Genomic DNA, 57,369 nt, shown 5'->3' with positions numbered 1-57,369 from the left:
GCTCTAGAGCAGGCGTCCAACCAATGAAGGTTCGTTTGGGCATTTGGTAATTGCTCTTGGTTTTCACGCCACCTGTCCATTGACCTGTTTTACTGTTGTATTGACCATTAACACGAGTCGTGAATGACACTTGAGCGCCTTGATTGTGCTCTTGGCCAATGCGACCTGCGACGCCTTTTAGGCCAACCTCAAAGCTCTCTTCTGTCACGTGAGTTCTTAACGCCTTACCAAAACCCAGCAACATGTTTTTATTGTTCACGGTGTTCTGCGCTTGAGTGCCATCCCATAGTTGGGTTGTTTTTCGCCGTGTTCGGCTTTGGTACGGGTTGTTGTCTATATCTCGCTGAGCGCGAATTTGCTGACGAAAGAACTGCCTTGCGCGGTTGGCCATGCGTTTATTCAGCTCAAACTTATCACTGGCCGTCAGCACTAAACTTTCCACAGCCTGAGTCAATTGCTCAGGCGTCGCGAGTATTAATTCACTCATGGCAAATCATCTAAGTGGCCGACAAAGTAGACCAATTCACCAAGTTGGTCTTCATTGGCTCGCGCTTCAAAACCACTGACACATTCATAACGGGTATCACCTTGCTTCCAATTGCCTTGTTCGTTTTCTTGAAGGTCGAACTCTTCACGAATATCAATTTTTAGCTTGAGATCAAACGCACCTTTATCGAGAGGCTCCAGCGCAAACGTCGGCATGGGTAAGCCTTTTTCCGCTCGCTCTGGGTCGTACTTGTTGAGCCAGCTGACTAAATGCATAAACAACACTTGTGGCTCTAACTTGGCACTTTGCAAGAAAACGATGGCGGTATACTCAATTTCAAACCCATCGACATCGGCACCCTGACCACAAAATAAGGCGCCATCCTCCGCCCACACATCCATTTTGGCCGCATCTGTCACATGGCTTTTGAATAGGTCAGTTAAACTTTGCAGCGCTTTCATTACACCCTCTCAAAGCAGTAGGTTTCTTCTGCGTGGATCAACATGTCTATGGCTTGGCGGGACTGCACTTCGCACTCTTCTTTCTTGCTGGTGAGCGCTTCTTGTCGGTCTGCTGCTTCAGCGGTGGCGTCACCACTCATTTGCACACTAATCAGTTGAGCGGCGGTCAGTGCGAATACGGCCTGCTTGTAAAGTGTTTTGGCCGAGTCATCATCACCAAAGCGTTCTTGAGATAACTCCGCCAAACTAGCAAAAGGCACTAAGGTGTCTTTAAGTTCAGAATGCACTTTGATGCGTGACACCGTAGCGTGGTGCAAAATGCCTGCCTCTGTTTCATTGCTTTGGAAATGGAACAGAGACTGAAACTCTGAAATTTTCAGGGCTGGATATTTGTCCGAGGCTGGCAACTCAGATTCATAGCGCTCGTTTTTATCACCGACAAATTCCATGATGCATCCTTACAGTGTTAGGGAATGCAGGCCGACAATCGCGAATAACAGTTGGCGCCAAAGCGCACCTGAAACAGCAATAGAGCCTGCATTGAGGGGGTGTTAGTTTGTAATGGCTGGCTTAATGCCAAGCCTCGTTAATCCATAGCTTCACGTTTTTGAATTCAATGGCTGCGGCCTTACCAACTTCTTCGAGCACGTAAGCCATGTTCATCGACTCAAAGTTTTCAATTTGGTCTTTTTCATCGTTCTTCTTACCTGCAGAGCGGCGAACTGAACCTTCTTGAATGTAGATGGATAAGTTGTCGTAACTGGTCACCATGATGCCCGTCGATGGGAAACCTGGTACTTTCACTGCAGGCAGACCGCCATAGGTACCGATGACTTGCAGCTCTTGAATTTTGCCTTTTTCGCTTGGCGTATTACCGTGCGCTTCGTAGAACTTGGCTTTGTCATAAGCAAGCAAGTCAGAGCCGATGATGGCCACAAGGTTTGAATCATTTTCACAGGCGTCATGCAGTAGGTTTTTCGTTTCAAGCACGGCTAAGTCTAGGTTGATGAAGTCACCACCTTCACCGATACGAATTTCACCATCTGCTTTTTGCCCCGTGGTAATTAAGCGCTCTGCGTTATGGTCACGCATGGCTTGGAACCAACCTTTATTCACGTCTTCACCGTTCGGGTTTGCACTAGCATCGGTATTTTTAGCGACACTTACGCCATACCAACCAATCGTGATTTTATTGGCGTCAATCTGCTCTCGGGTTGCTTTACTAATCAAGGCGTTGAAGTTCTTATGGTGCGCCCACGCGTCCAGTTTTGCGTAACGAAGAGCGGTATCAAAGTTCGTTTGCTCACACATGTAAGGCATCGCACCCATGCTCGAATGATCTTTTGGTGTACGTTTGCCCGAGCCTGACGTATCGGTACGACTGGCAATCATGCCCGTAGCGCCAAGACCAATGGATTCACCTTTTTGGTTTTTCACTGAGATGATGTTGATTTTGCTTAGGAACCAGTTGCTTTCACGGATAGCCGCGATAATGCGCTGAGTACCATTCGGGCTCACGTTAAACTTCTCGGTTGCATCATCCACATCGTTTTGCGCTGCCACGGCTTTCACGTAGGCGCTGAGTTTTGTTTTGGTCTGCTTTTGCATGTTCTTACCTAATTCAATTCGTTATGGGTTGAGGAGTTGTCGAAACCTATAAGTAACGCTCTTCGTCATCACCTTCGCCTGCTAACTTACGCTGCTCTTCATCGGTCAATTTGCTGAACTTTTCAATTTGGCCAGTTAGGTTTTCTACCTGTGAAGACAGAGTCTCTACCTGGTCTTTTAGCTCGGTGACCTGTGTACTTTCTTCAGGTTCAGCGGGTTGCTCCGGCGGCATACCATGGGTGTTTAACTTTTCAACTTGCTCATTCAACTGGCTGAGTTGTTGCTGATTCTCTTTACCTTGCTCAATGCTTTGCTTGAGTAGCTCTTCAAGTTCTTTACTCATCTCATCTTCTTCCTGTTGTTGTGAGAGCTGCTCAAGTTCACCTTCGCCCTTAAGCCAGCGTTTAAATGTATTAAACATCGAGGCTTCTTCCTCGGTGCTTTTCGATAGTTGTTCTGGAGTGATTTGAAAGTTCGTTGGGACGCACGCTTTATCTTTGCTGTTGGCAGACAGTTGAATCTGCGTCGTACCTAATGATGCAGGCTCATCAGTCAGAGCCAATCCGGTCAAGTAAGCTTTCCCTGTATCTGCAAACTTTTCATAGAACTCACATGAGGTATGTAAAAGCTGGCCTTGTTCAGCCATACGCAAAAGCATGGAATTTGGTTTCAGTACTGCGAATAGCTTGTCTTCTTTCTTTTCGACCGATAGGACTGAGCCATACTTGCTGCTCCACGGGTAATGGTCTGCATTGATTCGAGCTGTATAAACTTCTGGGTTGTAAGTTTCTGCAATCTCATCAATGATTTTTTGCTCAATGACTCGACCATCAATGGTTGCTCCTGCCTGTAAAATGCAAACTAGCTCTGATTGGAACATGCCTAAACTCTCCTAAATTCGATGATTCCAATTTACCCAATGCCTCCGCCTTTTTGTATTTGTCCTAGTTCTAAACGCTTGATATAGAAATCGTTCAAGCTGAGTAATCACAAGCGCTGTAGCACTATGCAAACATGGGAAATAATGTTGTTAGCGAACCGCTCTATACCGCCGACCAAACGAAAGCTTTGGGACTGTTTTTACGCCAACGTAAGCCGGCTGAAATTGCAGAAGCGGTGAGCGTAGCCACTCGCACGGTTCAAAAATGGATAACTCAGTTTGATTGGAAAACGCTGAGGGATGACGCGCCCGTCGAATTAATGATGAGACAGCGCATTGCTTACTTGATGTGGGTTGACCAAAAGCTTGAGAGCCAAGAGCGTGAGCTCAAGATGTTGCTCGAACAGCAATTCAAACGTGATGAAGCAGAGCAAAGGCGCAACCGACCAGCTGGCCGAAACGATGGCGAGCAAAAGCGGGGTCGTAAGCCAAATAAGACGAAGAACGATGTATCCCACATCACCAAAGAGATGCTGGATGAGTATCGAGAGAAAACCTTCTTCGAATACCAAAAGGACATTCACGGCCACAAGCAAAACGATGAGATCAATGAAGTGCGCTTTTATCTTAAGTCGCGCCAGATTGGTCTTACGTTCTATTTTGCTTTTGAAGCGTTTGAAGATGCGGTGTTGACTGGCGACAACCAGGTGTTTATCTCTGCGTCGAAAAAGCAGTCGTATATCTTCAAGAACTACATTCGTAAGTTTGCACTAGAGCTTGGCGAAGTTGACCTAAAAGGTAAGGACGACATCGAGCTTAGCAACGGCGCGAACCTTGGTTTTATGTCCACTAACGTAGCGACCTCTCAAGGTTTTAACGGCCACATGTATTGGGATGAGGTGTTCTGGATCCCAGGCTTTGCGGATTTAGATAATTACGCGGGCGGTATGTCGATGCAATCGCAGTTCCGCACCACTTACATTTCAACACCTTCCACCATGGCCCATGAAGCCTACCCAAAATGGCAAGGCAAGAAAGAGCACGGCATTGATATAAGCCACAAGGCGCTAAAAGCCGGTGCTTTGGGTGTTGATTTCATCTTCCGTCAAATGATCACAGTGGATGATGCCATTAAGAAGGGCGCGACCTTCTTCAACATGGATAAGCTCAAGCGTAAATATCCGGTTAAAGAGATTTTCGACAATCTATTGCGTTGTAAGTTTTTGGACGATAGCGCTTCATTCTTCTCACTTAAGGCGCTACTGGCCTGTAAGGCAGACAGTTCACTTTGGAAAGATGTCGACCACGAGAAAGCAAGGCCAGTAGGTAACGCAGAAGTTTTGGTCGGTTATGACCCAAGAGGTGGCGGTACGGGTGAAAGCTCGGATGATGCAGGCTTAGTGGTGGCGTTGAAGCCAAAGCGCAAAGGTGGAATTTTCCGATTCATCGAAAGGGTTCGCCTTAAAGGCTCCAGTTATGAGCAACAGGCTGACACCATTCGCGGCATTACTGAGAAATACAATGTGGTGTACATGGCCATGGATACCAGTGGTGTAGGCTCGGCTACCGCTGAGCTGGTTCGTAAGTTTTACCCAGCTCTGGTCGAGCTGGATTACTCACCCGAAGTGAAACGACTGATGGCCTATAAGTCGAGAGAAATCATTAACAGTGGCCGCTTACAGTTTGAAGCGGAATGGGATGATCTCGTTCACTCGTTCTTAATGATTCGCCAGCAGACCACTAAGGTGAGTAACCAAATTACCTTTGTTTCTAACCGCAGCAAAATTGGCTCTCATGCGGATTTAGCCTGGGCTTCGATGCATGTGATGCGTTGGGAGCCGATTGATATAAACAATGACACCAACACCAGTGTCGAGTTCTTCTAGCCTAATTATTGGAGAGGCCAAGTGATAGAGATTGAATTTTCTAACCCCGTGAGCGTGATGAACAGCGACATTCTCAGCTATTTAGAAGTGGCGTTGGTTGATGGTTTATACGAACCGCCGGTTGCACTCGATACCTTAGCAAAGGCACTGCGCACGAACCCGATGCATTCGAGTGCGATTGAGTTTAAGCGCAATACGTTAATGCATGCGATTGCGCTGAGTGGATTACTCTCACGCCAAGATGCAAAGCGCTTTATTCAAGACTACCTCACTTTTGGCGGTGCTCACCTTCAGGTGATTCGTGATTACAGAGGTTTAGGCGAAGTCGTTAAGCTCAAGCACTTACCGACACTTTACATGCGTAGGCGTGAAGACTTGGGTTGGACGTATAAGCCTAGAGCTTACGATGATGAAGGACGTATTAATTACAAACCTAACCAAGTGTTCTATTTAGGTGATTATGACGTTGCTCAAGAGCTGTATGGTTTGCCGAGTCACATTAGCTCTTTGACGTCTATCTGGCTGAACGATGATGCCACCTTATTTCGTCGTCAGTACTACCGTAACGGTAACCATGCAGGTTACTTACTGTATATGAACGAGCCAACCATGACAGAGAAGCAAGAAAAGGCCATCAAGAAACAGTTGCAGGCTCAAGAAGGCATGGCATTTAAAAACTTGTTTGTGAATGCAAAAGGTAAAGACACCAAAGCCCCAGAGCTCAAGCCAATTGGTCAGGTGGAAGCCAAAGACTCATACAAAGAAGTGAAGAACCAAACCATGAACGAGGTGCTTTCGGTTCACCGTGTGCCAATCGAGTTGATGAGCATTCGACGCGAGAGTATTACGTCACTCGATTTAAACAAAGTGGATTGGCTGTTCCACAAGAACGAGTTGCTGCCACTGATTGATATGATGCAAGAGTTGAATGATGTTGTGGGGCAACCGGTCATCACCCCTAAAGAATATAAACGTTTGGATGCGGCTTAGTATCGAGTACTGATAGGTTTATCTTTACTGCAGCTCGTGTTGAAGCTGCGCTTTTATCCAAGTTTGTAGCGATAAGAGCTTCTGAGCATTTTCAGCACAGGTTTGCAGGTTCGCTACATCTTCCGCTAAGACTTCGGCGTCTCGCTCGTAACCTGTAGCGGTTTTGGCGGCACCATCAGGGACGGTGGAGGGTTGCTGAATACCGATTGCTCGATTATGCGCTCGCACTGATTGGGCGCGGATGTGCATCCAGTCAGGATCGTTAACAACGCACTGCTTATCACTGTTCTTTTGAGCATACTTGATCACCTCTTTTTCTATCTCTCGAAACTCAATTCGAATATCTGGCTTTTGGTTCGCGAGCTTTACGGCGAGCTGAAAAGCCTCGTTTTGTTTTTGCTCTACTTTGTCCCATAGGGCATTTTGCGCTTTTAAGACTTTGACCTCAGTGGTGGTTACGCCGTAGTCATACGAACAATAAGCGACACCGCTAAGAGCGGCAGCAAAGGCGATGGCTTTAAACAAAGTTAGATATTGGTTTAGCATGATCACCACCCATTCAAACAAACTTGTTGTTCTTTGGTTCGGCGTTTAGGAATACCGGCACAGTTGCTTTGCTTGAGTCGGCAGTCTTTACCATTCACAAACACCCATCTTGGGTACTCGTTACAAGCGCCTTGATGATCACCTTGGTTAAACTTCTTCAGTAAGGTAGAGCGCGTGAAATTACCGGCGCCAAGGTTAAAGACAAAGCTCACCATCATGTCGTATTCGCCCTGGCTAGCGGTTTGGTTGATCTGTTTGTTTACCACTTGTTCGGCAGCTGAGATATCTTCAACAAAATACTCAGCCGCTTGTTGCTCGGTGAAGACCATCTCGGGTGTGACGCCGCTTGTATGCCCAAGCGCCGCAGTCCACACATCGGCACTGCATTGGTAGGGTTTGAGCCTGCAACCTTCTTCATTCGCGACATGGCTGAGGCCTTGCTCACTGGTAGTAAGCTCTGAATCAATGGTAAAAACAATGGCAAGAACGGAGGCAACAGAGCACACCACAGTCTGTACTGCTTTGGTTTTTATGCTCATGCTGAACCCTCTTTTTTTGAGTTCAACTTGTCCAGCTTCGCTTGGCTGAGTTTGGTTGCAATAGCGTAGTGACGAATAGCCATAATGCCTGCGCCAATACCGACCGCAACAGACAAAATTTGGAGTGCGTCATTCACGCCAAAACTGATTAGGGTTGCACTAACGGAGGCTAAGATTTTCTTTAGGCCAGTGACATCGAGTAGTGATACGACGAGTGCCTTTGCCTCTGATTCATTCATTGGTTTCTCTCTTATAGCTAGATGATTAGTTCCCCCATAAGCAGTGTATCTCGTTGAGTTTTAAAGGGGACTGATGGCATTTCTAGTGTCGAGATATAGAAGTTCAGAGAGCAGGAAGAGAAAACCCAACTCGATGGCTGGGTTTTAATAAGGTTGGGATTAGTTGGCAGGTGGTGTCGGCCACGGGTTTTCTGTTTGGATTTTCGCTCTCGCAGCTAAGGCTTGGGCCTCTATTGCTTGAGCATCATCTTCAAACCCTTGTAGGCGTTTGATGTTGGCTTCAGCAATCAAAGGATCGCACATTTGAGCGTATTGACCACGGCGAACGTTATCGACTTGGTTATATTCAGTGATGTATTGATTGCTCTTGTTGGTTACCCAAACGTCGTTAATCCACTCGTCCCATTGTGTGGCTGGCTTTTCTAGCGTGTATTCGTCTGATACTAAAGAAGCATCGGCAAACACTTTCGATTCGTGGTTTAGCTTATGGTAAGTCACTACTTCAACAAGCTTTAACTCAACAAGCCACTTCTGATTTGTTATATCAAACTGGGCTTGTTCTGTTACTTCGTCAAAAACTGGTTTCGTTACCCATGTAGAAAACTGAGGCAAGATATACTCAACATACCCAGCCACTTTATGGATTTGACTCTCACCCTGATAAATGAAGGTTTTGTAATCGTAGTGATACGCTGTTTTCATTACATCCAACCTCGGTGAATTTTGATTGATAAGTTTGCTGTGTAAGGGCGATTTTCGGTGGCAGTAGGCACCATTAATGACGCATCAAATGTTAAGCTCCCCGCCTCAGATGCATCGGTAGTAACAGGAGTCCTAATGCTTGTAACCCCTGTATTTTTAGAGAAACAGCCTGAAACCTGACCTTCGTTACCAAATGTTTCTGATATTTTATCAATGACGCCCGAAATATTCCTAATGGCGTCACTTTGCGTTTCACCATGATTGACACCACTAGGATTGCCTCGCACGAAATGTCCTAAATGGTGATTAGGCACCGTAAAGGTCGTAGCACCATCACCATCACCAAACTTGATAGCATGAATTATTGGGTCTGCATTTTTTGTTTCCTGCGGCATTACCATTCCAGAAGCCACTGCATAATCCCAAAGCAGTTTATCGGTAGTTCTCGATAACTCGCCGCCTTTTAGGTCAATCCAAGCAGGCTTTTCTCCGGGATGATGAAACTCTCCTATCATTCCCACCATGTTTGCTAGTGCCGCTTTAATCGGCGCTAGGTGTAGCTCATTCAATTCAGTTTCAGTCACAAACTCGCTGTGCTTAAAAATAACGTGCCCAGCTTCACCCGAAACTGCCGCTTTGAGTGTGACCATACCGCCGATGCCTTTCGGTAGGGCGACTTTAGGTGTCGAGCATTCGATCACCGCTTGATTACTGCTATCAAGTACATGGATTTGATGTAGGTACTCATCAAAGTGCTGCTCAATAGGCAGATTCAAAATAAATGTTAAAACGCCATTATCATCGTAATAACTGGTTTCAATGGTGTTTTCATAGAATGAATACAGTGTTTCATTTGGTGCGTCATGGGTTAGCGCACCAATGAGCCGATACTTGGTTACAGTATTTTTCAGCTCACTATTTAAAATGTCTATCCCGTGTTGAGTCGGAATAGCTTGCAGCGTGCTCATACGGTGTCTCCTATTTCAAGTTGCCATGTGATGGCGGTGCAGCACAGAAAGGGGGCTTCAGCTTTTAATTCAAGCTGAGAGCTAAACTCTGGCTTCATGGTTAAGGCCGTAGCCAGTTCAAATTGTGTCTTTGCATCAAACGGATAAATCCAATGAAACTCGGTGTGCGGCAGTCGTTTTTCTTCTAGCGCTTTAAAGGCTGCGTCGTTGTTGTAGCTGTACAGGTTTATCTTGATGAGGTTTGGATTAGCTACTTCATCAAAAACCACTCCTTTAGAGCCCATCGTAATCAAGAGCCGTTGATAGTCTGAAATCTTCCAACCAAATTGCTGCTCTTCAAACTCAGTTAATAGGGACAGTTCAAGCTCGTCATGGGTTTGCTTGAAGTCTTTGGCAATGCCTTGGATGGTGTTGGCAAGCTCTAGGTTCTCGGTGTCTTGCCAATATTCGCCTTTGGGTAATAGTCCTCGATAGGCGCCTCCAAAATCTCCGGCACTGTATTCAATAATTAAATCGGAGGTGTCCACGTCACGCCTCCTAGTACATGTATCTGGTTTTTATCAATGGCGACCTCACCAACAGGTGTACGAACAATGAAGTTGTTGGTCACGGTTGAAATGGTTAATACAATTTCAGTGTTGGTGATGGATTCTGGCTTTTGGGTTATCGGGTTAATTTTGCCCATTTTTCCTTTCACAAGATTTTCAAGTGCAGTGACTACATCATTACGTATGGCTTGGTCTTGAATGCCTTGTATCTCGATGTTGAGTGGCACTTGCTTTGGCAAATGCGCGATAGGGTGACAACCTGCCAGTCGATTTTGTTCAAACGTGTTTTGGACTAACTTGACCACTTCAGCGCTCAACTTTGGGTTGTTTTCTCGCGCACCGATATACACTTCAACCATGCCTCGTTGTGGGGTGTTATCAAGCGCCCAAGCAAAATCCACATCCGAGTGAGCCGATACGGCCCACACTTCATAATCCGCCGCTTTGCCAATCAGCTCGTTCTTTTCAAAGGCAACGATGACACGCGCTCGCCAGTGCTCTAGCTCTTCAATATTGGCGCCTCCTCCAATGCTAAGTGAAAGCACATGGTTTGGGTCAATACCGCTTAGTCCTTCGCTTAACGTAAGCACTGCACCTTCGGGGAGATTACTATCCACGCCAGATTCAAGCGCAATGACGTCAATGGGGACGTTGCTATACTGTTCTTTGGTGGTTTCGTATTCGTGATTGGCATGCGTTAAACGGGTACCTTTTTTGATCACTACCGTTCCGCCAAGCTCAGTGAACTGCACTCGGCCCGTTGCGAACGTGGGCAGTAATCTAGGAGCTTTATGGCGATTGGCGTGTAGGTATAACCACTCTTCAGAGCAAGTCTCTGGATGCAGTTGCCTGAACAGCAAATCTTGATAACCATATTGCCCATAGCTGACACCAGCAATGGCAGCGGCTATCGCTTTGGTCGCGGGGTTGTTTTGCCCTGTTTCAGATACCAGATTAGCTTCTGCGCGAGCAATCAGACTATCTAGGCTTCGTTGTGTACTCATTGGTTAACCTTTGAAAGTGGAACATCAAACTGAGAGCCATCGGTTAGGGTGATCATCACATTGCGACCCATTTGGTTTGGCTTCTCTCGCCATACTGAGACTTCAACTGCTTTGGCGTGGCCGTCGGTAATGAGCCAAGCGAGCGACTCTTCACAAAACCGTTTAGCGAGGCTTAACGTTTCGTCTGTTAGCTTTGCTCGCTTGAGCGTCCAATCACGAGAGCCGACCACGTTTACCAACTCATAGCTCCAAGTGCCGCCGCGCTCATTGCTTGCCATACGGGTGCGATCGTTTTGAGTCGATTCGGCATAGTTATAAACACTCTGCAGAACAGCGTGGGTTAATCCCTCTTTAGAGCTGAGTGGTGCTGTCAGGGCGGTTAAGTTGAAATGGCTCATCCTTTATTTGGCCCCTTGGTTATTCTTGTTGTCCCGTCGTCTGTGTAGTCGTGGTCATGCTTTTCAACTTTGACACCGCCGAACGTACCGGATGAGCCACCCACAGAACCGGTGACATCAACGTTCTTTGTGACTTTCAGATTACCGCCGATTTCTACATCACCAGAAAACTTGGACTTAGGTGCAGTAACGTTCACAGCCGTTGCGTTCACAGTGGTTTCTTGCGCTGATATCACTTCTAACCTTGCGCAGGCGTTTATCTTGATGCCTTGCTGCGTGAAATGAACAAGGTTGCCTTTGTCATCAAGTATCGCGACTTCACCAGGCTGCAGCTCTATTTGGTGACGTTCGTCTTCTACGTTCACGGTGATGCCGCGAGATGTGGTTCCACCAATGAACAGGTTGTAAGTTTTCGACCCTGGTAATGGACGGCTCATAAACCCGTAGTTGTGCACGCGTTTTATCTTGTCGTTGGTTCGGCCTGTCGCGGTTTTGATTTGTAATCGACCTGTGGTTGCCCCTGTGACAGTACCGGTGCCAATCACGTTTTTAATTCTGGCCATTAATCGCTGTTGTTGCTGCAGAGCACTAGACATAGCTTTGCTCCTTAAACGGCCTAAACAGTTCAACCGATGTTTCTGTAGAGCTTTCAGACACTGATAGGCCAAGCGACTTGATCACCAACATCTCACTGAAGCTTTGCTCTTGGTCTGCCACTCGAATCACTCGATTTAACCCATCAATGGCCAACTCAGGGAAGATGTCGGCAATTGTGCTTGATGCTGTCAGGCTTTGAGCAATGGCGAGGTTGCGCTCGTATTTAGCACGAGACAGGCAAGCTTCTCGGTTTTGTAATTGGTCACAGGTGATCACCATGGTGCGTGAGCTATCGACGTTTGGATTGACGACCTGTGCGCTTGCGTCATCCCACTGGCCTTGCACATCAATGGTGTGAAATTGCTGATTGAAGGTGCGCTTGATGTTCAGGCTGTCGATGTTGTTGCCCGTTTCTAGGCCGATGTTGCTGATAGTTGTATGCGCGGTGTTTTCAATGATCAACACGCCATTGCGCTCAACCAACATAAAGCCTTGCTCTCGAATGAGCTGCGCCACGTTCTCTACCGGTGATTCTGCATTTATCTGAAACTCAGGGATGACCGGCATACTCTTCACCAGGCTTTTCACTTTCAAACCAAATGGCTTGGCGACATGGCGAAGTAGCTCTTCCACGTTCAAGTTATAAAGTGCATCCATCGTGATGCGTGAATCAATCATGTTGGCACTCTTCGAGCGGCCAGAAATGGAAACAGCGTGAGCGCTTGAATCGGTATTGGAATCCACACCATCAATCTGACCAATCAGAATCGACTTGTCGTTAAGGAAGAACTCGACCGATAACGGGCTTTCAATACCCATAGGCTCAATTGAGCAACTGAACGTGTGAGCCAGCTGTTCAATGGAGTAGTTGAGATTCGCTTGATAGAAAGTACGCGGCTTGCCATCAATGTGCATCGTTAGCGTGTTCATGACACATCCCTCACGGCAATGTCACCACGAATGAAGAGCGGGTGCTGCAGTGCATTCATTTTGGTGATGACTTTTTCTTGAGTGAACTCATCGTGCGCAATCGTCAGCGCGGATTGAAAGCGTGGTGATTGCACCGTTCTATGAGGCGCGGTACCGCTGACTACCTTATCTTGCTGAACTTTTACATTGCTTTTTAATGTCGTGACTGCGTCGAACAGTTCAATGCTTTCAAGCGTCGACACTTTGGTGGTGTCTTTGATGCGCTCATCGATACCGACAATCAAAGTAGATAGATCATTCTTGATGGTTTCAGGCTGCTTAGCCGATTGCGTAATATCAAAGCGGTCGCCTTTCTCTAGGTGTGTGATGTCTTTGTTCATCTTCACTGCGCCCGTCACCATTTGCACATTGTGGTGCTGAGTTGGTGTGTCCGGTTTTACTTCACCTAGCAGTAAAGCTTGAGCACTGCGTGAGTTGTCTACCGCTTCATTGCTTGAGCTCGGCTCAGCTTGAACACCATCGGCTACCGCATCCATTGACGTAGAAAACAGATCAGCGAACTCAGTAGGGTTGGTGCTGAGGCTACTCACTGCCGAGAATGCTTTATTGATGGCGTAATTAATGTCTTGAAGGTTTTCATCTTCAAGGTTCAAACGGTTGGTGATGTCGACCAACACGTTCAATGCGCTGGTGACATCACTCTGAACTCTGTGAATGTCTGATACATCCAAGCCGTTTACTTCTTTTACGAAAGAACGTTTCGACAAGCTCTCGACTATGTTGGCCTGCGTTTTTGTACGAACGGAAGTCGGTGCAGTGATTGAAGGGGAAGAGCCAGCGCGAGCAAACTTCAGACCCAGCGTGACCAAGCCTTTTTTTGTACTGATGCTTTGCGATACATCTTCAAAGACAAGCGGCAGCTCACCCAACCAAGGATGTTCTAGCTCACCCGTTGGTTTTGCTTCTAGGTTTTCAATGAGGGAATTGGCATCGGCCAGAGAGCTGGAGCCAACGAACACCGCTTCAATTGTGTAGGTGCGGGCTTTTGTTCCCATGACTTTGATGTGTGGTAGGTCAGAGTAGGGGAGTTCGCTGACTTGCAAGCGCTTACCACCATCAAAGGCGGTCGATAGGATGTTGAGCTTAAGCCCATTCCATCTAGCGTGCTCGTACTGTCGTTCCCACATCAAAAAGCCACCAACTACAGAAGAAAATCAGAATTAGGCAGTGAGAATAAAATGAGTGATGGAGTAGGGCGCTCAGGCCCTGTTCGGACTCACCCTCCCCTCCACACTAAAATTCCGCACTGCAATTATGCGATCTTAGAACCGCATTTCATTTCGGTAGTTGTATTGGAACACAGCCCCCGATGTATCTACATCGAGGGCTGTTTTAGATGGGGGATTTAGAGATCGTCCGAGATCGTGATCGTTCGTTTTGTTTAAATTGAGGGGGCTTTATATTTTTGAGCTATAGCTTAAAAATATGTTCCCTATGATATGTAAGATAGATTTTTTGGTTTGCGTTGAATTTACCTACATTTAACGGATAAGCGACTCCCCAAGACGATAGAATTGCCTTCACGTATTCTTCAGAAACAAGAAGGTCGCCTTCATCAGTAAAACTGATCCAGCCTTTATCGAACAGCTTATCGATATGGGGCGATAATAATAGACCATTGTTCCCGTCCAGCTTCTCCAGGTTTGTAGATACGCGCCACGGTTTAGAGTGACTTGCGATTAAAAAGCGCTTGTCTGATAGGCCGGTGACACGGCAGCTAGATTCAATTAGCTCTAAGTTCTGTCGAAATTTTCCCTGACCTCGACGCGCTTTAACTAGCTGTTCTTTTTCAGTTTCGCTTATTGTATTTTCGTTTCCAAGCTGTTCTGCAATTCGATTCTCTTGGTCTTCAATATCTTCATCAAAGCCCAAATAATCTTCTTGTTTCGTATAGCCCGAAATATCCAAAAGCACATTAGCAAGTTCGGGGGTAATACTCGCCAAATAGCAACTCTGATTCCCATTCCCGTTTTGTTGTATTGGTGAATATTTTTCAGGAAGTAAAGGGGCTATTTGGGATATATATTCTTTAGCTCTAAAGGGTCTTTCAAGCATGTCCCATTTGATTTTTACTAGCCATCCCTCATGATCCCAATAGTCACCTTTGCTACCAAATTCATCAGGTTTCCCTGATGATAGACATGGCTCTACAACTGTTCCTACAGCCTTGATTTCAGCATTAGCAAACGAAAAAACAATGTCTCCGACTGAGGTTTTAGGCATATTGTCATAGCTGTTGTTTTTGGCTCCATTAGTATTCTTTTTAGGGGACCATATATAACCCCCACCAATCTCTTCCTTATGTGTCTGCTTGTGATTAACCCACCAATACATTTGCTATCTCGCGATTTAAAATATTAAGCATCAATACTCACATATGAAATATAGTATTTACAAGCCAATAAACATATTTACTGTGCTCTATAGGATTTTAGTAGTATGTCATCCATTTGGTTCAGCTTGCGCACGGCCAATGAAACGCGCTTGCTTGATACGCCAGTTCTTAGTGAAGCCAGCTCATAAGAATAGCCAGACTCGAACACCAGCTTCACGGCTTTACGAGTTTGTTCTGGCATATCTCTTTTTGAGATCACTTCAAGCAAAGCATCAAGGCGTTTTTTAGGAATAAGGTTCATTTATTCAAAATATCCGTAGTCTAGACTTCTGCTTTAGGCGCTTGGTTGTTCCGATTCAAAAATATCCATCTGGTTCGCATCACCTTTGCACAACTCTGGTTGTAGCTTAGGATCTGGCGGCACTCCAACAGAGTCTATAATCCCCTCTACAGAAGTAAGCGTATGAAAGCGAACACCACAGTTAAAATTGAGGCACTGCCAGTAGGCTTTCCGTGTCTCGTTCGACATTTCTTGTGAAGTAACAATTCGGGTTTTGCATCCGCATGTTGGGCATGGCATTAGCATTATTGTAATCTCCCTTCTAAATAATCCGCTTTGGCACTTTGCCAATAACTCACTTCATCCTCATCGGGTTCTTCGGGTATGTAAGGTTCGCCAAGAACCGATCTCCAATAAGCTCGCCGTTCTAAGAAGTGGTGATATTGCGCTTGATAAGTTTCATCTGCTTCTTGTTTTAAATCGCTACAATCGATATCACGACAAGTCATCGACCAACCTCTAGCGCCAGCTGCCCACATCAAGAAGTTATCCATCCGTTCTTTGGCTTCGTCGCCGTCAAAAGTTATCGAGAACCGGTTACCACTAGAAGCGTGCATTTGTCGTGACTTCATTTGCTGCGTGGTTTTCTTGGCCGCATGTTCTAAACGAATAATTCGTGACTGCAGTTTTTTGAGATGGTCTTCAGGCTTGCCTTGTTGCTTGGCGATACTCGACGCTTTCACGGTTTGAGCTTTTTGCTTATTGATACGTGAGATAGTTCGCAGCAAAGGCTTTTTCCACTGCTCAAGCTTGTAACCCAACTCACGGATAACAGCCGTAATATTGTCAGCTTCAAACGAGGCAAGAGTTTCCCAACTTGGTGCGCGTGAGACCCTCGCTATGCTGTAGCGATTCCCCTTAATTAAACCCTGGTCAGCGTTATTACCTTTGGCCGCATAGCCAACCGCTTTGATGAGATAAGTACTGGCTGCTTTGGGCTGTCTAATTCTTTCGATGTGAGCCATGCCATGACCCCATAGCGATTCCAAACGTTTGGCCCAGTCTTTGAAATGCTTTTTATCGACCGTCCACTTCAACACCAGGTGAACGTGTGGGTTGGGTTCGCCGTCGTCATTCATGGGGCTTTCGGCTACCCACATATAATGAAAATCTGCTTTCTCTCTATCAGGGCCGAAGGGTGAAAGCTTCGCTTTGAACTGCCCAGAAACGTAGTCACCATCTTCTGTGTACCAACCTCGGTGGAACATCTTTTTGCTGCCATCGAGAAAGCGGGAAGTTTCGCGCCCAATACTGGTATCGAGTGGTTTAATGATTTTGAAAGGTTGTTTTGGTAGCCGCGTATACAAGCCATCTTTGCCAGGAATAAGATCACCGGTATCTCGTTCAAACTCTACTGGAGTAAACGGGCCGTCAGCATCGATACCTTCATCCATCGCGCCAAAAATGGCGTGACGTTGTGCCGGTGTAAAAGTCAAAGTCAGAAATGTAGTAAAGCCTTCATGACATTGGGCAACATACGCACCACTCTCGAACATGTTAGAAACGCTCTTTGGTGTTAGCTTTTCCGTATAACGAGTACCCGAATTAGCCTCGGGTGCATTTCCTGCAGGCGTCTGGGTAACAATTTGAGCGCGCATTTGCCCAGACCAGTCTCGTTTTTGCAGTTGAAGAGATATAGGGGAGAGCTTCCTCTCGAAAGGGGGCCTTTTCTCATGCTTCAGTGGCAAAACTCGCGCTTTATTTCGCTCTGTACTTGCGTATAACGCATCAAAACTTTCATGGCCCATTCGGCTATCAAGCTCTGTCTTGGTGCCAATGGGCTGCCCAATAACCTTCACACGTTTGTTGATTCGAGCCAACTTTAAGCGCTTTTTCTCGTGTCGGACTTTTGCGCCCTTGGACAAGCCTAGTGTCTCCGGCCTTTCGGCCGCCGCTTCGCGGTCGGGTTTGGAGTTTGAATTTAGCCTTTTGAAATGTTCAGTTGCCAACTTAACATCTGTAACGTGTTTTGATTGTTGATTAAAAACACGGTCGTAAATAGGAAGAGATTTAACCACGCCAGAATCGAGCAATTGCTGCTCGTATTCTGTGTAGTGAGGCATTTTGGAACCTAAAAAACCAGTTTCATAGCTGGCATTAGCAGTTTTAACTTCATCAATAGGCCGGACAGCTCCGGCCACATGGTACAGAGTTTCAATCTTCATCGCTTATTGCTTCACATCCCCTGGGTTCGCATTACTTACTGAGCCCCAAGGTTCAGCGCACCCGTTTTCACTACACACATAATTCATTGGCTGAGAGCTGCGCTTAACACGCTTTTTAATGCCGTGTTTTTCGCGCAACTTCGACACTAAAAAGCGCGCTCGCTCTCGTTTCTTTGGATCTGGGTTCTCCATTCCCGCCATATCAGGGCAGGGCTTATGTATTGGAGAAGAGATAGGCAAGTCAGCCGTCGATTTTGCAGGTCTAAAAGTCACATCACTCATGCAGCCACCTCAACAAATATCACTTCTGGTTTCTTCTTCTTTTGTTCTAACGTAGCGAGAATGTCTTTTACTTTGTCGTCATAAACACTTAAATACAGGTTTGCTCCTGCTAGGCTCCAAGCTGTTTGAACTCGCTGCTTCTTCCCAAAACCACAGAAGAAGCGATCACCAATTTTTATCGCCACTGCTTGTTTTTGCGCTTGCTTGTAAAAACTCATAATTCGCTAAACTCCTGTGTGTCCATAATCATGTGGCCGCCAGTGTGATTGCCCTTTATGATCACGCCATTCAAAACGTGTTCGCAGTTCAACGCCTCACATGCTGACTCAATAGCAAGTTTTGGCGTATCAAACTCGCCTAAGTGAAGGTTCATTACCTCATTGGTTTCAGCGTGACGAACCACGCCGCCACCGCTGTTCAAAGTTATCGCTATATAACTCAGCATCACTTCGTCCCCACAGATGACAAACAAAACTGTTCGAATTGATATAACGCTTCATCATCAAAGTGGCCTAGGTCACGTAGACCAAGCATTTCAAGAAACAGGTGGCGGTTACCCATATCTAAGCTCGTCCAGTGGTGAAGCTGTGAAACTTGTTCGATCGAACCGTGGCGATACCAACTAGGAAACGAATGTCCGAAAAACAAACGAGCACGTTCACCGTCCATTGCATTTTTAATATCGGCTAATACGTCAGCTTGAGAACGATGTGTTTCAATAGGTGTTTGCTTCTTAGCTATTGCATCTAATTGGCATAGCAATTCATGCTGTTGTTCTGTGCTACTTGAACTAAAGCGCTGTGCTATGAGTTCAAATGATTGTTCAAAGAGGTGATTTTCGAGATTACTCATGATGTTATTACTCCTAAAAAATTAGTTGTGGGTGAGGTACGTATTGCATGTTTCTGCCTCTATCCCGAGTTTCTCTTTAGCAAGCTCAAGGAACTTGGCAATCTGAGTTTGGTTTTGAGCGAAGTCTTCGATCTTATACAAAGGGAAGTACATAGAAGCTCCCCATCCGTCAGGGCCTGCTAAATAAGCTTGAGCAGCTTTCACGCCTTCGACATATCCAGCCTCGTAGACATAAATCTTGTCTTCACCTGAAGTAATGGTTTTGAGTAGAGTTTTCATACTGGATCCTTGTGGTAAACCTTGAACTGGTCGAGAGCGTCACCCGCTTGCTTGTGAATGCCGCGCCACATTGCGATCAAGTTATTCTGCAGTTGCTCTTGGCCTTCCACTTCGTTCTCTTGATATTTAGTGATAGTGAGTGCAGCAACATTTTCGATGTTGAGTGCTTCTTCCAATGAGTTGATTTGAATCGCTAGAAATGGTTTTTCCATAATTACACCCCGCAATTAAGTAAGACCAGGTAAAGGCGCACCGTTGGCTAACAAGTCCACACCCATACATAAGAAAGGGTGTGCACCGCTTGTGCGATCTTCTAGGTCGTTAATGAGCAGCACTAAGTTGTTAATACCAGCTTGTGCCGTTTTGATAATTGAGTTTCGAGTTGAGCGAGGCAGGGCTCTTTGGCCTGCCGTGTCTAACGCGAGCTGAGAGATCTCTCCAGCAAGCACAGAGTTGTCTAGAGCACGTTTAATAAACGTTTCTCTTTCACCGTCAGGAATATGAGCGGTCACTAGCCCTAACTGGCGAAGTACAACTTCTAAAATTACGTAGTCATCCGTAGCTTTAGAAATTGCCATCATTTCAGGTAAAGAAAGTACGTGCGGTTGCGAGCTATTCAGCTTGTTACGCAACATGTTTGAACGAATGCCACAGGCTTTTGCTATGTCTGTTAGCTCGTTTCGGTGTCGTGCTCGAAACAAGCTGCATGCTTCGTTGTACTGTTTTTGTACATCCGCTAAAAAGACGCACATTGTCTGGTTCACTTCCATGTCTGATACTCACTATGAAACATAAGAAAAGTGGTTAGCTTCGAAGGTGGTTTTAATGACGATGAAACTTTCCGTAGATGGATTCCATCCTTGCTCGCTCTTCCTCGTGTTTTCTTACAACGTAATCAGCAAGGTCGTTAACTCGAATCAATAACGGAACTTTTGTACCTTTGTTAGCTTCACTTTCTTCATGAAGACGAAAGGCTGGGATAGGGAATTCATGGCTGCTAACCTTGGCTTTAGCCGTCGCATACTTCATTCCAAAAAATGATTCTGAAACTTCGCTTAATTGGACAATCGGCTTACCAAACATTGCTTGAAGCCCGTAGTGAATATCCATGCTCATATAGTTATCCTCATTCTCACTACAGCACTGACGTGATATAGTTCTTAGTTAATTGGTGTTTATCTTTGTTCTTGGTGAATGTGATAGATAAACATTTTGTTTGTTCGTGTTTATGTGGATGGTGCGCCCAGATAGTGACTATGTCAAGTGATTATCGGTGTTTATTGGTGTTTATGTGAAAGAGTGGTTTCTAAGTTCGGATTTAGTGGGTTTGGATGGAATGCCTAAATCAGTGACTGGCGTCTCCCAAAAAGGCAGACGTAACAATTGGTTATCAAGAAAAAGTGCTACTTCTAGCAAAGTATTTGAATACCATATTTCTAATTTCCACCCAGATGTAAAAAAACAACTGATTGAGAAATACGTCACGGATCTTGATGAAGCGGAATATCTATTAACTGCATCAGCACCTAGCGTAACTTCGACGTCAGTAGGGCAAGTTGATATTGGTAGCAGCCAAACTAGCCAGCAAGTTGCTAGTCGAGCTTCTCGTAATACCGATGACAATGTCACAGAGATTTCGAATGTTAAGTCTGTGAAAGCCACTTCTCAAATAGGCGATATGTGCGCTGTACCTGTTTACAACGTTTATGCCTCTTGTGGGTTTGGTTCTCAAAACGATACCGAGTACCAACTTAGAACCGAATTCCTACCTTGTTTATGGTTAAGACGTTTTGGCCTGACAGAAGAAGATGCTCGTATCATCATTTGCCACGGAGACTCAATGGAAGACACTTTGAGTGACGGCGATGAAGTATTAGTTGATACCCGAGAACTCGATCACCCAGTAAAACACGGTGTCTATGTTGTTCGTATTGGTAAGCACATTTACATAAAACGCCTGAAGTACGACATTATGGCCGAGGGCTATAACGTCATCTCAGACAATAAAGAAGAATATGATTCGTTTATCGTGAATGAGGAGAAACTCGACGATTTCGCGGTAATCGGGAAAGTTATTACCACCGTCATGAAGGCGGTGATTTAGAAAAGCGAAGGCGACCTCAGGGTCGCCTTTTTTGTTCTTGGAGATTGATAGAAATGACAATAGTTGTATCGATGGGCGTGCTAGTCATGATTTTGGTGACCATTTTAAAAGTATCGCGAGATCACGCTTATATTGAAAAGTCACGCGAACTGCAAACTTGTGGCCGCGTAACTGTGAAAGAAATGACAGTTAAGCCGTTTTTAAATAAAAACATCAACTAATCAAAGAAAGGTAAGAATGAGAGATTTCAAATATTTAGGGAAAAGTCCTGAAGGATACAATGAGTACGAGTGCCCTAACCCAAGTTGTAAAGAGAAAGTACTGTCCGCATTATTGACTTCGGTAACATCGTGCGACCGTGGATGTGAATTACAAGCTGATTGCTACTATTGTGATCAACCGGCATGTCTGGAACCTAAGAGCTCTAGTGGACCTCGTCAAAAAAACACACCAATGACAAACCCTGATTCAGAAATGATTGAAGAGTTGAGTAAAGAAATAGATGAGCTACCACAATCCGCTCCTGAAGGAGGGCAGAGGAGGCCAAGAAAACCAAAGCACAATTAGTATGGAGTTTGGTGTGACGATTTATTGATAAGGCACTCTGTAGGTTTGCTTTATTGTGTTTAGTATTGATGTTTTTATCTTTAATGAGGTATCAGTGTGGTAGATAAACAAAGTAGACAGCTTAAACTATTAGAGGTACTTCGTGACCTAGATAAAAAAGGTCAAGTATTCGGTGTTAAAGAGGTCGCTGATTCAACAGGTTACACCGTTAACTCAGTAAATAAGTATTTTAATGAAAAGTTGAAAGGGGAGTACCTTTCGAAAATTACACGTTCGACGTGGAAGTGCCAAGGTATCTGTCAGCTTTCAAATGAAGGTTTTTTAAGTCTTATGTCTCAAAGCTTAAATACTAAACAGAAATCGTCAGACGAAATACTTTCAGACCAATTAATTAAAAGAAGTCACGATGCATTTACGTTAGCCCTTGAAGTCTATAATCGTCCAACTTTGGGTAATAGAGTTGAAGCTTTTACTATTATGATGGTTAATGCTTGGGAGCTTATGCTTAAGTCTGAACTAGTAAAATCTAAAGGCGCGAAAGAAATATTTAAAGACAGTAACTTTAGCATTAGCGTTCGCGACGCAATGAATAAGCTTATGAAGTCGGATGACAACATCACAAAAAATCTAGATACGCTTATCGACTTACGAGACCAAGCGATTCACCTTCTTATCCCAGAACTGCAACCTCAACTTTCGCGTTTGTTTCAATCTACTGTTTTGAATTATCAAAAACGTTACAAACGCGTAATGGGTAACAGTCCTTTGGCTGGTCAAAGTGTCGGCTTGTTAAGCTTAATTGTTGATGGAGTTGAACCAGAAGTGGCTGTCATCAAAGAGAACTATGGTGACTTGACGGCAAGCCAGGTTAAGACTTTTCTTGGTAAATTTACTCAAATGGCTCGTGAGTGTGACTCAGATGAGTTTTCGATTGATGTTGACTACAAATTAGCGTTGACTAAGAAAGAGTCTGATAGCGATTTGTCGTTGTGTCTTAGTGATGCTGGCGAAAACGCTATCATCATTCGAGAAACAAAAGACTTAGACATTACGCACCCTTACCATCAAAAGACAGCTATTGCTGAAATTAATCTTCGACAGTCCCTGAAAATTACGAGCTTTTCTTTCCAAGCTGTGCTTCAAAAGCACAAAATACAGAATTCAAAACGCTCGAATCACCACTACGAGATCGACAGAAGGCACCGTTATTCTGAAGCATTTATTGAGTGGTTTGCTAAGAGTTTAAGTCAGACAAATTGGCTAGAAAGCGCATTGGAAAGTTACAAAATGAAGCGAAGCAAGAAAATAAAAGTATAAAATCTAAGTACTTTTAAAATTGGTGATGAGGTATGGCATTTGTTATCTACAGGCACTGTTCACTAGATATTAGCACTGGTGTATATGATAAGTAGTACTTGATCGACTTATAGTAGTAGTCGCACTTATTTAAGTTCGACTACTAAAAGGTAGAATGAATAGAGCTGATATGAGGCGTTTACGCGACTTGACCAGCCTCTGATTCACTCGTGACAAGAGATATCATTTGTGTGTATAACGAGGTATTTTCGAAGTGATCTCTTGTGTATTTACTACGTAGATACCTCTCAACTGCCTTGTCATTTACATTTCGGTCCGAAGAAAAATGTTGACTGAATACTTCCGATAGCAATTGACAAAAGTCATGACCATTCGCTGTTTGATACTTGCAGTGGTCAACGTCACATAGCTCTCGATATTTAGAGATAATGTCTTCACGATTGCTGTTATCGACTCGCGGACTTCGACTAATAACGCCGTCTATGAAAGTGTCAATGTTCACTGTTACATCGAATCCATTTATCGAAACTGACTCAGTGGACGCATAATTCATTCCTTTAAACATAGCATTTAATCCGAGAGTTTTGCATGCAAATTTAACTAGACCAATTTTGTGACAAGCATCCATTAAAGTGTCTAATAGTGCATCACCTATAGCGTCAATATTCATAAGATGTAATGCGTCGGTCTTGCTATATTCGGTAATGAAGTCAGTCATGAATTCGTTATGAAGCATCATGATTTCAGAGTCATGTCTATCGGTCATGAAAATATCGTTATAGGTATTATCAAGTAGGTGATCGAAATCTGCATCAACCACACCATAGACATCGTTAGAGATTCGAGTTTTCAAATTGGTTACTGCTGCTATTACCTCGTTTTTGCCACTTGCAGGAGTACAGTAGAAAAATTCATCGTTTCTCAATACCATATTGAATAATGTTATATCAGTATCACCCTCTACAACAAAAACCACTTTATCGCCCACACTACTTGTCTGAACTTGCAGTAGGAGAGAGGCAAACTTTGTATTTTCACCACGAGAGTTTGCGGCGTTCATTAAGCTTGTCATAACTACTTAGTACCTGTGTCAATCTCGTGTTTATCATATAGATCTACGGATATATGCCAGTCATCATTGATGATGTCGGGAGAGTGTGTCGCGAGAATAAGTTGTGAGTAGTTATTAAATCTAGCTATTTTTGCAAATTCGCCTAAAAGACTTTTTTGCCATGTTATATGTAATGAGATCTCTGGTTCATCGATTAATATCAGCGTTCCATTTACCGCATTGAATATGAGGTCAAAGAAGATGGAAACTTGATTTTTCTCACCAGAAGATAAGAGCTCAAGAGGGATGTCATCTTTCGAGTGATTAAAGAACCCAAATCCAACTTCAGGATTAATGAATAGTGTTTTAAAGGCAAATTTTTTCGATGCAATCAGCTCTGAGAATAATGTTAGGCGGCCAATAAAGTCTTCGCTTAATGATACCTCGTAGAAGATATCACTCAACTTCTCATTCAAGCTTGCTGCAGAGCTAGGTAAACAACTTAGCTCGTGTGGTTCAATTTTGAGGTATTTGTTTGAAGTTGATAGCAAGCCCAATTTTACATAAGGGGTTAGTTTTTCTTGTAAGCCAACTATACGCTCTTTAAGCATATCAGGAAGTTGCTCACGGGTAGATGCTTGTTTTCCAGTGATACACGAAAACAACTCGTCAACAAGTGTATCTAGCTTCTGTGTTTTGTTTTTCGTCTCTTGCATGCTAGTTGCTAGATCTGAACGTTGCTGTGTGATGATTTTGTTGGATTCAGACTCATTGTTAAGACGCATTGAGTTAATAAGTATAGAATGCGCTTTTGTGTTATCAAAGATCGTTTCTTGAGATATGTGGCATTCGGTATGTGTGATTATTTTCTTCGTCTCATTTAGAAACGACTCAACTTGAAGACCAGTATTACTATTCAAGTAACGGATATGACCAAAGTTAGTGAAAATATCAAAAGAACCAAATTTTATCTTAGCTAACTCTGAATAATTATTAGATATCGCATGATGAATCAGCTTAAGAATCATCGTTTTACCGTAACCGTTTGGACCAGTAATGATTAGTTGCTCTGAGTCGGCAAACTGAAGGTCATAATTTAAGAAGCCAAAAAGTCGTTGAATTGAAATTTTATTTATTTTTAAGTGCATTTTCTTACGTATGTTTATGAAAACTGGGCATATAGTACCATCAAGCAAACACGCGTAAAGTGTAGATTGTACGCAATCATGCATATTGTTCTTAATACTTAACTTATATTGTCAACTTCATGCTTAACAGGCGGCTACGGTAATAATTTATATCTTGCGGTTGTGCAATTTATGCGGGAACAACTGGGTATAAACCTGCCACAAAGTATTTAGGTTCCTATGCCCAGTTACTTGAGCGACTTCTTCAATTGTAAAACCTTTCTCGAATAAGCGGCTTGCACCTTCGCGCCGTAGATCATGGTAGCGTAGGTTATCAATCCCAACCTTTTGACACACTTCCACAAAGCCTCGACCAACTGAGCGTGGGTTGTAAGGAAAGATCAACTCTCCCTTACGCTCTTGCCTCATCACAATATCGAATGCTTCACCGAGTAGAGGAACGACCATATGGTTGCCTTCTTTCTTACGTGGGTCTTTTCGGTCACGTACGATCACTGTTCTAAGTTCTTCGTTTAAGTCTTCCCAACGAATACCACACACTTCGCTGACTCTCATACAGCTCAGAATGCTGAAGTCTAGAAGCATGGAGTAGGGGATTTTGTTTTCTCTACGCTGCTCGCGTTCTTCTAGTGCTTCTTTCAGCAGGTCTATTTCATCGGTAGTAGGGCGTCTGGTTCGTTTCTCCGACTTACCGATGAGCTTCATTTCATACAGAATAGGCGTTGCTTCTAAGAATGTGTTCACGTTCGCGGCAACGTTGAATACAGGGTTAGCTCGTTTGAATACTGAACGTAAATAGTAGATGTCTGAATAGACGGTAGAGGGTTTGGTTCCCGTACCGCATCTATTCTGGCAGTGCTCAATCAAGTCTTTAGTGGTTAGCTCATCGGAATAGATTTTTGCTATGTCACAATCACGGAGCATTTTTAATACGGTTTGTTTAGAACGGCCAGTATTGTCCCAGAGGTTTTTGTTTTCAATGTACATGTCTAGCAACTGACCAATGGGTACAGAACGGTCTTGGGTTTCACCTTCTTCTATCTTTCGTACTTCATTTTTTGCCCAGGCAGTAGCGAGCGTTTTCTTCTTATGAGTTTTGGAGAAACGTTGAGCAATTTTGCTCCGGTGTTTCACGGTAACGGTGGCTTTGTAGCGAGATTCACCGCTCGCTAGAGTTCGCTTTTCAATACTATAAGATGCCATGAACGTGTGCCTCTGAGGTGTACCAAAAGGGTGATTTGAGGGGTACAAAAGGTGTACCAAGGTTAAGAGATTATAGCAGTTTATTGAAGTTCTTCTAGGTTGTTATTTTTATTAAGTGTTTGAAAATAATGGTGTATGTGGCTATTGCTAGGTAGGGCGGGGAGTGGTGTATTTTAGTGAAACTTATAGATTGTCGGTTTAAGAGCCATTGAGAGGGTGTCTTAGGTAGAAATAGTGAAGGGGAATATTACCTTAAATCTCTGAATAGCGGGTAAAAAAATAGCCAGCAGAGGCTGGCTATTTTTAGAAAGCTTTAAAATACTAAATTAAAGTACTTTGATGCTGTCAGCTTGTGGGCCTTTTTGACCTTGAGATACTACGAACTCAACTTTTTGGCCTTCAGCAAGAGTCTTGAAACCTTCGCCAGTGATAGCTGAGAAGTGTGCGAATACGTCTGGACCGTTTTCTTGTTGAATGAAGCCAAAGCCTTTAGTTTCGTTGAACCATTTTACTGTACCAGTAACTGTGTTAGACATGATGATATCCTAAAATTAAATTTTTATTTTGAGCCAATTGTGGCACTGATAGCGTGGAAAAGTTTATTGCTATTGCGTACAACACAACGGGGTTACTAGTAATCCAACGAAATGTTTATATACAAAGAACTTTCTTTCTAGCCGAGATGAAGTCTAAATTAAATCAGGGGATAGTCAATCGAATCCATAGTGAAAGGTTGCAGAAACTTGGGGGCAGTCAAACTTTGCATTCCTTAAATATCATGGAGTTACAGTTGTATGGTGATTTGTTGTCGTTTTTGTGAAAAAGGTGGTCGATATTGATGACAAATTTGGAGTAATTGCACTGTTTTAGCGCATTCATTTTTGCAAATTAAAAGCCGCTAATTGGGTCTTGAGCCCACTTTTTACGGCTTGTATCTATAGATTTCGTTGTAAGGAAAATGTCTTTACTTGAACATTTTATCGACTACTTTTTCAAGCGATAAAGGTTGCCATTATCAGTACTAAAGAAGATGTCGCCGTCTGGTGAGGTTTCAATGTCTCTGATTCGTTCACCTAAGTCTTCAAGTAGGCGCTCTTCTTCTATTGCCTCACCTTGTGTATTGACCGTCACCACATTGATATGGGTAAGCTTGAGTGCACCCGCTAATAGTTTCCCTTTGAGTTCAGGAAATTTATCTCCTTGATAAACCACTAAGCTGCCGGGTGCGATTGAGGGAATGTAGACCTTTCTAGGCGCTTCTATGCCTTCTTTGGTTTCAGATTCACCAACGCTGATTGGGCCCCAGTACTCTTTTCCGTGTGAGGTTACAGGCCAGCCATAGTTGGCACCTGCTTTGATTAGATTGATTTCATCACCACCGCGCGGACCGTGTTCAATCGACCACAACTTCTGAGTTGGAAAGTCGTAAAAGAGACCTTGTGGGTTGCGATGACCAAAACTCCAAATCTCATTGAGAACCTTGTTATTATCGGTGAATGGGTTATCACTTGGGGTACTTCCATCGGCATTCAATCGCAATATCGAACCTGCGTGAGTCAGTGTGTCTTGGCCATTGTCTCGCTCACCACGATCACCGATTGAAAAATAGATGTGGCTATCATCAAAGGTGATACGGCTACCAAAGTGGCGTCCGGCGTCTGTTTTGGACTTTGACACAAACACGTCTGTCCAATTGGTGACTTCATTATTGCTGTAATTAGCAGAAGCCAGTGTCGTTACGCCTTCACCATCGACGTCTTTACTATAAGTGACGTAGAACCTCCCGTTTTCAAAAGGAGATAATGCTATATCTAATAATCCGCCTTGGCCTTTAGCCCAGATATTTGGCAGCCTGAATAGTGTGTTTTGGTCGCCTGTTTTTAAATCAACGTGTTTAATGACGCCGGATTTTTCTGTGAGAAGCATAGTACTGTCATCGACATAAGCGAGACCCCATGGAATCTCGAGGCCGTCTGTGATTTTCTCTACTTGCCATGCAAAAGCAGAGAATATTGGACTCGATACGATGAGTGCCAAAGCACAGGAAAGAATACGATGATGAGTGTTCATGGCAGTCCCTTGATTTTCATGAGGTGGTATTAGTGTAGCTTGTGCTGATTTAAGTTTAAGGAAACATTTACTCCGTTTTCACTCGTCATGCTGGTGAGCTATCCAAAGAATAAGTAACTCATTCACTTAACTTTGATTCTTCGGCTTACTCGCAAACAACGGCAACCTTCTTGCTTGCAGCTGTCTTGGCTGGAACAGGATGATCGATCAGTCGAATAGGGGACTCATACAAAGCCGATAGCGCTTGTTCGTCGAGCAATTTATCCGCGCTGCCTTCCAACGCAATTTGACCTTTTTTCAGGGCGACAATATGCGTGGCGTAACGAAGCGCTAGGTTCAAATCGTGCAAAATAACGATAACCCCAACATCTTCTTTTTTGTTGAGTTTCTCTATGTAACTGGGAGATGTTAAGCAACACAGGTCTCGCTTCTTAATGTGCAAGTTTGGCATATGTTAATAAAATGTATAATCTAAAGGTCTGACCACTAAAAAGGTAGCCACCATGCCAAACCTCGCTCGTATTACTTGTTCTATCGATGAAAACCAAATTGCGACGGTTGTGTTGAACCGACCAGATAAGCTCAATGCTATTGATATGGCGATGTTTCAAGGGGTGAACAACATGGTCAGTCAGTTGAAAAAGAACACCGAGATTCGCGCCGTAATCGTGAAAGGCGAGGGAACCGATTTTTGTTCGGGGCTTGATGTTAAGTCCCTATTAACCAGTAAATCTGGGGCGATGAAGCTTCTTTTTAAATGGCTACCGACATTGCCAAACGCCGCTCAACGTTTTTCATTAGGTTGGCGAGATATTCCGTGCCCAGTTATTTTTGCGATTCATGGTCGTTGCTGGGGAGGTGGACTTCAACTAGCCAGTGGTGGCGACTTTAGAATTGCTAGTCCAGACGCCAACTTTTCTATCTTAGAAGCTAAATGGGGGCTGATTCCGGACATGGGCGGCGCCATCGCATTTCGAGAGTTGATGCGTAAAGATCACACCCTAGAAATGGCGATGACAGCCAAAGTGATCGACTGCGAAACAGCGAAAGAGTATGGATTGGTGACTAAAATTGCCGAAGATCCTTACGCTGAAGCCTATGCGTTGGCACTTGAGTGTGCGAATCGGTCGCCAGACGTTGTTGCTGCTAATAAGAAGCTCTACAACAAGACTTGGTGGTCAAGCCCTGGTATGGCTGTGTTCTACGAGACTTGGTATCAAATAAAGGTAGGGTTAGGTAAGAACAGGGCAATTGCTACTCAACGTGAAATTCATCGAGACAAGCCACGCCCATACGTTGCCAGAAAGTTTAAGTAGCGTTTGTACAGGAATAATCGATATTCCCTTTGTTTATAGGGCTTTGCGATAACCTTAGAACAATTTAATGTCTAAGGCTAAATGAGCATCCTGATGAACAAAACTTTTACTTACTCTCTAGCTGCCACTGCAATTTTTACTAGCTTAAATGCATTCGCAAGTGGCCTGTTTTTACAAGAGGCCGTTGTTGCCAACGCTGGTACTACTGGCGCTGGTGACGGTGTGTACACTCGCTCTGCGGCGGCGATGTGGACGAATCCTGCCACCATGTCTCACATGGGGGAAAGCAAAACGACCATCAACACCATGGCGTTCGATCTTGAAATGAAATATCGAGACAACGGTGACAAGCAAGACGGTAAAGGTCACTCAATATTGCCTTCTTTCGGGGCATTTCACGCTCATCAAGTTACTGACAAATTACACCTTGGTATTGCGTTAGGTGCAGTAGGTGGTTCTAGCCTTGATTACGGCAGTGAGTGGGCAGGCCATCTATTACTTCAAGATATTACGCTTACAGCGATGCAAGTGAACCCGTCACTGAGCTACCAGTTAAATGACCAGTGGTCCATTGGTGCGGGCGTACAATTAAGTTGGGCTGCGTTTCAACAAACAACGTCAATGCTTACTGCTAAGCAAGATACTGACTGGGCATACGGTTATAACCTTGGCGTAATGTACACACCTACAGATAAACTCAAGTTAGGTGCTAGCTACCGTTCTAAACTTGAGCATGAATTCAACAATGATGTAAACGGTAAGCTAGGTGCTAACGTTTTGAATTCGTTATCGACAGATATTGCTTTACCTGAAATCATCGACGTCAGCGCTAGCTACGCATTGAACAAACAACTTGACCTATTGGCGAGTATTCAGTTCCATCGCTGGAGTGCGTGGGATGAGACAGTATTAGATTTCGGAGCAACTGATTTAGGCGGAATTCCAATCAAGCGTGACTGGGATGACGTTTGGAAGTTTGCGGTGGGTGCTGACTATCAATTGAATTCAGATTGGCGTTTAAAAGCCGGCTTCTCTTACGAAACCTCGCCACAAGATGATCCTTCAATGCAGTGGGTTGACCTTCCTGTAGGTGAACAGTACCGCTACTCGGTAGGTGCTTCAACTTATTGGGATGACATCTTGATCGACGTGTTCTACGAATACGCAGATTTAGGTTCAGTTGACATGAATCGTAATCTAGCCGATACACCGGTTACATTGGTTAACGGTTCTTTCGATGGTCGTATCCACTTTATTGGTGTTAGCGCGACCTTCTAATGACATTACGTAGTCTATTAATTGTTACTGCCGTCATACTGGGCTCAACGGGTGCTTTTGCTGAAGAGAAGCACCCTGATGATCCGACTAAAATCGTGACCAAAGCCGGCGTTGCTTATAACGAAGATTTGCAGTTCTCTGGGTCTATTGGGCTTGATGAAGCGCGAATGATCAATGCTCGTGTCAATGCAGACGGTGAAGAGTGGCGAGTAGGTGGTTCATGGTTGTTGCCGATGGGTATCGTGAACTTCAACTTTAGCCGCTCTGAGTATGATAACGATGCTTACAAGAACAACTACAGTATTGGTACATTTATACCACTGAGTTATTTTGATATTGAGCCTTTCGGTTGGCAAATCTTCCCTATGGCTGGTTACAGTTATAATGATGGCGAAGTGGCCGTGTTCGATGATGATAACGTTGGTTCTGACTATGTATTGATGCCGAGTTCAACACACGGTGGCTACATTGGGGCGTTTGGCCTAAAAACGATAACCGATGAATGGTCTATCATGGGCTTCGGTGGCGGTTCCATGGGCTCTGATGATTATTCAGGCTATTGGATGGGAGTCGGCGCTAGCTACAAATTGAGTGACGCTCAGTCGTTCAATTTCTTCACTATTTTTGCCGAGGATGACTTTGGTGAAAATAACAGTGTCGGTGCTTCTTACACCTATGAATTTAAATAGCTTTTCTGACCATTGTCTTAAATAACTAGAACTGAGTGTAGGCTTACCGATTGGGTGACCCTACTCTTAGAATCTACTCTAATCCTTTTTTGTTGGCAATAGTTGCCTGTTTCTTATATGAGAGTTCCACTCTCTTAATCTAGATTAAGTTTTGCCTGCCATATTCTCTGTAGTATCCGCGCAATCAGCCTCACGCTAGATGGGGTAATTGCGTAGCATGATTGAATGAGGAATAGATTTGAGTATTTTGTTTACAGAAACCCGCATTGGCACCATGACACTGAAAAACCGCTTTATGAGAAGTGCAACGTGGGAAAATATGGCCACCGAAGATGGGTATATGACAGATAAACTGTACGCTATCTATGAAGAGTTGGCTCAAGGTGAAGTCGGCCTGATCGTGACGGGTTACGCGAACATCGTTGAAGAAGAAAAGCCGAATGCGGGCATGATGGGGATGTATAATGACTCATTCATTGCAGAGTATCAGAAGCTGACTCAACTGGTGCACGATAACGACTCTAAAATCGTGATGCAATTGGCTTATGGTGGCACCAAAACCACGCATGACCTTGGCGAACGAGTGATCTACGCACCAAGTGAAGTTCCAGAAAAAGGGACTCAAACACAGGGTAAAGCAATGACCAAAGATGAAATCGACTACATTGTTGATGCCTTTGCTCAAGCGTCATTGAGAGCACAGAAGTCAGGCTTTGATGGCGTCGAAATTCATGCTGCTCATACCTATCTGATTAACCAGTTCTTAAGCCCTTATTACAACCAACGTGAAGATGAATACGGCGGTAGCTTAAAAAATCGCATGAGATTCTTGCTTGAGATCTACACGGCAACACGCAAGTTGGTCGGTGATGGTTTTCCTATCTTGGTTAAGTTGACTGCTTCTGAGTTTTTCGAGGGTGGTGTAACCTTCGATGAAACGCGTTTGGTTTGTAAAAAGCTAGAAGAAGTAGGCGTTGATGGCATCGTGGTTTCTGGCAATATTCACGGTAAAGCCGACACTATGATTGGCGAGTCACACGATGGCTTTACCATTCAAGCTGAAGGCTATTTCCATGAATACGGCCACGCAATTAGCCAAGCCGTCGATATCCCAGTTATCACGGTAGGCGGCTTAACGGATTTTGATGCCATTGAAGCGATCGCAAACAACACGGGCATAGAGTTCTTCGCACTTTCACGCCCTTTGTTGTCGGAACCGCATCTAGTTAAGCGTTGGAAAGAAGGGGATAGAAGCCCTGTTGAATGCGAACGATGCTCTAAGTGTCGTACCAAGCGCGGTAACTTTTGCGTGGTGAATAAAGACAGAAAAGTACAGCTTGCTCGCATGTAGTCGCTGAACCCAGATCCAAGCGTGAGCCGAAATTTATAGCCGAGTCGAAGTTTGAGCCTGTGTAATCGCGCAGGCTCTTATTCATTCCGTATTCTACGAAATGAAATTTGAAATCTTATTAATCACTTCTACCTGTCAAATTGGTGCGATTAAACAGATACACTACGCCTGTAAATTATCCAACCAAGTTATCGATAACAAACTGAGCAAACTTTGAAATTACTTCCTCGTCTTAAGCAACCTCGAATCCACTGACGTCTCTTTAGTTTTAGCGACTTTGCTATGATTTAAGCGTGATAATCACTATTCACCCCAATGAACCCTGTGTTTATAGGGCATTAGTTTGTGCACCTTGAATTTGCATCGTCGAACATTTTGATATTAAAACGAGTAAAACTAAATAGATCATTCAGAGGTAAAAATGCAAAAGAAGCATTGGTCCAAATTCGAGTTGCTACATGAAGTCGTAACTAACCCTAATATTCACGTAAAAGGTCAACACAGTTATTACAGCGATTGCTGGGATAATGGCTTTGAACAATCGGTAGTTCGCTATTTACACGGCGACGAAGTCAGCCGCCAGTGGGAGCCTCGATGGGAAATCGACGAGCTCTATATTGGTGATTATGTCTGTATTGGCGCAGAGGTTGTGATTTTAATGGGTGGCAACCATACCCACAGAGTTGATTGGTTTTCGCTGTATCCATTTATGGATGTCATCGACGACGCCTACATTGGCAAAGGTGATACTCATATCAAAGACGGAGTTTGGCTAGGGATGCGTGCCATGATCATGCCGGGTGTGACCATTGGAGAAGGGGCGGTTGTCGCTGCGAACAGCGTAGTAACCAAAGATGTGGAACCGTACAGTATTGTTGGTGGTTCTCCCGCGAAATTAGTTAAACATCGCTTTGATAAGTCTGTTATCGAAGAGCTAATCTCAATGAAAATATACGACTGGCCTGAAGAGAAGTTTGAGTCATTAAGAAAGCACTTGTGTGATTCGGATTTTACAAAGTTAAAGCAGGCGATTGAGGATTATGACAACAGATTGTAGAGCACGAATAGAACGGAAGATTTGTGTAGGAAGATCTGCGTCATAGTTATATTGAAAAACACGTTAAATCAGTCCGTTACCTTGCAATACTCAACATGGTGTACCAATCTTATTTCATAAGCATGGATAAGGATTGTGTATGCCCGCAAGTTCAATGAAAAACAAAGGGGTGGTAGGAAAAGTCCTACTGCCTTCTTTACTCATAAATCTTCTCTCTCTCGCCGTTCCGTTAACGGTTTTACAAATTTATGATCGTATTTTACCTAACCAAAGTTACGGTACTGCCACTTTGTTGTTGGCGGGTGCAGCGTTGGCTGTTGCCATGGAAGCATTGATCAGGTTTGTGCGTACTTGGCTTTTGTCAGCCGCGGCCAGCAATACCGAGAAAGCGACCTATCAAACCTTGGTTGAAAGAGTAACAACGGCTTCATCAGGCCATCTTCGTCATTTAGGTGTTGGCGGTGTAGAAGAAGGGCTCGGCTCAGTATCCAAAGTTAAAGATTGGTATTCCGGCGGTGTGATTGCAGGCTTTATTGATTTGCCTTTTGCATTGATCTTCTTGGGCTTGGTGGCTTACATCGGTGGTGAGCTGGTGGCAATACCTTTGGCAGTTTGGCTGATTACTCTCGGAATCGTTTGGTTATCTTCTATTCGCGTTAAAAGTCTAAGTGAGGAAGCTTCTCAAGATGAGCAGGAGCGAAAAGCGTTCTTGATTTTGCTGAGCCAAACCATTCAGGGAATCAAACGTCAGGCCGTTGAGTCTCGAATCTTCAATCAATTTAAATCCCTCAATAACGTTCGTTCTCAGTCTAAAGCGAGAGAAGAGGAACAGAATGCCTTCGCCCAAGAATGTATTCAGCTTGCCGCATTAGCGACGTCAGTGTTACTCGTGATTACGGGTAGCTTGTGGGTGTTAGATGGTCAGTTAACCACTGGTGGATTAGCAGCATGCTCTATCTTATCGGGTAGAGCGGTTGCGCCTTTGAGCGCTATGGTTGGGATTCGAATCAAACTTAATTCAATACACAGTGCCAATCAGGCAATAGAAAAATTGAGTGACTTGTCACTATCGGAATCTTCAGATTCTGAGCAACCTGAGATCCCGTTATCTGACTTTGAAACTTTAGAAATCAAGCAAGCCACCGTCGAAAGATATGGTGAACTCGCTAGTGCGGATGTGACGTTAAATAAAGGCGAACTGGTGTTGTTAGAAAGTGAAGATCGCCATACCAATAGTCACTTACTGTCTTCGATAGCAGGGATTGATGATTTGGCCGCGGGTGAGTGTTTCATTAACGGAGCTGCCGTTTCAATCGCATCCGTAACCAATACTGCCGCCTACTGTGGCGTTAAAGGGCAGTTAGTGTCAGGTACTATTCTCGACAACTTGTGCGGGTTTGATCCTGAGAGAACACATAGCGCCAGTGACTATGCTAAGCGTTTGGGTTTAACCAAGGAAATCACTCGATTACCCGATGGACTAGAGACACAAATTGGTCATACGAGTGCGTCTCTGCTGAGTATGGGCAACGTGAAAGTGCTCAATATCGCGACTCAACTGGCAAGTGATAAGCCCATTATCATGTTAGAAAGGCCAGATTCCTCGCTTGATTTAGATGCCCTTGGAAACCTTGCTAAGGTTCTGGAAGAAGAAGTGGCGGCAGGACGGACGATACTGATTGTGAGCTACCATTCTAAACTTCGCGAATTAGCTAATCGAATCATTACAGTGGAAAGTCGAGCTATTGCGGTCGACAGTGAGAACAACCAGGAGGCTATCGTATGAATCGTTTAGATGCGAGCAACCGTGCAGATCCGAATGGTCGACAAGAGGTGATGAATCATTTAGAAAATGAAAGCCTTTCTGTCCTTAAGCAGTTGGAAGTGAATGCGAATATCCAGTTGTTCGCACGTCAATGGGTCGATGAGAATGGGATTGAATCAATAGACGATATGTTTGCCCTGTTCGACAGGCTTGCATTGCCCTATCGCTTGGTTGCCAACCTAGATGAAGTTGGCGAGCATAAATTGGTTTTACTGGTACTTGGTGAACATGAGCTGGTCTCTGGTCATATAGAATCGAAACAGTTTATCGCTTTTGGTGCCAATGAAGACATTGCCGAGATACCACAGTTTTGCATTGTTATCGAAGGTCCACCACTAGAGAAGGCTTCTCCTGATTGGGTTGGCGAACGGTTACATGCGTTTCGCCCCATTATTCCTAAATTGCTGCTAGTCAGTTTTATCACTAACTTATTTGCGCTTGCCGTTCCTTTCATCACTATGTCGATTTATGACCATGTGATTGGCGGTGATGCAGGGCATGAGCTGCAAGGTATCGCCATTGGCGCGGCGTTGTTGTTTGTGATGATGGGTTGGTTAAGAACATTGCGTAGCCGAGTGTTTGCTTCAGTTTCAAACCGGGTAAGTCGTGAGATATCTCAATCCCTCGTGCAGCGTCTGCTTCGAAATAGCTATGCTCAAAATCAGCAAACAGCCTCTTCTAGTCAACAAAACCAAGTGATGTTGTCGGAGCGTATTTCAGGTGTGTTATCGGGGCCATTAGGAAATGCGCTATTTGATCTACCATTCATTCTAATTTTTGTACTAGCGATAGGAGTTTTAGGCGGTTGGTTAGTACTGGTTCCCATCGTCTCTTTGGTTCTGTATTACCTATTAGCTAAGCGTTCGATACGTTCGAGTAGTAAGCGCTCAATGCAATCGACGGTAGCAGGCACTAATCGTCAAAATATGACTAATGAGTTGTCGTCCAAGCTTGCTTTTATTCGTAGTGCTGGGTTTTCAGAGCACTGGATTCAACGTTTCCAAAAGGCCAATCTGCTTGCCTCTACGGTGACGTTTAATCAATCGGTTCTGCAAAGTCGATACACCTCGATTTATTACTTTATCGGAGTAGGTTCAACACTGGCTGTCATGGGCTTAGGTATTGGACTTATTTTCGAACAAGTGATGACGCCCGGTGGTTTGATTGCATCAATGATGTTGATTTCCAAAGTGACGGGGCCTGCTCAGGTGTTGGCAAACAGCGCGATGCGTTTTAATAGCTTTAATCAATCCAGGTTGCAGGTGAATCGTATTTTGTCTCAGCCATCTGAACGTGAATTCAGTTACCAGCATCACCCGTTACCTGTGGTAGCGCCTAATTTGAAATTAGACCAAGTGACACTGCGCTATCCCAAACAAAGTCGCCCGGCCTTGAATGGTGTGAGTTTTGATATTGAAGCGGGTGAAATTGTCGCGATTACCGGCCCTTCTGGGAGCGGTAAATCAACATTAATTGAAGTGCTGTCTGGCTTGCAGCCTATCCCAAACGGCATGGTCGAGCTTGAAGGCGTTAACCTCGTTCAATACGACCCACAGCTCTATCGTCACTGGTGTTTCATTCGAGCCGCTTATCCTGATTTGCTTACATTGAGTATTCGAGAGTGGCTAAACGACGGTCATAAAGTCGAAGATCAGAAAATGATCTCTGCAATTGAAATAGTGGGTGGAAAGCGTTGGTTCGAGACATTATCAGACGGACTAGATACCGCCATCAGCAGTATTCAACCGGATAGCCTTTTTGACATGTTGTCTGGCAGTGTTGCGCAGATACTCATTGATGCAAAAGCGCTGGTTTATGATTACCCCATGTTTTTAATGGATAACCCTGTGCCTGATGCACACCCAAATGCTAAACGTATATTTGGTGAGTTTGTGCAGTTGAAAAAAGGAAAAGCAACAGTGATCTACACCTCCCACGATCCGGATTTAATCAAGCTTGCCGATAAAGTCGTGGTGTTAAATGAGGGGGCTGTTGTTTATGCTGGCCCATTAGAGCCGGAACAGTCTTCGGAGCAGGAACAGCCTTCAGAGCCTCAAGCTTCCCAAGAACAATCAGAGTCTAAGCAAGGAGTCGCTAATGGCTAAACAACCTATCGAGAAGGGCAAGCGCTACGGTGAACTTGTTGAATCACAAAATACGGCTCGTACATTGGCATTGGCGACGTGGTCAGTTGCTTTATGTGTTATCGCTTTTGCCACTTGGTCAGTCGTCACCCAAGTTGATGAAATTGCCAAAGCCAAAGGCGCAGTAATTCCAGAAGGCGAGAAGCAAGTATTACAAAGCGCGATTGGCGGTAAGTTAAAGCAAATTCTCGTTAAAGAAGGTCAGCTGGTCGAGAAAGGTCAGCCTCTTGTTGAGTTTGATGCCACCTTTCAACGTACCGCTCTTGAAGAATTGAAGTCTCAACAAGTGACGCTTCTAGCCAGTGTAGAACGTATGAATGCGCTGCTTGAGCAACGTGAACCGAATCTTGCTGAGTTCGAGGTCGATTACCCACAGATCGTTAGTCAACAAAAAGCGCAGTTGAATGCACAAAAAGCCCTCTATTTTCAAAAGCGTGTGGTACTTGAGAAAGAGAGCGAGCAGATTGCAGAGCAACTTCGTAGTGTAGACAAGTCATTGCCTAGCTACGAGAAAGAGCTGAATGCGACCAAGCAAGAGTTGAACATACTAGAAAAGGGCTATAAAGCGGGCAATATTTCACGTTTACGTGTGCTTGAAATGCGACAAAAACTGGCGAGTATCGAACAGAAAATCGAAGAAGCTCGTGGTAAGAAAGCTGTGTTAATCAAGCAAGCAGGCAGCACAGAGCAAAAAATTGAACAGCTTTTAGCAGAGGCGAAGGCGAAGGTCAGCGACGATCGCTCTAAAGCCGTATCTGACTTATCAGCACTGAATGCCAGAGTTCGTTCAAGCCAAGCTAAATTGACGAACACCATGTTGGTGTCACCGCTACAAGGCTTGGTGCAAAGCCTGCCAAGCACGCAAAACGGTGGTGTTATTCAGCCAGGTGGCACTGTGGTTGAAATCGTTCCTGTTGGTGGGAAAGCCGACTTTAAAGCACGTTTATCGCCAAGAGATATTGGTTTTGTGAGTGTAGGGCAGCCGACTCGTATTAAGATTGATGCGTTTGATTACAGCCGCTTTGGCGCATTGAAAGGTGTGGTTGAGAGTATCTCTCCAACTACAAGTCAAAGTGAACGCGGTGAAATCTATTATGAAGTCGTCGTCTCGGTGGATGTTCCTTATTTCCGTGATAATCCGGAGAGCTTTTCTATCTTGCCAGGTATGACGGGAGAGGTAGACATTACAACAGGTGAGAAATCAGTATTCCAGTATTTATGGAAACCGATCTACACCAATGTCAGTGTCGCATTTGGTGAAAGGTAATCGTTATATAGAGTCGTTGAGAGCAAACGAATAACAACAGCAAATAATAAAAAGGGAGCACATCATGTGCTCCCTTTTGGTTTTCATTTTCTTTGTTCTGTATGTTCTTTAGAAGAGATTACGGGAGCAGACAACACTCCCCATCTTACTTACTTGATATTGATGTTATGGATTAGGGTCTATGTCCGGTAGCCCGTCTACGTCGTTGTGATGGTGATGCTCATCATCTTGGTGGTGGTTGACGTTCGCATCATGGTGTTCAAGCGCGTCTGACATATCCAAATGCGCTTGGTCATGATCAAGAGTGTCTTGCTGGTCGACTTGTGCAAGGACGATATCCATGTCTGCGGGTTGATCGTGCCCGGTGGTAGGCGATGCATTCGGCTGAATACCTAGGGCATCCAAATAAGCCGCAGCACCATGGTGGTCAGTTTTCTGGTCTGGCTCTTGGTGAGCGTGCTGGGTAAAATCTAGATAACTGTCATCGCTTTGCGTAACGGTAAAGTCTGCTTGCGAAGCCATGTCAGGCTCGTCATGTAACACCGGAGGAGGTGGCGGTGGAGCTGGGTGGGAGGAATGGGCGATAGGGGTTATTGTCATATCAACCACTTCGGTTCCAACTGTCAGCTTTCCACTATGTCCAGGCCCATGACTGAGTATCTGGATATTCACATGGGCGACAACTTCATCTTGATTTGTCCCTTGCAATGCTACTTCAAATTTATCTTCATGCTGGCCGACTCCCGAAGCGCTGCCATGAGGGCCCGTGTGAACTTGGGCTTGCTCTTGATAATGTAAATGACCAGTCTGAGGGTCAATAGTTAATGTCCCGTATTGGCCATGATGACTAGTGACGTACTGTCCGTTAGGTAAATGGATTCGCCAACCGCTTTGTGCTGTTGGTACCGGAGTTAACGATGGTAATAGTGGTGGAACCCCAAGCGTGCCAGATACTTGGTGGCTTCCCGATGGTGGTCTGACAATGATAGGTTCAGGTATAGCGCTTGCAGCAAAACTTTGGCTACCTGCGGTGTTACCGTGTTCGTCAGTCATTGTTGCTTGTATATTAGAACCCGGATGAACTTCAATTTGTATTCCATGTTGAAGACTGTGAGCATCTAATACATGGTCTTGCCCGTTGACGACAAGATGCTCACCGATTTTGGCATCACCAGGAGGCGTAACGGTTGCTGTGATCGTATTTGCATGGCCTCGGGCGATTTCAGCTTTGCTGTATAAGTTGTCTGCCCCTGCGTTTTCAAAAGTAATCGTAGGCACGCTAACCTGTGTATCGACTTGGTAAGTAACATCTGCAGTGGCATGAGCGCTATTACCTGCGGTATCTGTTACCGCTATTGATGCCTCTATTTTTTGGTCAGCATCGGCAATGAGTTCACTGCCAGGTACGGCAATTGAATAGTGTCCTTTTGCATCGACCACGCCAGTATGCTGTGTCCCATTTACATCTAAAGTCACAATGTCGCCTGCATTATAATCGCCAGAAACGGATCCGGTGATGTCAATGGAGCTGTTAGATTCTTGAGCATTAATCACATTGTCGGCGGTAATCGGGTTTGTTTGAATACCGACGTGCACTTGTGTATCTATATGGACGGAAAGAAGCGAAGAGGTAGCCGGTAGCACTGACGAAGGAGCCAATGCTTTGGCGGATAGATTATGATCGCCCTCCGATAAGCTGCTTACTGCAACACTATATTGGCCAGAGGCATCAGATACCGAGTGTCCAACGGGTGTGGAACCATCGTAAATCGTGACTTTCGAGAATGGAATATCAGTGTGCCCAGTAATCGTTGGGGTAGTGTCGTTGGTAAGGTTGTCGGTGTTTGATGAACCCGAGTCACTCGTCGATGCTAAATCCAATGTCACCGAGTTCGTTGACGCTACGTTGGTGACCATTAGCAAGCTCGGTAGTGTCGTTGTAACCGTAGGTTGTTGAGGCACTGTGGTTGATATGACTAGACCACCCGTTGGTGACATGGTGACATGTCCCGAGGCATCAAAGGTGATGAATTTCGAATCCTCAGTATGGCCGTCACTGACTTTTACTTCGAATACATCGACACCATGGTAGGAGTTGGTGGTAGAGTTATAACTCATTCCTGTGATAGACGTATTGGGTGTGTAGACGTAGTCACCAGTGTTTGGGTCGACGGACAGTGAACCGAATTGACCCGTTGAGCCAACAACAGAGAATGTATGAATATCTTTAAGGTCAACATCTGTCTCTGTCAATGTGCCAGTCGTTGATGATGTTTGGTTAACACCGAGAATCGGTGCGTCGTTGGTGCCGGTAATGGTAACCACGATATCATGATGCGTACCATCTGCAGATTGAACCGTGATGGTTTCAGTATCGGTTTGACCCTGAGCTAGCTGTTGGACGACAGGGTGTTTGTTGTCAAGGTCGTAAGTCCAGTGACCATTTGCATCGATATGAGCGTGCCCATAGCCTTTGCTTCCGGCTATTCCAGCTCCGCCCTGTACCGCGGTAAATCCTGCTGTTCCATCAGGGTCACTCGCCGTCAACGTACCTGAAGCTTGAAGTGTTACGTCTTCTTTGGCCACTCCTGTGGAGTCTCCACTGAATGTTGCAGGGTCAGCGACACTCGCAATATTAATGAATATCGACCCTTCTTTTGAATCAACATGACCATCGTTTGCGGTAAATTGCACCGCACCCAATCCGCTGACACCAGAACTAAAGTAGTTGTGAGTTGGGATGAAGATAAGTGATGAAACGTCGGATGCACTGACGTCATCGCCAACACTCACCGTGGTGCCATTCAGGGTTAACACGCCATGGGCGACATTGGTAATCGTGATATGGTTTAAAGCATCCCCATCAATATCTGAATATTTAAAGTCGGCGGTAGTGAACGCATGCGGTTTGTCTTCTAGTGAACTAATGAAACTCGATCCAACGATAGGTGCGTCATTCACTGCATTGACGTCCACTATCATCGTTGCACTGGCCGAATTTTGATGGCCATCATTCGCAGTGAAGCTAAATTGCGCATAGTTGGCGCCGTTTTCATTATTGATCGGCGTGAAAGTTAAATGACCTGCGTCTAAGTCAGCCTTGCTGATTTGCTGGTTGGCGGTTACGGCGTTACCGTTTAGAAGTAATAATCCATGACTCGGTATGCTAGTAATGGTCACGAACTGCAATACGTCGCCATCCTGATCACTGTAACCAAATTCACTGGTCGTAATGGTTCTGGTGATGTCTTCATTTGTAGAAACGGTTTGTCCTGTGACCGTTGGCGTATGCTGTAGGGGGGGGGTGACTTCAATAGATAGAGAGTTTTGAGAAGAATCTCCTATTGGGTTACCACCATCATCGCCGACACGATAAACCATACTTGGCACTTTACCTGTAAAGCCAGCTTCCGGGGTGAAGGTATAATGACCATTCGCTTCGATCGCGAGTGTACCGATTCCGGTCATAGTATGTGGTTGCCCCGGCCTTACCGCGACATAACCTGACACGGGGTCTTTTATTTGAATATCTTGTAATACTAAATGCGCGTTGGAATCGGTGTCTGTTGCTGCACCACTCAACCCTTGATCCGTCCCATAGCCAGTAAGTAGATTCCCTTCGATTGGACCACTATGTTGAACACCAGAATCACTAAGGCTGTGAAGGACTGGGTCGTCGGTCGTGCCATTTATGGTTACTGTTATTGAATGTTTGGTTCCATCTTTTGAGAGCACTTCAATATGGTCAGTCAGTGTTTGCCCATTATCTAAGTCTTGAATAGCAACATTGTTATTATCTGCGGCATAGACCCATATGCCACTGCTGTTAATCACAAACTGGCCATAGGTGCCACTTTGGGTTAAGTGATGTTGACCATTCAAATCCAATGCGGCTTCACCTTGGCCATCCGCGTCAGAAACAATCAGATGCCCGTTGCAAGTAAGAGCGTCTTGAATAGTTGTGGCACCAGCAATATGTAGGTTGTGGTGAGGGCTTGTGTCTTCATTTACGCTGCCAGAGTCCCCGGCAAATGTTGCTGTATCGTTAACGGCGTCTATATGAAGCGTATTAGTGGCCTTTAACGAGTCGACATGCCCGTCATTAACTGTGAATTTAAACTGAACATCGCCATTAAAATCTTGTGCAGGAACGAATTGAAGTTTAGCAATATCGGCTGAAGCAATACTCTGACCTGCAGTGATATCGTGCCCATCGAGTATGAACCTTCCTTGGGCTGCTGGTGGCAGATCAGTGATCGCGATTGAGTGCAACGTATCGCCTGTATCGACATCGGTGAATCCGAACTGACTCGCCTGCATTTGATAGTTTATATCTTCCGTGCCGTTGCTTAGAACTACCTTGGTAACTGTCGGTGCGTCGTTGGTTCCGACGATATCAATATTTAAGTCGTAGGCAGTACCATCGAAGCTGTGTACTCGATAGGTAACCGTTTCAACTTGCCCTTGCGCTAGGTGTTGAAGAGCCGCGTTGTCGACGCTATATCCCCAATTACCCGCACTATCAATCCGAAGCATGCCACCAAATGGATCGTGAACTGCTGATTCACCAAATTGGCTGTATTGGAACTTATCTTCCCCGCTGTCTGGGTCGATGACTTGAAGTTGGCCGTTAGCTAATTCAGTCGTGGTGCCGTTGCTATGCGTTGCATGTGGCCCATCCTCAATAACCCTTCCAGTAGTCACTTCAGAGATAATGGCTTTGTCTGGGGTCGCTACGAGAGTGGTATTTGCGCCAGTGTGGGTGGTACCTCCATGCGCGTCTTTCACGTCGTAAGTGAAATGAACTGGGCCGTTATAGTCTTTAGTTGGCGTGAAGGTGTAGGTACCGTCTGTGTTATCTTGAATAGAACCATGATCGGCATGAAGGTTCGCAATCGTCAGTTTGCCTATGTCATTAGTATCCACATCAACAGTATTTGCTAGCAACTCGGTTGTCGTGATGGTTTGTGCGAGGTCCTCTTTTCCGCTGTTGAGCTGAACCTCTGAAGAGCAGTAAGGGCGGTCATTGTCGCCATGAATGGTGATATGAATATCGTGAGTGGTGCCATCAGCCGATTTGACGGTAACAGTATCCGTTATTGATTCACCTTGACCGAGGTGATCAATTTTTCTACCTGTTGCGTCTTGGCCGATGGAAGCGTAGTAGCTCCAATCTCCGTTACTCTGAAGTATCACATGTCCGTGTGTACCTTGGTAGGTGCCTGTTTGAGCGTGGCTTTCACCGGAGTCTGGATCAATAATGTTCAGGTGACCATCAGTGTGTATTTCATCGTTCCATATTTTACCGATGTTTCCATGCATATGATCTGGCGAACGATCATCGACGTAACCTCCAGACATTGTACCGTCTGGCGCGGTATAGGTATGTCCTTCGTGAACATCACCCGTGTCGACACCGCTAATAACGGCAGAGTTATTAACTCCTGTAATCGTAATCGAGAGGTTTTGAGTGCTGCTCGCATTATGTTCGTCTGTGACTGTTACGGGGACAGTCAACGTCTTCGTGATACCTGATGCTAACGATTGGTAGCTAGAGTGAACAGGGTTGAAGCTATAACTGCCGTCCGGATTAACCACCAAACCATCAATCTGCGGTGCGCTGTAAGTCAAGGTCGCACCTGTATCTATATCTTGGCCAACCATTTGTCCATTTAGAACGCTTCCACCTTCAGTCACTGAGTTTGACTGTGCATTGATGGTAGGAACATCGTTGGTACCATGAACCGTTAGCTCTATCGTATGCGTTGTACCATCTGCCGAGCGTATAACGACTGAATCGTGTTTAACTTCACCTTGTGCTAAGTTCTGTATATTGCGGTTGTCGAGCGTATAGGTATAGTGACCGTCGCGCATGAGCAGTATGTGCCCACCCAGTTTGGTGTCGTAGCCAATACCTTGATAGGTTTGCGGACCAATATTTGGATCAAATTGAGCCTCTCCCGCATCAGGGTCTTGGATGTTTAATCTGCCGTCGTAATGTAATTGGTATTGAGTATCTATATAACCGCGATCTTCAGTCACTCCCCGTAAGTCTGCATTGGTTTGTGCGTCGGTAATAATCGCGTTATCTGGAGTTGCGGTAAGATCAAACTTAGCTTGAGTGCTTACGCTACCACCATGGCCGTCAACCACATCATAGGTGAGTCGAATCTCACCGTTAAAATCTTTGTCTGGCGTGAAGGTATAAGTGCCATCTTTGTTATCAGTCAGGCTACCGTGTGTGGCTTGCAGATTCGTCACGTGCAATACATCGCTACTATCAACATCGCTTGCATGCGTTAGTAAGTCAGAAGCCTTGATGGTTACGGGTTGATCTTCTTTTCCCGCAGGAAGCTGAGTCCATGCACTGACAATTGGTTTGTCGTTGCTACCTTGTACATCGATAACAATTTTATGAGGGACTGTCGCTCCAGCTGAATCGGTAGCGGTGATCCAGAATGATTCCGATTGATGTTCACCGGCCGCGAGCTTATCCGCGGCACCGCTGGTTGAATTGTCTAGCTGATAGTGCCAATGGCCATGCTGGTCAATCGATAGCGTTCCCCATTGGCCTTGAGGTTGATTGATTGCCCACGTAATAGTGTCAGATTTATCTAAATCGGTTGCTGTTAGAGAGCCTGTCGCATCTGGCGTTCCAGCAGTGTTTAAGCCCTGTTCGATGACCGCGCCACTAGAGGTACCTGAGATAGTAGGGCGGTCATTGGTACCGTTAACCGTGACGGTAACTTGATGTGGCGTGCCGTCAGCCGAATAAATGGTAATCGTATCGGTGGCCGTCGCGCCTTTGCCCAAGGCTTGCACTTTTGGATTGGTGTTATCGAGGTCGTAAGTCCAAGCTCCATTGCCTTTGAGGTGGAGCGTACCTAAAGCACCTACAGCATCGGTATTGGAGAAGTGCGCTTCACCAGTATCAACGTCACTAATCGTCAATGTGCCGGATGTGTGCAGTTGAGATTCTTCCGTTACTACACCGGAGTTGGTACCACCAATCACGGCTTTGTCGTTGGTGCCGTTTACTATGATCGTCACTTGATGGGGTGTACCATCAGCCGAATGAACGGTAATCGTATCGGTGGTAGTAGCGCCTTTGCCCAAGGCTTGCACGGCTGGATTCGTGTTATCCAGATCGTAAGCCCATGCACCATTGTCTTTAAGGTGGAGCGTGCCTAAAGTACCTGTAACATCGGTATTGGAGAAATGTGCTTCTTTTGCGTCGATGTCACTTATGCTTAATTTCCCTGAAACCGTGAGCTTATGATCTTCAATAACTTGATCTAAGTGGGGACTTTTTCCAACAACGAAAAATGAATTTGGTGAACCTCCTGTGCTATTAGTGATCGCAGCTGAATCATTGGTACCATTAATAGTAATAGTGACTTGATGTGCGGTTCCGTCGGCGGAATGAACCGTGATAATGTCTGTTGCAGTCGAGCCTTGGGCAAGCCTTTGCACGTAGGGGCTATAGTTGTCTAGATCGTAGGTCCACGCTCCATCTTTCGTGATAATTAATGTACCGAAATTGCCAGCAACTTGTGAGGCTTGAAAATGGTCTTCTCCAAGGTCTGGGTCTGTTACCGAAAGTTGGCCTTGAACTTGTGTCGTTAGATCTTCTATGACCGAGCCCGCGTCTACCCCAGTAATAACCGCATTGTCATCGTTGCCACCAATGGTCATATCGATGGTTTGAGGAGTGCCATCTTTGGTGTGAATAGTGAAGCTTTCGTGCAATGAAGTGGCTGCGGTTAACGCTTGAACATTCGAAAGAGAGTTATCAACTTGATACTGCCAATGCCCATCTGCGTCGATGGTTAATGAACCATATTTACCAGAGATAACTTCTGGCGTAACCGAACTTTCATTTTGGTCTGGGTCTATGACATCAATTTTACCGTTCGCATGTAACAAGCCTTGTGAATCAATATTGTGATCTTCTGTTACGACACCTGTTAAGTCTCCAGAAATACTTGGCGTGTCTTGCTTACCTGTTACCGGTATCTGGACAATGATGCTCGAGCCATTAGATAGGTGTAACGCAAAATGGTCAGTACCTGGTTGGTGCTGATTTAACAGGATGTATTGAGGAGAATTTGGATTCAATACGAATGTGTATTGACCATTTGCATCAACATGAAGCTCTCCGTACGTACCTTTTATGACTTCTGGCATGAAGGTGACGGGTAAAGCGGGCGTCGTAGGCGCATTCGAATGAGTCGGCTGACTGTTACTTCCTGAGGAGATAGTTGGCATCGATACCGAAGGAATGTAATGGACTTGCGGGTGAGAAAGCGTCGATAAATGATGAGAAGGAACCAAGTGAGCGCTCGAACCATGGGAGGCGTGACTTGCACTTAAGGTTGAGTTTACGTCGCTGTCACTCGTCTGAGCTTCTTGATGAACAACCGCTGATGAGCCCGCCTTGCTATGGTCATCGGTGACATCTTTTTCGCTCACGTTATTTACGGTTACTTGATCTGCAGAGTCGCTGGAATTGTCTATACTTTCGGCAGCAGCGTGTTTAGCCAATGATGGCAAAATCATCATGAGTGACTGAAAAAGTGGGATATTCACTTTTAGATGTGAATGCAGTCTGAGTTTCTTTTTTTGTGTTGGTTTCTTTTGCTTTAGCTCATGACTATTCTTATCTTTAAGTTCGGTATTTTTTTTCTTCGTTTCGACGTTTTTTTTGTTAGCCATTTTTCTCATCCGTGAATCTTGGTTGCACTATTTTAAGTAAAATACACAGATAGAGGTTTCGCTAGCTAATTAGATAATTTTTAAAGGAAAAATTATAAAGTCGAAGAATTATCTCATTTTGATGAAAAAAAGGATGAATGCTTTTTCAATGGTTAGGCAAATTTCAATCACAATGGCATTGACCTTACCCTAAGGGGAACCTTTATACTTGCCTTATAAATTTAAAGGTTAGCTATGACAAACACACTCCGAACAACTTGGATTACTGTTTTCAGCATCATTGCAATGTTGATGTCTAGCTATGCCTCAAGCTCATCGGCCATGATGGCAAATATCATGGCAACGCAGATGATGTCGAATAAATCTATCTGCCAGCACAGCGATTCGCCGAGCGATCTTGATGCCGTCTATCAATTTGCTGCTGGTTGCCATGTGACCGTTAGCGATTCAGACATGAACGATCATGTTCATGCAAGCACGCCGAATGGCGACCAGCCTGTTCATGACGAACACACCATTTATGTTGAGCTGTCTGCTCATGAAAAGATGGCCTCGCATCAAGAGTCAATGGATGCTCACGGTGAACATGTGATGGGCAACAACTGTTGTGGTGGTTCGGATTCTGCTCGTATCTGTTGCTATTCTGTTTGTTCTACAGCATCACATACAATTCAGGCGCTCCAAGCCAACTACCAAATTTCCTCCTCATTCGCACCTCATCACTCTGTAACTATCGGTCAAAAAGTGACTCGTGCACAGTCTTTGCTACGCCCACCTTCCGCATAAATCTATATCTAAAAATACAGCTCTATCAGTTAGATAAATCTGATAAGCCATTCTTTTTTATGCGCTAATTAGCGCTAGATATGGACATTCATTGTGAATATGAAACCAACAACCTCTGTGTTTGTCATGAACACGAGCTTAGTGGTTGCTGCTGCCTTGCCTATGGCCTTGTTTTCAAGTGCTACGCTCGCGGCTACCACGGCGTCAGCTTCAAATGCTCAACACATTTCAGCTCATGACCAAGCAAGCTCGACGCAGCAGCTCAATACATTGATTGAGATTGCTTTAAGCGAAGATGGAAATCGCAAACAGTACTTTGCTCAGTCTCAAGCGATGCGAGAAACTGGCATTGCCAGCTCGACCTTAATGGACCCGAAATTAAAAGTTGGATTTGGCGGTTTGCCTGTCGATAGCTTTCAATTCGACGAAGACCCGATGACTAATATATCGGTAGGGTTGATGCAGCAGTTTGAGCGTGGCGATACGCTTAACCTTCAACAGAAAAAGGCAGGCCAACAGGCAGATGCTCTAGCTTTGCAGGTACAAGCAAGAGAATTGACGGTTGCGAATAGCATGACGCAGCTTTGGCTTGAGTTAGGTTATCAGCAAAAGGCTGAGTCGGTGATTCGTCAAAATCGTCGTTTGTTGGTTGAGCTTGAAAACTATGTACAAACCAATTACTCAATTGGTAAAAGTGAAGCGCAAGATCTGCTTAATGCTCAGCTTCAAGTGAGCAAGCTTGATGAGAAACTTCAGGCAAACCAGCAGGTTCAGCGTCGCTTAATCTCTCAGCTTTCTGAATGGTTGGGTTCTGATTGGCTAGGCTCTCAGGTTCTGGATTCTCAGGGCGTACTGAATGCAACTAACCAAATCGATTGGTCGTTGTTGGAAAGCAAACTAGCGACCAATATCGATTCGACCAAGCACTACCAGCTATTGACTGACCATCCTTTGGTTAAGATCTCCGATGTCAGTATTTCCTCTAATCAAACTCAGGTTGAGTTAGCCGAACAAGCTTATACCCCGCAGTTTGGGGTGGAAGTGATGTATGCACACCGTCAAGCCAATAACATGGCGGGTGAACCTGCTTCTGATCTGGTGAGTGCCTATCTGACTGTCGACATCCCATTGTTTACGGGGAATCGACAAGATAAAAACTTATCGGCTGCTCAGTATCAAGTTGGTGCGGCTAAGTCTCAAAAAGACACTTTACTCTCCCAAATGAATGCGCAAGTGAACGCATTGCTGGTGGACAGATCAAACCTGATCCAGCGGTTAGATCGCTATCAAACGTCCTTGCTTCCTCAAACCGCAGCACGAATCAGCGCGGTTGAGAGGGGCTATCAAAACAATACCGCTCAGTTTAACGATGTCATTTTAGCAACGACCGATGAGCTGGCACTTAAGTTAGAGCAACAACGTTTGATCACCGACCTCAACATCGTTAACAGCAAGTTAGCTGCGTTAGTCAGTGGTTTTGAATACCAAGTAAACCAACCACAACTCAACTCAAGCGCAACTAAACATACAGCCAATCAATAAGGGAATAGACAATGAATACAGTAAAAGTAGCGACTATCGCTTTATTGGTCGGTGGAGCATTAGGTTTTAGTGTGAATCACTTTGTCGTTGGGTCAGCACATAACATGTCAGCAATGGCAACGAGTACAGACGCAGATGTAAGTAAACAGGCCAAGGATGAGCCTCTGTACTGGGTAGCTCCGATGGACCCAAATTATCAGCGTGATAAGCCAGGTCAATCGCCAATGGGGATGGATCTTATCCCTGTGTATGCAGATGACTCAAGTGCGGGAGCAGACAAGGCAGGAACAGTATTTATCGATCCGTCGGTAGAAAATAACCTTGGCGTGAAAACCGCACAAGTAACAAGAGAAGCGCTATCACCGCGCATTGAAACTGTTGGCTACGTGGCATTCGATGAAAGTGCACTATGGCAAACCAACGTGCGTGTTTCTGGTTGGGTGGAAAAACTCTACATCAACGCAGTGGGCGAGAAGGTAAATAAAGGCGACGTACTCTTCACACTCTATTCTCCAGAGCTTGTTAAAGCACAAGAAGAGTTGATCAGTGCTTATAAAACGGGTCGTAAAGGTTTGATCAAGGGCTCGACTGAACGTTTAATTACCTTGGGTGTTGATAAGAAGCAAATCCGCGCTATTACGCGAGAAGGTAAAGCCACGCAAACCATTGAAATTAAAGCGCCAGCCGATGGTGTGATAGCCAGTTTGAATATTCGAGAGGGTGGTTACCTTTCGCCTGCTCAAGCGGTAATCAGTGCTGGACCTCTAAATGAAGTGTGGGTTGATGCTGAAGTCTTTGAGCGTCAAGCACACTGGATCTCGTCAGGCAGCAATGCGGTGATGACGCTAGATGCCATTCCCGGCAAAGAGTGGGTGGGTAATGTTGATTACGTTTACCCAATCCTTGACCCAAAAACTCGGACCTTGCGTGTTCGTTTAAAGTTCTCCAATCCCAATGGCGAGCTTAAGCCAAACATGTTCGCCAATATTGCACTGAAACCCATCAGTGATGAATCTGTTCTTACTATTCCAAGATCTTCGGTGATTCACTCCGGTGGTATGACTCGAGTGGTGATGTCAGAAGGTTCCGGCAAATATCGCTCTGCTCGTATTGAAGTTGGTCGTGAAGCTGGCGAAAAAATAGAGGTGCTTCAAGGGCTAGAGCAAGGCGAAAACATTGTCACTTCTGCGCACTTCATGTTGGATTCTGAATCGAGCCAATCTGCTGATCTGTCACGCATCAATGGTGTTGAGGATGAGGCTGAAACCGTGTGGGCAAACGGTGACATTTCCGAAGTTATGCAAGGCAGTCGCATGGTGACGATTAACCATCAGCCTGTTCCTGAATGGGATTGGCCGGGCATGGTGATGAACTTCACCTTTGCGGAAGGCTTAGACATGAGTGACGTGCAACGTGGTAAGGCGATTGATTTTGAGATGAGAAAGACAGAGTCAGGGCAGTACGAGGTTATTGATTACAAGGTCAACAAACACAAGATCGCCGGCGAAGTTTGGGTAACGGGTGACATCACCATGTTGATGGCAGATTTTGGCATGATCACTGTAAAACATCAGCCAGTCCCTGAGTGGAATTGGAAAGCGGGTGAAATGAATTTCCAAGCCAGTGATGACCTTGATTTATCGGAGTTTGCCGAGGGTCAAACCATTCGGTTTCTAGTGGCGAAGCAGGGTTCTGACTACACGCTCAAATCTCTAGAACCAACGAATAGCAAGGGTGAGGGCACATTATGATCAATGCAATTATTCGTTGGTCCATCAGTAACCGCTTTTTGGTGCTGGTTGCCACTGTAGCCATCGTATTTGGGGGCTTATACAGCGTTAAAAACACACCGGTCGATGCTATTCCTGATTTGTCAGATGTTCAGGTGATTATCAAAACCAGTTATCCAGGCCAAGCGCCACAAGTGGTCGAGGATCAGGTGACTTACCCATTGACCACCGCCATGTTAGCTGTGCCAGGAGCTGAAACGGTTCGTGGCTACTCGTTCTTTGGTGATTCCTATGTATATATCATCTTCAATGACGATACCGATATGTACTGGGCGCGTTCACGAGTGTTGGAGTACTTAAGCCAAGTTGCACCTAACTTGCCATCGAGTGCCAAGCCAACACTAGGGCCGGATGCAACCGGTGTGGGCTGGGTTTACAGCTACGTGTTGCAAGACAAAACTGGTCAGCATGACTTGGCCGAACTTCGTAGTTTGCAAGATTGGTTCTTAAAGTATGAATTGCAAACCGTAGAAGGCGTGTCTGAAGTGGCGACCGTTGGCGGCATGGTGAAGCAGTACCAAGTACAGATTGATCCTGCCAAGTTACGTGCTTACGACCTAACGCTTCAGCAAGTCAACAAGGCAATCCAAGATGGTAATCAAGAAACAGGTGCGTCTGTTGTTGAGATTGCGGAAGCCGAACATATGGTTCGGACTACGGGTTACCTCACAAGCATCGAAGACATTCAATCTCTGCCGCTAAAAGTGACCGATAAGGGAACCCCGCTGTTATTGGGTGATATTGCTGACATTAATCTTGGCCCGCAAATGCGCCGTGGTATCTCTGAGCTGAATGGTGAAGGTGAAGCGGTTGGCGGCGTTATCGTGATGCGCTTTGGTGAAAATGCCAGTGAAGTGATCGACTCGGTGAAATCCAAACTCGCTGAACTGCAAGTGGGATTACCTGATGGTGTCGAGATTGTCGCGACTTATGACCGTTCGACTTTGATTGATTCAGCCGTTGAAAACCTATGGAAGAAGCTGGCTGAAGAGTTCATCGTGGTTGCGATCGTGTGTGCGCTGTTCTTGTTCCATATCCGCTCGTCGTTGGTTATCGCACTAAGTCTGCCTGTTGGTATCTTAGGCGCATTCATTGTGATGCATTGGCAGGGTATTAACGCCAACATCATGTCTCTTGGCGGAATAGCGATTGCGATTGGCGCCATGGTAGATGGTGCCATAGTGATGATAGAGAACGTTCATAAACACATTGAACGGACTCCGCTCACTGACAAAAACCGGTGGCAAGTGATTGGCAAAGCAGCAGAAGAAGTTGGCGCACCGCTGTTCTTCTCTCTGATTATCATTACTTTGAGCTTTGTACCTGTATTCGCGCTAGAAGGGCAAGAGGGCAAGATGTTCTCGCCACTTGCGTTTACCAAGACGTATGCGATGGCGGCAGCGGCGGGTTTGGCTATCACGCTTGTTCCTGTGTTAATGGGTTACTTCATTCGCGGCAACGTGCTACCTGAACACAAAAACCCAGTAAACCGAAGCCTAGTGGCGATGTACAAGCCGCTTTTGAACCTCAGCCTAAAGTATCCAAAGGTGATGATTGTTATCGCACTTGGCTTAATGGCGTCTGCTTATTACCCAACCAGTAAGCTTGGTAGCGAATTCATCCCTCCTTTGGACGAAGGGGATTTGATGTACATGCCAACCACGTATCCGGGCATCTCAATTGGTAAAGCGCGTGAGTTGTTGCAACAGACCAACAAGCTAATTAAAACCATTCCAGAAGTCGAAACTACATGGGGCAAAATTGGTCGAGCAGAGACAGCAACCGATCCTGCACCGTTAACCATGATTGAAACCGTGATTCAGCTTAAACCGCGAGATGAGTGGCGTGACGGTGTCACTACAGAGTCTCTGCGTAAAGAGTTTGATGATCTGATTCAGTTCCCAGGTTTAACCAATGCGTGGGTTATGCCAATCAAAACCCGTATCGACATGTTAGCGACCGGTATCAAAACCCCAATCGGTATCAAAATCGCTGGCCCAGAGCTGAGCGTGATTGAAGATATTGGTTCGCAACTTGAACCCATCCTCAACAGCGTGAGTGGAACGGCTTCTGTCTACGCAGAGCGTGTTGCGGGCGGTCGTTACGTGACGATAGACATTAAACGTCGCTCGGCTGCGCGATATGGCTTGAGCATTAAAGAAGTGCAACAGGTTATCTCGACGGCGGTTGGTGGCATGAATGTGGGTGAAACCGTTGAGGGGCTAGAGCGTTACCCAATCAATGTCCGTTACCCACAAAGCTATCGTGATTCTGTCGTTAAGTTGCAGAACCTGCCGTTAGTGACACCAAATGGAGCGCGAATTGCTTTGTCTGATGTCGCGGATATTCGTTATGAAGATGGGCCCCCAATGATTAAGACGGAGAACGCTCGTCCCAATGGTTGGGTGTTCGTTGATATCGAAGGTCGCGATCTTGGCTCTTACGTGGCAGAGGCGCAAAAAGTCGTTACAGATCAAATCGTCTTGCCTGCTGGATATTCATTGGCATGGTCTGGTCAATACGAATACATGGAACGTGCGAAGGAGCGTTTGAGTGTCGTAGTGCCAATCACCATCGCCATCATCATGTTGTTGCTCTACCTCAGTTTCCGCCGCGTCGGTGAGGTGATGATGATCATGCTGACATTGCCACTTGCGATGGTTGGTGGCCTATGGCTGATGCATATCCTCAATTACAACTTCTCCATTGCGGTGGGTGTGGGCTTTATCGCCCTTGCCGGGGTTGCTGTTGAGATAGGTGTGATCATGTTGGTCTACCTAAACCAAGCATGGCACTACAAAAAAATGGATGCGGAGCAGAACCAACAAGCACTTCAGGGTGAAGACTTAACGGATGCGATTCGTGAGGGCGCAGGACTGCGTGTTCGCCCAGTGATGATGACAGTACTTACGGTGATCATTGGCCTCATTCCAATTATGTATGGCGAGGGAACGGGCTCTGAAGTGATGCAGCGAATTGCAGCGCCGATGATAGGCGGAATGGCGTCTGCACTATTGCTTACCCTACTGGTGTTGCCTGCAATCTTTAAGCTCTGGAAACAGCGTGAGATTACGCATAGCCAAAACGAGACAAACAAATAACGTATTGATTATTAGCCCTTACTGACCAAACAGAGTGGGTAAGGGCGCACCATATGAACATGTGAAACTAACAAATAAATAACTGAATTAATCTAAGGAACGATCATGAAAAAGACACTTATTGCGATTGCACTGACGTTAACTACTGCAACGGCTTTTGCTGAAATGGACCATTCAGCTGTTGACCATTCAAGTATGGATCATTCAGGCATGGATCACTCAATGATGAAAAATGGAGAGATGGATCATTCAAAAATGGATCACAGCATGATGAAGGATGGAAAGATGGACCATTCAATGATGAATATGGAAGGCATGTCTGAAGTCGGTATGCCTGCGACAGGCGCAAAGCCGGATAAAGTGGTTCATGTTCTGCTAAGTGACGATATGAAAATCACATTTAAGAACAAGGTTGATATTGAGCCGAACGACGTGGTGCAGTTCGTTGTGATGAACACGGGCAAGATTGATCATGAATTCTCGATTGGTTCTGCTTCAGAGCAGTTAGAGCACCGTGAAATGATGAAAAACATGGGTAATCACGCTCATGACTCGGGCAGTACAGTTACAGTTAAGCCGGGTAAAGCGAAGCAATTGCTGTGGCATTTCCATGGTGATAATAACGTAGAGTTCGCGTGTAATATTCCTGGTCACGCTGAAGCGGGAATGCTGAAAAAAATTGAGCTGTAGTATCGATTAATAAAGCGCACCAGACTTATATTGATTAGTTTGGTGCGTTTTCTTGTTTTTCTCGTATTAGACGATTAAGTTTAATAAGTAAATAGAAAAATTTTAGTTAGAACAAGTAAGTAGGAGTTTAAGGATGAACAAAACAGTACTAGTCGTTGCTGTATCAAGTGCTTTATTAGCTTGGTCTAATTACAGCATTGCTGCTAAACCTGAGTGGGCTGGTAAAGGTAAGCCCGATTTAGAAGAAGTAAAAACGCTCGCTGAGGCTAAAAAAGTTGAAGGCGAAATTGATGATCGTGAGAAGCAGCTTGATTCAATGATCGAAGAGAAAAAGAAGAAAGCGAAAAAAAGTAAGAACAAAAAAGATAAGCAGAAAATAGATAAAGAACTCGACGATTTGGAAGACGAGAAAGAAGCCCTCGAAGAGAGTAAAGAGAAGCTCAAAGATAAGAAAGAAAAGCTTGAAGATGATATGGATAATGACGAAGAAAAGTCGGGATTAGAAAAGCAGAAAGACAAGAAAGCGGAACAAGAGCGTAAAGAAGAAGGAAAAGGGTCAGAAAAAGGCCGACAGCAGCGTGAAGAAAACAGCAAAAAGTGGTGGAACTTTTGGGAGTAATCCGAGGGCCTTACATCACCTATTCATTTCAACCAATCAGTACAGCTTTGTGTGACCGCTAAGTCATTGATTAAATGCTGTGTTCAGTTAAAGATAAGTCTCAACCTGTCCAGGAATACATGAACTAACTTGTATTGGCTGAGGCTTATCTATAGCTAGAATCACTGTAGCAAGATAGAAGTTTCAAGCAGGTGGTGTGCTTCGCCGCTCAGGTGCGGTAACTCTGACATGATCTTTTTCAGTTTGTTGTCGATTGATTCAGCTTCATTTAGCGATCGAAAAGCCAGTACAGCCTGTTCAGGTTCGCTGTTCACATAACCTTTCAATGTATCTAGCTGAATTTTATTGGCATTCTCAACTTTTGCTAGAGCAGTGTTGATTGCTTCGATGTTTATGATTAACTCATTGCTTTTAAACATTTTTATTGTTTTTTGGTTGTTTATAATTGGCGCACATTAACATAACTATTTTTTCGGATATTGACCAAGGTTATTAAATTAGAATAATTTTGAAATCTAATATAAGCATCAGTAGTGTAAAGATGACTGACAGCAGGAGTCAAATGTGGAGCGATATAGGAAGTTAACGGGCTTAATTTTAGGGCAATAGATAATTTTGAAGAGGCGTAGATAGAGCTTTGGCT

At 44.9% G+C, this 57,369-nt stretch carries 55 protein-coding genes and 1 pseudogene (1 of these 56 running past the window's edge); 19 read left to right on the top strand and 37 right to left on the bottom strand.

The window, feature by feature from the left end; translation table 11 throughout:
- The 5 genes from QQ041_RS08960 to QQ041_RS08940 all read right to left on the bottom strand — a co-directional run.
- Positions 1-487, bottom strand: the 5' portion of a protein-coding gene (locus tag QQ041_RS08960) for a phage virion morphogenesis protein (RefSeq protein WP_285953652.1). Its footprint begins 53 nt before the window's first position; the window shows 487 of its 540 coding nt (coding positions 1-487); the start codon lies at positions 485-487; its stop codon lies beyond the left edge, outside the window.
- Complete coding sequence (locus QQ041_RS08955) at positions 484-948, bottom strand: phage tail protein (protein WP_285953651.1); 465 nt, start codon at positions 946-948, stop codon at positions 484-486. The genes QQ041_RS08960 and QQ041_RS08955 overlap by 4 nt, the downstream gene beginning before the upstream one ends.
- Positions 948-1,397 carry a head completion/stabilization protein gene (locus tag QQ041_RS08950; RefSeq protein WP_285953650.1) on the bottom strand — a complete coding sequence of 150 codons (450 nt, stop codon included), beginning with the start codon at positions 1,395-1,397 and terminating at the stop codon, positions 948-950. The genes QQ041_RS08955 and QQ041_RS08950 overlap by 1 nt, the downstream gene beginning before the upstream one ends.
- Before the next feature lie 121 nt (positions 1,398-1,518).
- Positions 1,519-2,556, bottom strand: coding sequence for a phage major capsid protein, P2 family (locus QQ041_RS08945; protein ID WP_285953649.1), 1,038 nt, complete (start codon positions 2,554-2,556; stop codon positions 1,519-1,521).
- Positions 2,557-2,602: 46 nt separating this feature from the next.
- The gene (locus tag QQ041_RS08940) at positions 2,603-3,436 is read right to left on the bottom strand and encodes a GPO family capsid scaffolding protein (protein ID WP_285953648.1); all 834 of its coding nucleotides are present in this window, start codon (positions 3,434-3,436) and stop codon (positions 2,603-2,605) included.
- Positions 3,437-3,570: 134 nt separating this feature from the next.
- On the opposite strand from QQ041_RS08940, the gene QQ041_RS08935 reads away from it, so the two are divergent.
- On the top strand, positions 3,571-5,322 hold the full coding sequence (locus QQ041_RS08935; RefSeq protein ID WP_285953647.1) for a terminase family protein: 1,752 nt from the start codon (positions 3,571-3,573) through the stop codon (positions 5,320-5,322).
- Positions 5,323-5,343: 21 nt separating this feature from the next.
- Positions 5,344-6,312, top strand: coding sequence for a phage portal protein (locus tag QQ041_RS08930; protein ID WP_285953646.1), 969 nt, complete (start codon positions 5,344-5,346; stop codon positions 6,310-6,312).
- Positions 6,313-6,336: 24 nt separating this feature from the next.
- Here QQ041_RS08930 and QQ041_RS08925 read toward each other — a convergent pair whose 3' ends face one another.
- The 23 genes from QQ041_RS08925 to QQ041_RS08815 form a co-directional block, all read right to left on the bottom strand.
- A complete protein-coding gene (locus tag QQ041_RS08925; RefSeq protein ID WP_285953645.1) occupies positions 6,337-6,858 on the bottom strand; it encodes a hypothetical protein in 522 nt (173 codons plus the stop codon).
- A gap of 2 nt (positions 6,859-6,860) precedes the next feature.
- Complete coding sequence (locus tag QQ041_RS08920; protein WP_285953644.1) at positions 6,861-7,397, bottom strand: lysozyme; 537 nt, start codon at positions 7,395-7,397, stop codon at positions 6,861-6,863.
- Positions 7,394-7,636 (bottom strand): hypothetical protein, encoded by a 243-nt coding sequence (locus tag QQ041_RS08915; protein ID WP_285953643.1) that lies wholly within the window; start codon positions 7,634-7,636, stop codon positions 7,394-7,396. Before QQ041_RS08915 ends, QQ041_RS08920 begins: the two co-directional genes overlap by 4 nt.
- 159 nt (positions 7,637-7,795) lie before the next feature.
- Complete coding sequence (locus tag QQ041_RS08910) at positions 7,796-8,338, bottom strand: hypothetical protein (RefSeq protein WP_285953642.1); 543 nt, start codon at positions 8,336-8,338, stop codon at positions 7,796-7,798.
- Positions 8,338-9,306, bottom strand: coding sequence for a hypothetical protein (locus QQ041_RS08905; protein WP_285953641.1), 969 nt, complete (start codon positions 9,304-9,306; stop codon positions 8,338-8,340). The genes QQ041_RS08910 and QQ041_RS08905 overlap by 1 nt, the downstream gene beginning before the upstream one ends.
- Positions 9,303-9,833, bottom strand: coding sequence for a hypothetical protein (locus tag QQ041_RS08900; RefSeq protein ID WP_285953640.1), 531 nt, complete (start codon positions 9,831-9,833; stop codon positions 9,303-9,305). The genes QQ041_RS08905 and QQ041_RS08900 overlap by 4 nt, the downstream gene beginning before the upstream one ends.
- Positions 9,815-10,858: a baseplate J/gp47 family protein gene (locus tag QQ041_RS08895; RefSeq protein ID WP_285953639.1), complete on the bottom strand. Its 1,044-nt coding sequence runs from the start codon at positions 10,856-10,858 to the stop codon at positions 9,815-9,817. The genes QQ041_RS08900 and QQ041_RS08895 overlap by 19 nt, the downstream gene beginning before the upstream one ends.
- Positions 10,855-11,256, bottom strand: a complete 402-nt coding sequence (locus QQ041_RS08890) for a phage GP46 family protein (RefSeq protein ID WP_285953638.1) — start codon at positions 11,254-11,256, stop codon at positions 10,855-10,857. Before QQ041_RS08890 ends, QQ041_RS08895 begins: the two co-directional genes overlap by 4 nt.
- On the bottom strand, positions 11,253-11,852 hold the full coding sequence (locus tag QQ041_RS08885) for a phage baseplate assembly protein V (protein ID WP_099165646.1): 600 nt from the start codon (positions 11,850-11,852) through the stop codon (positions 11,253-11,255). The genes QQ041_RS08890 and QQ041_RS08885 overlap by 4 nt, the downstream gene beginning before the upstream one ends.
- Positions 11,845-12,783, bottom strand: coding sequence for a phage tail protein (locus QQ041_RS08880; RefSeq protein WP_285953637.1), 939 nt, complete (start codon positions 12,781-12,783; stop codon positions 11,845-11,847). Before QQ041_RS08880 ends, QQ041_RS08885 begins: the two co-directional genes overlap by 8 nt.
- Positions 12,780-13,970, bottom strand: coding sequence for a DNA circularization N-terminal domain-containing protein (locus QQ041_RS08875; protein ID WP_285953636.1), 1,191 nt, complete (start codon positions 13,968-13,970; stop codon positions 12,780-12,782). The genes QQ041_RS08880 and QQ041_RS08875 overlap by 4 nt, the downstream gene beginning before the upstream one ends.
- A gap of 283 nt (positions 13,971-14,253) precedes the next feature.
- Positions 14,254-15,177: an HNH endonuclease gene (locus QQ041_RS08870; protein ID WP_285953635.1), complete on the bottom strand. Its 924-nt coding sequence runs from the start codon at positions 15,175-15,177 to the stop codon at positions 14,254-14,256.
- Between the two features lie 77 nt (positions 15,178-15,254).
- Positions 15,255-15,479, bottom strand: coding sequence for a hypothetical protein (locus QQ041_RS08865; protein ID WP_229649789.1), 225 nt, complete (start codon positions 15,477-15,479; stop codon positions 15,255-15,257).
- 33 nt (positions 15,480-15,512) lie between these two features.
- Entirely contained in the window at positions 15,513-15,764 is a 252-nt protein-coding gene (locus QQ041_RS08860) for an ogr/Delta-like zinc finger family protein (protein WP_285953634.1), read from the bottom strand.
- Positions 15,764-17,683 (bottom strand): hypothetical protein, encoded by a 1,920-nt coding sequence (locus QQ041_RS08855; RefSeq protein ID WP_285953633.1) that lies wholly within the window; start codon positions 17,681-17,683, stop codon positions 15,764-15,766. Before QQ041_RS08855 ends, QQ041_RS08860 begins: the two co-directional genes overlap by 1 nt.
- A gap of 3 nt (positions 17,684-17,686) precedes the next feature.
- Positions 17,687-17,965: a hypothetical protein gene (locus QQ041_RS08850; RefSeq protein WP_285953632.1), complete on the bottom strand. Its 279-nt coding sequence runs from the start codon at positions 17,963-17,965 to the stop codon at positions 17,687-17,689.
- The gene (locus QQ041_RS08845; RefSeq protein ID WP_285953631.1) at positions 17,962-18,183 is read right to left on the bottom strand and encodes a hypothetical protein; all 222 of its coding nucleotides are present in this window, start codon (positions 18,181-18,183) and stop codon (positions 17,962-17,964) included. The genes QQ041_RS08850 and QQ041_RS08845 overlap by 4 nt, the downstream gene beginning before the upstream one ends.
- Positions 18,180-18,410, bottom strand: a complete 231-nt coding sequence (locus QQ041_RS08840; RefSeq protein WP_285953630.1) for a hypothetical protein — start codon at positions 18,408-18,410, stop codon at positions 18,180-18,182. Before QQ041_RS08840 ends, QQ041_RS08845 begins: the two co-directional genes overlap by 4 nt.
- Complete coding sequence (locus tag QQ041_RS08835) at positions 18,410-18,817, bottom strand: hypothetical protein (protein ID WP_285953629.1); 408 nt, start codon at positions 18,815-18,817, stop codon at positions 18,410-18,412. The genes QQ041_RS08840 and QQ041_RS08835 overlap by 1 nt, the downstream gene beginning before the upstream one ends.
- 21 nt (positions 18,818-18,838) lie before the next feature.
- A complete protein-coding gene (locus QQ041_RS08830) occupies positions 18,839-19,096 on the bottom strand; it encodes a hypothetical protein (protein ID WP_285953628.1) in 258 nt (85 codons plus the stop codon).
- Positions 19,093-19,308, bottom strand: a complete 216-nt coding sequence (locus QQ041_RS08825) for a hypothetical protein (RefSeq protein ID WP_285953627.1) — start codon at positions 19,306-19,308, stop codon at positions 19,093-19,095. Before QQ041_RS08825 ends, QQ041_RS08830 begins: the two co-directional genes overlap by 4 nt.
- 15 nt (positions 19,309-19,323) lie before the next feature.
- Positions 19,324-19,866, bottom strand: a complete 543-nt coding sequence (locus QQ041_RS08820) for a phage regulatory CII family protein (protein ID WP_285953626.1) — start codon at positions 19,864-19,866, stop codon at positions 19,324-19,326.
- Positions 19,867-19,918: 52 nt separating this feature from the next.
- Positions 19,919-20,212: a pyocin activator PrtN family protein gene (locus QQ041_RS08815; RefSeq protein WP_099165635.1), complete on the bottom strand. Its 294-nt coding sequence runs from the start codon at positions 20,210-20,212 to the stop codon at positions 19,919-19,921.
- A gap of 175 nt (positions 20,213-20,387) precedes the next feature.
- Here QQ041_RS08815 and QQ041_RS08810 point away from each other — a divergent pair, with 175 nt between their 5' ends.
- From QQ041_RS08810 to QQ041_RS08800, 3 genes are all read left to right on the top strand, one after another.
- Positions 20,388-21,200 carry a S24 family peptidase gene (locus tag QQ041_RS08810; protein WP_285953625.1) on the top strand — a complete coding sequence of 271 codons (813 nt, stop codon included), beginning with the start codon at positions 20,388-20,390 and terminating at the stop codon, positions 21,198-21,200.
- 53 nt (positions 21,201-21,253) lie between these two features.
- On the top strand, positions 21,254-21,421 hold the full coding sequence (locus QQ041_RS08805) for a hypothetical protein (RefSeq protein WP_285953624.1): 168 nt from the start codon (positions 21,254-21,256) through the stop codon (positions 21,419-21,421).
- Positions 21,422-21,863: 442 nt separating this feature from the next.
- Complete coding sequence (locus tag QQ041_RS08800) at positions 21,864-23,084, top strand: DUF3644 domain-containing protein (protein WP_285953623.1); 1,221 nt, start codon at positions 21,864-21,866, stop codon at positions 23,082-23,084.
- 178 nt (positions 23,085-23,262) lie between these two features.
- Here the strand turns inward: QQ041_RS08800 and QQ041_RS08795 are convergent, their stop codons facing one another.
- The 6 genes and pseudogenes from QQ041_RS08795 to QQ041_RS08770 form a co-directional block, all read right to left on the bottom strand.
- Complete coding sequence (locus tag QQ041_RS08795) at positions 23,263-24,144, bottom strand: DUF4435 domain-containing protein (RefSeq protein ID WP_285953622.1); 882 nt, start codon at positions 24,142-24,144, stop codon at positions 23,263-23,265.
- 14 nt (positions 24,145-24,158) lie between these two features.
- Positions 24,159-25,283: an AAA family ATPase gene (locus tag QQ041_RS08790; protein WP_285953621.1), complete on the bottom strand. Its 1,125-nt coding sequence runs from the start codon at positions 25,281-25,283 to the stop codon at positions 24,159-24,161.
- 147 nt (positions 25,284-25,430) lie between these two features.
- Entirely contained in the window at positions 25,431-26,486 is a 1,056-nt protein-coding gene (locus QQ041_RS08785; RefSeq protein ID WP_285953620.1) for a site-specific integrase, read from the bottom strand.
- 326 nt (positions 26,487-26,812) lie between these two features.
- Positions 26,813-27,022 carry a cold-shock protein gene (locus QQ041_RS08780; protein ID WP_004737278.1) on the bottom strand — a complete coding sequence of 70 codons (210 nt, stop codon included), beginning with the start codon at positions 27,020-27,022 and terminating at the stop codon, positions 26,813-26,815.
- A 448-nt stretch (positions 27,023-27,470) separates the two neighbouring features.
- Entirely contained in the window at positions 27,471-28,556 is a 1,086-nt protein-coding gene (locus QQ041_RS08775) for a PQQ-dependent sugar dehydrogenase (protein ID WP_285953619.1), read from the bottom strand.
- Positions 28,557-28,701: 145 nt separating this feature from the next.
- A pseudogene (locus QQ041_RS08770) lies at positions 28,702-28,944 on the bottom strand (ABC transporter ATP-binding protein); the annotation flags it as partial.
- Between the two features lie 115 nt (positions 28,945-29,059).
- On the opposite strand from QQ041_RS08770, the gene QQ041_RS08765 reads away from it, so the two are divergent.
- From QQ041_RS08765 to QQ041_RS08730, 8 genes are all read left to right on the top strand, one after another.
- Complete coding sequence (locus QQ041_RS08765) at positions 29,060-29,872, top strand: crotonase/enoyl-CoA hydratase family protein (protein WP_285953618.1); 813 nt, start codon at positions 29,060-29,062, stop codon at positions 29,870-29,872.
- 93 nt (positions 29,873-29,965) lie between these two features.
- Entirely contained in the window at positions 29,966-31,150 is a 1,185-nt protein-coding gene (locus QQ041_RS08760) for an OmpP1/FadL family transporter (RefSeq protein ID WP_285953617.1), read from the top strand.
- The gene (locus QQ041_RS08755; RefSeq protein WP_285953616.1) at positions 31,150-31,839 is read left to right on the top strand and encodes a hypothetical protein; all 690 of its coding nucleotides are present in this window, start codon (positions 31,150-31,152) and stop codon (positions 31,837-31,839) included. Before QQ041_RS08760 ends, QQ041_RS08755 begins: the two co-directional genes overlap by 1 nt.
- A 238-nt stretch (positions 31,840-32,077) precedes the next feature.
- Positions 32,078-33,190 (top strand): NADH:flavin oxidoreductase, encoded by a 1,113-nt coding sequence (locus QQ041_RS08750; RefSeq protein WP_285953615.1) that lies wholly within the window; start codon positions 32,078-32,080, stop codon positions 33,188-33,190.
- Positions 33,191-33,611: 421 nt separating this feature from the next.
- Positions 33,612-34,247 carry a CatB-related O-acetyltransferase gene (locus QQ041_RS08745; protein WP_285953614.1) on the top strand — a complete coding sequence of 212 codons (636 nt, stop codon included), beginning with the start codon at positions 33,612-33,614 and terminating at the stop codon, positions 34,245-34,247.
- A gap of 139 nt (positions 34,248-34,386) precedes the next feature.
- Positions 34,387-36,033: an ABC transporter ATP-binding protein gene (locus QQ041_RS08740; protein ID WP_285953613.1), complete on the top strand. Its 1,647-nt coding sequence runs from the start codon at positions 34,387-34,389 to the stop codon at positions 36,031-36,033.
- A complete protein-coding gene (locus QQ041_RS08735) occupies positions 36,030-38,177 on the top strand; it encodes an ABC transporter transmembrane domain-containing protein (RefSeq protein ID WP_285953612.1) in 2,148 nt (715 codons plus the stop codon). Before QQ041_RS08740 ends, QQ041_RS08735 begins: the two co-directional genes overlap by 4 nt.
- On the top strand, positions 38,170-39,483 hold the full coding sequence (locus QQ041_RS08730) for an HlyD family type I secretion periplasmic adaptor subunit (RefSeq protein ID WP_285953611.1): 1,314 nt from the start codon (positions 38,170-38,172) through the stop codon (positions 39,481-39,483). The genes QQ041_RS08735 and QQ041_RS08730 overlap by 8 nt, the downstream gene beginning before the upstream one ends.
- Positions 39,484-39,648: 165 nt before the next feature.
- Here the strand turns inward: QQ041_RS08730 and QQ041_RS08725 are convergent, their stop codons facing one another.
- Positions 39,649-48,198, bottom strand: coding sequence for a VCBS domain-containing protein (locus QQ041_RS08725; protein WP_285953610.1), 8,550 nt, complete (start codon positions 48,196-48,198; stop codon positions 39,649-39,651).
- A 234-nt stretch (positions 48,199-48,432) separates the two neighbouring features.
- On the opposite strand from QQ041_RS08725, the gene QQ041_RS08720 reads away from it, so the two are divergent.
- From QQ041_RS08720 to QQ041_RS08695, 6 genes are all read left to right on the top strand, one after another.
- Positions 48,433-48,984, top strand: coding sequence for a hypothetical protein (locus tag QQ041_RS08720; RefSeq protein ID WP_285953609.1), 552 nt, complete (start codon positions 48,433-48,435; stop codon positions 48,982-48,984).
- A 99-nt stretch (positions 48,985-49,083) separates the two neighbouring features.
- Entirely contained in the window at positions 49,084-50,526 is a 1,443-nt protein-coding gene (locus tag QQ041_RS08715) for a TolC family protein (protein ID WP_146490880.1), read from the top strand.
- Positions 50,527-50,537: 11 nt separating this feature from the next.
- On the top strand, positions 50,538-52,277 hold the full coding sequence (locus tag QQ041_RS08710) for an efflux RND transporter periplasmic adaptor subunit (protein WP_285953608.1): 1,740 nt from the start codon (positions 50,538-50,540) through the stop codon (positions 52,275-52,277).
- Positions 52,274-55,417 carry an efflux RND transporter permease subunit gene (locus QQ041_RS08705; protein WP_285953607.1) on the top strand — a complete coding sequence of 1,048 codons (3,144 nt, stop codon included), beginning with the start codon at positions 52,274-52,276 and terminating at the stop codon, positions 55,415-55,417. The genes QQ041_RS08710 and QQ041_RS08705 overlap by 4 nt, the downstream gene beginning before the upstream one ends.
- 105 nt (positions 55,418-55,522) lie before the next feature.
- Positions 55,523-56,107 (top strand): cupredoxin family protein, encoded by a 585-nt coding sequence (locus QQ041_RS08700; protein ID WP_285953606.1) that lies wholly within the window; start codon positions 55,523-55,525, stop codon positions 56,105-56,107.
- A 133-nt stretch (positions 56,108-56,240) separates the two neighbouring features.
- On the top strand, positions 56,241-56,726 hold the full coding sequence (locus QQ041_RS08695; RefSeq protein WP_285953605.1) for a hypothetical protein: 486 nt from the start codon (positions 56,241-56,243) through the stop codon (positions 56,724-56,726).
- Positions 56,727-56,887: 161 nt separating this feature from the next.
- Here QQ041_RS08695 and QQ041_RS08690 read toward each other — a convergent pair whose 3' ends face one another.
- On the bottom strand, positions 56,888-57,145 hold the full coding sequence (locus tag QQ041_RS08690) for a hypothetical protein (RefSeq protein WP_285953604.1): 258 nt from the start codon (positions 57,143-57,145) through the stop codon (positions 56,888-56,890).
- Between the two features lie 20 nt (positions 57,146-57,165).
- Positions 57,166-57,369: hypothetical protein (locus QQ041_RS08685; RefSeq protein WP_285953603.1), on the bottom strand; the 204-nt coding region annotated here is incomplete at its 5' end.

This window comes from Vibrio sp. TMPB1044, from assembly GCF_030442075.1.
Lineage (GTDB): Bacteria > Pseudomonadota > Gammaproteobacteria > Enterobacterales > Vibrionaceae > Vibrio > Vibrio satsumensis.
The sequence above is the reverse complement of the archived record's forward strand: the minus strand, read 5'-3'. Positions and strand labels throughout refer to the sequence as shown.

Excerpts from the sequence above, each read along its gene's own strand:
- QQ041_RS08920 (WP_285953644.1), bottom strand. The coding sequence starts at position 7,397 with ATGAGCATAAAAACCAAAGCAGTACAGACTGTGGTGTGCTCTGTTGCC.
- QQ041_RS08720 (WP_285953609.1), top strand. The coding sequence starts at position 48,433 with ATGACAAACACACTCCGAACAACTTGGATTACTGTTTTCAGCATCATT.
- QQ041_RS08790 (WP_285953621.1), bottom strand. The coding sequence starts at position 25,283 with ATGCACTTAAAAATAAATAAAATTTCAATTCAACGACTTTTTGGCTTC.
- QQ041_RS08715 (WP_146490880.1), top strand. The coding sequence starts at position 49,084 with ATGAAACCAACAACCTCTGTGTTTGTCATGAACACGAGCTTAGTGGTT.
- QQ041_RS08705 (WP_285953607.1), top strand. The coding sequence starts at position 52,274 with ATGATCAATGCAATTATTCGTTGGTCCATCAGTAACCGCTTTTTGGTG.
- QQ041_RS08825 (WP_285953627.1), bottom strand. The coding sequence starts at position 19,308 with ATGGAAAAACCATTTCTAGCGATTCAAATCAACTCATTGGAAGAAGCA.
- QQ041_RS08775 (WP_285953619.1), bottom strand. The coding sequence starts at position 28,556 with ATGAACACTCATCATCGTATTCTTTCCTGTGCTTTGGCACTCATCGTA.
- QQ041_RS08950 (WP_285953650.1), bottom strand. The coding sequence starts at position 1,397 with ATGGAATTTGTCGGTGATAAAAACGAGCGCTATGAATCTGAGTTGCCA.
- QQ041_RS08815 (WP_099165635.1), bottom strand. The coding sequence starts at position 20,212 with ATGAGCATGGATATTCACTACGGGCTTCAAGCAATGTTTGGTAAGCCG.
- QQ041_RS08765 (WP_285953618.1), top strand. The coding sequence starts at position 29,060 with ATGCCAAACCTCGCTCGTATTACTTGTTCTATCGATGAAAACCAAATT.
- QQ041_RS08915 (WP_285953643.1), bottom strand. The coding sequence starts at position 7,636 with ATGAATGAATCAGAGGCAAAGGCACTCGTCGTATCACTACTCGATGTC.
- QQ041_RS08710 (WP_285953608.1), top strand. The coding sequence starts at position 50,538 with ATGAATACAGTAAAAGTAGCGACTATCGCTTTATTGGTCGGTGGAGCA.
- QQ041_RS08925 (WP_285953645.1), bottom strand. The coding sequence starts at position 6,858 with ATGCTAAACCAATATCTAACTTTGTTTAAAGCCATCGCCTTTGCTGCC.
- QQ041_RS08785 (WP_285953620.1), bottom strand. The coding sequence starts at position 26,486 with ATGGCATCTTATAGTATTGAAAAGCGAACTCTAGCGAGCGGTGAATCT.
- QQ041_RS08755 (WP_285953616.1), top strand. The coding sequence starts at position 31,150 with ATGACATTACGTAGTCTATTAATTGTTACTGCCGTCATACTGGGCTCA.
- QQ041_RS08745 (WP_285953614.1), top strand. The coding sequence starts at position 33,612 with ATGCAAAAGAAGCATTGGTCCAAATTCGAGTTGCTACATGAAGTCGTA.
- QQ041_RS08905 (WP_285953641.1), bottom strand. The coding sequence starts at position 9,306 with ATGAGCACGCTGCAAGCTATTCCGACTCAACACGGGATAGACATTTTA.
- QQ041_RS08690 (WP_285953604.1), bottom strand. The coding sequence starts at position 57,145 with ATGTTTAAAAGCAATGAGTTAATCATAAACATCGAAGCAATCAACACT.
- QQ041_RS08725 (WP_285953610.1), bottom strand. The coding sequence starts at position 48,198 with ATGGCTAACAAAAAAAACGTCGAAACGAAGAAAAAAAATACCGAACTT.
- QQ041_RS08945 (WP_285953649.1), bottom strand. The coding sequence starts at position 2,556 with ATGCAAAAGCAGACCAAAACAAAACTCAGCGCCTACGTGAAAGCCGTG.
- QQ041_RS08830 (WP_285953628.1), bottom strand. The coding sequence starts at position 19,096 with ATGAAAACTCTACTCAAAACCATTACTTCAGGTGAAGACAAGATTTAT.
- QQ041_RS08935 (WP_285953647.1), top strand. The coding sequence starts at position 3,571 with ATGGGAAATAATGTTGTTAGCGAACCGCTCTATACCGCCGACCAAACG.
- QQ041_RS08805 (WP_285953624.1), top strand. The coding sequence starts at position 21,254 with ATGACAATAGTTGTATCGATGGGCGTGCTAGTCATGATTTTGGTGACC.
- QQ041_RS08940 (WP_285953648.1), bottom strand. The coding sequence starts at position 3,436 with ATGTTCCAATCAGAGCTAGTTTGCATTTTACAGGCAGGAGCAACCATT.
- QQ041_RS08875 (WP_285953636.1), bottom strand. The coding sequence starts at position 13,970 with ATGTGGGAACGACAGTACGAGCACGCTAGATGGAATGGGCTTAAGCTC.
- QQ041_RS08760 (WP_285953617.1), top strand. The coding sequence starts at position 29,966 with ATGAACAAAACTTTTACTTACTCTCTAGCTGCCACTGCAATTTTTACT.
- QQ041_RS08890 (WP_285953638.1), bottom strand. The coding sequence starts at position 11,256 with ATGAGCCATTTCAACTTAACCGCCCTGACAGCACCACTCAGCTCTAAA.
- QQ041_RS08820 (WP_285953626.1), bottom strand. The coding sequence starts at position 19,866 with ATGGAAGTGAACCAGACAATGTGCGTCTTTTTAGCGGATGTACAAAAA.
- QQ041_RS08740 (WP_285953613.1), top strand. The coding sequence starts at position 34,387 with ATGCCCGCAAGTTCAATGAAAAACAAAGGGGTGGTAGGAAAAGTCCTA.
- QQ041_RS08795 (WP_285953622.1), bottom strand. The coding sequence starts at position 24,144 with ATGAACGCCGCAAACTCTCGTGGTGAAAATACAAAGTTTGCCTCTCTC.
- QQ041_RS08855 (WP_285953633.1), bottom strand. The coding sequence starts at position 17,683 with ATGAAGATTGAAACTCTGTACCATGTGGCCGGAGCTGTCCGGCCTATT.
- QQ041_RS08910 (WP_285953642.1), bottom strand. The coding sequence starts at position 8,338 with ATGAAAACAGCGTATCACTACGATTACAAAACCTTCATTTATCAGGGT.
- QQ041_RS08885 (WP_099165646.1), bottom strand. The coding sequence starts at position 11,852 with ATGTCTAGTGCTCTGCAGCAACAACAGCGATTAATGGCCAGAATTAAA.
- QQ041_RS08850 (WP_285953632.1), bottom strand. The coding sequence starts at position 17,965 with ATGAGTGATGTGACTTTTAGACCTGCAAAATCGACGGCTGACTTGCCT.
- QQ041_RS08735 (WP_285953612.1), top strand. The coding sequence starts at position 36,030 with ATGAATCGTTTAGATGCGAGCAACCGTGCAGATCCGAATGGTCGACAA.
- QQ041_RS08730 (WP_285953611.1), top strand. The coding sequence starts at position 38,170 with ATGGCTAAACAACCTATCGAGAAGGGCAAGCGCTACGGTGAACTTGTT.
- QQ041_RS08780 (WP_004737278.1), bottom strand. The coding sequence starts at position 27,022 with ATGTCTAACACAGTTACTGGTACAGTAAAATGGTTCAACGAAACTAAA.
- QQ041_RS08695 (WP_285953605.1), top strand. The coding sequence starts at position 56,241 with ATGAACAAAACAGTACTAGTCGTTGCTGTATCAAGTGCTTTATTAGCT.
- QQ041_RS08955 (WP_285953651.1), bottom strand. The coding sequence starts at position 948 with ATGAAAGCGCTGCAAAGTTTAACTGACCTATTCAAAAGCCATGTGACA.
- QQ041_RS08835 (WP_285953629.1), bottom strand. The coding sequence starts at position 18,817 with ATGAGTAATCTCGAAAATCACCTCTTTGAACAATCATTTGAACTCATA.
- QQ041_RS08845 (WP_285953631.1), bottom strand. The coding sequence starts at position 18,183 with ATGAGTTTTTACAAGCAAGCGCAAAAACAAGCAGTGGCGATAAAAATT.
- QQ041_RS08895 (WP_285953639.1), bottom strand. The coding sequence starts at position 10,858 with ATGAGTACACAACGAAGCCTAGATAGTCTGATTGCTCGCGCAGAAGCT.
- QQ041_RS08860 (WP_285953634.1), bottom strand. The coding sequence starts at position 15,764 with ATGCTAATGCCATGCCCAACATGCGGATGCAAAACCCGAATTGTTACT.
- QQ041_RS08880 (WP_285953637.1), bottom strand. The coding sequence starts at position 12,783 with ATGAACACGCTAACGATGCACATTGATGGCAAGCCGCGTACTTTCTAT.
- QQ041_RS08865 (WP_229649789.1), bottom strand. The coding sequence starts at position 15,479 with ATGAACCTTATTCCTAAAAAACGCCTTGATGCTTTGCTTGAAGTGATC.
- QQ041_RS08870 (WP_285953635.1), bottom strand. The coding sequence starts at position 15,177 with ATGTATTGGTGGGTTAATCACAAGCAGACACATAAGGAAGAGATTGGT.
- QQ041_RS08700 (WP_285953606.1), top strand. The coding sequence starts at position 55,523 with ATGAAAAAGACACTTATTGCGATTGCACTGACGTTAACTACTGCAACG.
- QQ041_RS08840 (WP_285953630.1), bottom strand. The coding sequence starts at position 18,410 with ATGCTGAGTTATATAGCGATAACTTTGAACAGCGGTGGCGGCGTGGTT.